The organism is Antribacter soli (assembly GCF_021568775.1).
Taxonomy (GTDB): domain Bacteria; phylum Actinomycetota; class Actinomycetes; order Actinomycetales; family Cellulomonadaceae; genus Antribacter; species Antribacter soli.
The window spans coordinates 57672-115342 of the sequence record NZ_JAKGSG010000041.1 but is presented as its reverse complement, the minus strand read 5'-3'; the positions used below and the strand labels follow the sequence as shown (position 1 = coordinate 115342).

The window sequence follows — 57671 nt, the reverse complement described above, 5'->3', positions numbered from 1 at the left end:
AGTGGACGGCTCGCGTCGTGTTCGGCGTCGAGGACCGGTTCAACCCGTACGCGCAGTACACCGACACGTCGTCGGGCACGTACTGGTGCACCTCACGGGTGGAGAACACCGCCGACGGCGCGTTCTCCGTGTCCGTCGGCGTGCCGTTCGCGCACGTGCGATGGTTCCTCGGGCGGGACACGACCGAGCGGGCGGTGTCCCGCTGTCCCGACGAGGGCTGCTGCCGGGTGCCGCCCGCGGCGCTCGCGGATCGGTGGTCGCAGTACGCGCTGCCGTCGGCGCGACCGCACGCGTCGATGCTCGCGGCGATGCCGTCGGGCGCCTACCCGGGTGTCGAGACCACGGAGGTCTACCGGTTCCTGGACCGTCACGCGCCTGCCTGACGGAAGGAGCACGCCCGAGACCGCCTCCAGGTCGCTCAACCCATGGGTTGAGCGACCTGGAGGCGGTCTCGGGCGTGCTCCTCAGCGATGGCCGGCCGTCCGGCCCAGCCGGGCGAGCGTGGACCGGACCTGCTCGCCCACGTGTCCGCGATGGCGCAGGTGGTCGTAGGTGTACCGCAGGACCACGATGCGACCGTCCGAAACGAGGCCGTTCTGTCGCTCCGCGTCCCGGCTCCTGGCCATCCGGGAGCTGTGGAACTCGTCGCCGTCGATCTCGACGACGAGCCACCTGCTGCCCGGCAGCTTCCACGCGAGGTCGGCGCGCCCCAGGAACCGGCCGGACTCGTCGAAGAACTCGTGCTGCAGGTCGTCCGGCGGCACTCCGGCGTCGACGCACTCCAGTCGCGCGAAGCTCTCCAGGACCGACTCCGACCGGCCGTCGACCTCGCCGAACCACGCGTGCGCCGTCTCGGCTCCGGGCCGGCCCCGCAGCATGTCGTGCAGGTGCGGCAGGTCTTCGGGCTGGAGGAGCTTCCCCGTCGAGCAAGCCGTCCAGGACCGCGACCGCGCGATACCGGCCCAGGCTTGGCAACGCCTGCGCGAGGGCGACGAGGAGTGTCACACATCGCCGCTCGGGATGGCGGTCGGCTGGTGTCACGTCGTAGCAGCGGACCCGCACGCCCGGGCCGACCTTGGCGTGACGCACGCCCGGCAGCGCGGCCTCGGGGTCGATGCGGAGGGGCAAGCCGCGGACGCCGTGCAGAGCGAGCGCGCAAAGGCCCACCGCGACCGCCGTCGGACCGCAGGCGAGCAGCGCGATCCATGCGGATCGCCGGCGCAGGTGGTCGAGGACGTCCGGGCCGGTTCGGGTGGTCGGAGGCCTCGGGTCCGTGTCGTAGATGCCGTGCGTGAGGTGCTGCCACCGGCGGTGCGCCACGAGCCGTGACCGGCGGGCCGAGCTGACGCCACGCTCGGTGCACTGGGCGGCGGAGAGGAGCCCCTCCTGCCCGATGGCCAGGTCGAGCAACCCCTGAGGAATCGGCGTGAGCTTCCGCGTGCGCATGAGCCGATCGCACCAGGTGCGGCCTCGGCATGACGGGCTGCGCCGTGTGATCTGTGGACAGATACCTCGATCTTGAGGTTGTGGTTGGCGCCCGCGGGGCGGCTTCTGGTCCGCGGGCGCGCGAGACCTCCAGAAGGCTCAAGTCATCGGTAGAGCGACCTGGAGGCGGTCTCGCGCGTACCCTCCTGCGCGAGGTGCTGTTCCCGCTGGTCCGGGCCGCGCGGCCAGCAGGTATGACCGCGGCTGGGGTCGTATCGTCAGGCGAAAGGTGCGCGCGTAACGGAACCGCAGGCATCGGGACGGGAAGGTTGTGGCGCGATGACGGAGGTGCAGTGGAGCGTGGGGGCCGAGGGACGAGGCACGCGCGCGTAACGGAACCGCAGGCATCGGGACGGGAAGGTAGTGGCGCGATGACGGAGGTGCAGTGGAGCGTGGGGGCCGAGGGACGAGGCACGCGCGCGTAACGGAACCGCAGGCATCGGGACGGGAAGGTAGTGGCGCGATGACTTCAACGACGAAGGATCTCGGCGAGGGTCTGGACAAGGTGGTGGCCTCCGCTGCGCAGGCAGTGGCGGACATCCCGGACGGCGCGTCCTTGGCGGTCGGCGGCTTCGGCCTGTGCGGCAACCCGATCGCGCTCATCGAGGCCCTGCTCGCGCAGGGCACGCGGGACCTGTGGGTGGTCTCGAACAACTGCGGCGTCGACGACTGGGGCCTGGGCGTGCTGCTCGGCGCCGGCCGTATTCGAAAGATGACCTCGTCCTACGTCGGCGAGAACAAGGAGTTCGAGCGGCAGTTCCTGTCCGGCGAGCTGGAGGTGGAGCTGACGCCCCAGGGCACGCTGGCGGAGAAGCTGCGCGCGGGCGGCGCCGGGATCGCGGCGTTCTTCACGCGCACCGGCGTCGGCACGCAGGTCGCCGAGGGCGGCCTGCCGCAGCGGTACGACGGCGCAGGCGGGGTCGCGCTGGCCAGCCCCGCCAAGGAGGTGCGGTCGTTCGGCGGTGCCCAGTACGTGCTGGAGGAGTCGATCACGACGGACTTCGCCCTCGTGCATGCCCTGAAGGGCGACCGGCACGGGAACCTCGTGTTCAACAAGTCCGCGCGCAACTTCTCGCCGCTCGCCGCGGCGGCCGGGCGTGTGTGCATCGCGCAGGTCGAGGAGCTGGTCGAGCCGGGCGAGATCGACCCGGACGCCGTGCACCTGCCGGGCGTGTTCGTGAGCCGTGTCGTCGAGGTCGGCCGCGACGTCGAGAAGCGGATCGAGCGCCGGACCGTGCAGGCTCCGGCCACAGCCACGAAGGAGGCCTGAGCGATGGCGCTCACCCGGCAGGAGATGGCCGCGCGCGCCGCGCGCGAGCTGCAGGACGGCTGGTACGTGAACCTCGGCATCGGGCTGCCGACCCTCGTGCCCAACTACGTGCCCGGGGACCGGCACCTCGTGCTGCAGTCCGAGAACGGCATCCTCGGCGTGGGGCCGTACCCCACGGAGGACGCCGTCGACCCCGACCTCATCAACGCCGGCAAGGAGACCGTGACCGTGCTGCCGGGCGCGGCCTTCTTCGACTCCGCGCTGTCGTTCGGCATGATCCGCGGCGGCAAGATCGACGCCGCCGTGCTGGGCGGCATGCAGGTCTCCGCCGCGGGCGACCTCGCCAACTGGATGATCCCCGGCAAGATGGTCAAGGGCCCCGGCGGGGCGATGGACCTGGTGCACGGCGCCGGGCTCGTCATCGTCCTCATGGAGCACGTCGCCAAGGACGGCTCGCCCAAGATCCTCAGGGAGTGCTCCCTGCCCCTGACCGGGCGCGGCGTGGTGGACCGGATCATCACGGACCTCGCCGTGCTCGACGTGACGCCGGACGGGCTCGTGCTGCGCGAGCTTGCGCCGGGGGTGAGCGTGGCGGACGTCGCGGCCGCGACCGAGCCAGAGCTGATCGTGCCCGACGACGTCGCGGTCGTCCCGGGCGTGGGCGCCGCAGGGGTGGGCGCATGACGCCGCAGATGGATGCTGTGCCGGAGGGTTACGCGGGCGCCGGGCGGACGTACGGTGAAGCGTAGGAGGGGCGCCGGAGCCGACGCCCGGGACGGAGGTGGCATCGTGACCGCACAGAACCCTGAGACCGGCGACGTCGTCGTCGTGTCCGCCGCGCGGACGCCCCAGGGGCGGCTGCGGGGTTCGCTCGCGGCGCTGACCGCGGTGGAGCTCGGCGCGGTCGCGGCGCGGGCCGCGCTCGACGCGGCCGGGCCGCTCGCGGGCGAGGTGGACGCGGTGATCTTCGGGCAGGTGCTCCAGGCGGGCGCCGGGCAGAACCCCGCCCGGCAGACCGCTGTGGCCGCGGGCGTGTCCTGGTCCGTGCCGGCGGTCACGATCAACAAGGTGTGCCTCTCGGGGCTCGCCGCGGTGGTCGACGGCGCGCGCCTGCTCCGCACCGGCGAGGCGTCAGTGGTGCTGGTCGGCGGCCAGGAGTCGATGACCAACGCGCCGCACCTGCTGCCGGGCGCTCGGTCGGGGCTCGGCTACGGGGATGCCACGCTCCTGGACGCGACGGCCCACGACGGGCTCACGGACGCGTTCTCGCACGAGTCGATGGGGCTGTCGACCGAGCAGGACAACGCGGGAGACGCGCACGTGACCCGCCAGGAGCAGGACGCGATCGCGGCGGCGTCGCACCAGCGGGCGGAGAAGGCCTGGGCCAACGGCCTCTTCGACGACGAGCTCGCGCCCGTGACCGTGCCGCAGCGGCGCGGGGAGCCGGTGGTGGTGCGCACCGACGAGGGCGTGCGGCCCGGGACCACGGCCGAGGGGCTGGCGGCGCTCCGGCCCGCCTTCAGGAAGGACGGGACGATCACGGCCGGCAACGCCTCCCAGATCTCCGACGGCGCGGCGGCGCTCGTGCTCACCACGCGGGGTCTGGCCGAGTCGGCGGGCGTGCCGGTGCTGGCCACCGTGCGCTCGGCGGGCCGGGTCGCCGGGCCGGGCACGACGCTGCACTCGCAGCCCGCGAACGCGATCGCGGCCGCGCTCGCCCACGAGGGCTGGAGGGCCGAGGACCTGGACCTCGTCGAGATCAACGAGGCGTTCGCGGCGGTCGTGGCGGTGTCGGCGCGGACCTTGGGGGTGGACCTCGACCGCGTCAACATCCACGGGGGCGGTATCGCTCTGGGGCACCCCATCGGGGCGTCCGGGGCGCGCCTCGCCGTGCACGCCGCGCACGAGCTGGCGCGGCGGGGTGGCGGCCGTGCCGCCGTCGCGCTGTGCGGCGGCGGTGGCCAGGGGGAGGCCCTGCTCCTGGAGGCGTGACCCTTCCGGCGGAGAGCGCTCAGTGCTCCTCGCGGTCCCTCTCGTCGCCGATCAGCGCGCCCACCTCGTCCGGGACGTTGTCGCGGTTCATGTCGGCGAGGCGCGCCTGCCGCACGTCCCAGCGCAGCGTCAGCGCACCCAGCAGCGCCGCGATCACGGACGCCGCGAGGATCGCGACCTTGGCGCCCGCGGTGTGCTCCGACCCGTGCTCGAAGGACAGCTCCGCGATCAGCAGCGAGACGGTGAAGCCGATCCCCGCGAGGAAGGCGATGGGCAGCAGGTCCCGGACGCCGATGCCCGGCGCGAGCCGCAGCGGCGTGAGCCGGGTCAGCAGCCAGGTGGTGCCGAGCACGCCGAAGAGCTTCCCGACGATGAGCGCGACCGCGATCGCCATCACGACCGGCTGCCCCAGCACGCCGCCCACGCCTTCGCCGTCGACGAGCGTGACACCCGCCGCGAAGAAGGCGAAGACCGGCAGGGCGAGCCCCGACGAGACAGGCCGCAGCTCGCGCTCGAGGCGGTGGACGCGCGTGCGCTCCTCGCCGTTCATCACCACGGCGGGCACGACGAACCCGAGCAGGACCCCGGCGATGGTCGCGTGGATGCCCGACGCGTGCATCAGCCCCCAGGCCCCCGCTGCGACAGGGAGCATGAGCCACCAGGGCATCCGCGGCCGGCGCGCGAGCCACGCGAACACCGCGACCGCGAGCAGCGCCCCGCCGAGCACCGGCCACTGGATCTCTTCCGTGTAGAAGATCGCGATGACGATGATGGCGAGCAGGTCGTCGACGACGGCGAGCGTGAGCAGGAACGTGCGGATCGAGGCGGGCAGACCCTTGCCGAACACGGCAAGCACAGCCACCGCGAACGCGATGTCGGTGGCCGTGGGGATCGCCCAGCCGTGCAGCGACTCCCCGCCGTCGAGCAGGAGCAGGGTCACCACGTACAGCGCAGCGGGTAACGCCATGCCGCCGACGGCGGCGAGCATCGGCACCGCGGCCTCGCGCGGGCTTCGCAGCGAGCCGGCGACGAACTCGTGCTTGAGCTCCAGCCCGACGACGAAGAAGAACAGCGCGAGCAGCCCGTCCGAGGCCCAGGCGGCGACCGTGAGATCGAGGTGCAGCACGTGGGGGCCGATCACCGTCTGCGACAGCGCCGTGTACGCGTCGCGCCAGGGCGAGTTCGCCCAGACCAGTGCGATCAGCGCAGCGCCGATGAGGAGCGCGCCGCCGGTGGTCTCGCGCGTGACCCAGCTGCGGGTCCTCTTACGGGCGCGCTGGACGGCGGCGATCGGGCCGGTCGCCGCGGTGTCGTCGGGGGCGGGTGCGGTGGCCATGGGCGTCCTGTCGGTCGAGGAGTCGCTGAGGAGGGGGCCGAAGCCCCCGACGCCGACCAGACTTCCCGGCACACCTGCGGACAGGATATCGGAGCGGCCGGGCTGCCTGCTGCGGCGCCCGCCGCTCCGGTCTCACTCGATCCCTTCCGTCGAGTGAGACCTGCGTTCCGCTCCGGGCGAGTGCCTCGTTCCTCGGCCCTCACCCTGCGCTGCACTCCGGTCTCACTCGAGGTCCTGGGCCACCTCCAGCAGCCGGGTGACCGTGTTCCAGTTCCGGCCCGTCATCGGGCTGCCTGCGGCCTTGTCGAGCACGTCGGTCGTGAGGCGGGAGCGCCCGATCCCGTCGACGTAGTGCACGTAGACGACCCCCTTCTCGACGGCGACGAACTCGCGGCCCGGCACGGACAGGTCGATCCGGGCGATCCCGGCCGCGTCCACCGGGCCGAGCGGCACGTGCACCTGGAGGTGCGACGGGTCCTCGCGGGCCGCTGCGGTGAACGGGTTGGCGCGGACGATGTCGGCAAGGCGCGAGGTGGTGAGCGCCACCGCGGGCACGTCGATCCCGAGCCGGGTGGCCAGGCTGTCGTGCACGAGGCGCGCGACCTCCTCCGGGGAGCGGGCGCCGGAGGTCCCGGTCGTGACCACGAGGTTGCCGCTGGTCAGCAGGGTGCGCACGTCCGTCAGGCCGACGTCCTGCGCAGCTCCGCGCAGGTCGGCGGCGGACACGCGCCGGTGAGGGCCGAGGTTGACTCCCCGGAGCAGCACGACGTAGGCAGTCATGGGCTTCATCCTGCCGCGCCAGGCTGGGTGTTGTCAGAACCGTTCGACGGCCCGGCGCGATCTGGTCCCGGACCCTGCATGGTGACGTGGTGCACCCGGGCGACCGTCCGTCGTCGGGCCGAATGCCATTTTCACCTGCCCACTTGACTCGGTCTTGACCTTCTGGCAAAGGTGTTGCCAATTTGTGAACAGTTGGTGACATCTTGCGACGCGCCGGTCTCGGGGTCTGGTCATGGGTGTGTCTCCCGCGTAGTTTCCGAACAAGGACGACACCCAGCCGTCCTTCGGGAGGCCAACCTTGGAGTACGTACTCCGTGCAGGAGGGCCGGCCCCGGCTCTGCGGCACGTGGCGTGCCCAGGACCGGTCGACCGCCCCACACACGGCGCTGACGCGCCGGAGGGAGTACCTGCCGTGGCTCATTCCGCAACCCCTCACACCGCCACCCCGGCCGACGCCGCCGACACCGCGGGCGGCGACGAACGCCGCACGTTCGTGGTCGACACGTCGGTCCTGCTGAGCGACCCGCGCGCGATGCTGCGCTTCGCGGAGCACGACGTCGTCCTCCCTGTCGTCGTCATCAGCGAGCTGGAGGCCAAGCGACACCACGCCGAGCTGGGCTACTTCGCCCGCAGCGCCCTGCGCCTGCTCGACGCACTGCGCGTGGAGCACGGCCGTCTCGACGCCCCCGTGCCGGTCGGTACCACCGGCGGCACGCTGCGCGTGGAGCTCAACCACATCGACCCCACGGTGCTGCCCGCCGGCTTCCGGCTCGGGGACAACGACACGCGGATCCTCTCGGTCGCGGCCAACCTGGCCGCGGAGGGGCGCGACGTGACCGTGGTCTCCAAGGACCTGCCGATGCGGGTCAAGGCGTCGGCGGTGGGGTTGCGCGCGGAGGAGTACCGGGCGGAGCTCGCGGTGGACTCCGGCTGGACCGGCATGCGCGAGATCGACGTGACCGACACGCAGATGAGCGGGCTCTGGGAGAGCGAGTCGCTCGAGCTGACGGGGCTCGACCCGGCCGTGGTCGAGGCGGCAGGTCCGCTGATGTGCCACACGGGCCTCGTGGTCCACTCGCCGCGCGGTTCCGCGCTGGGCCGCGTCACGGCCGACAAGCAGGTCCGGCTCGTGCGGGGTGACCAGGACGTCTTCGGGGTGCACGGCCGTTCCGCGGAGCAGAGGGTCGCGATCGACCTGCTGCTGGACGAGGAGATCGGCATCGTGTCGCTCGGCGGCAGGGCCGGCACCGGCAAGTCGGCGCTCGCGCTGTGCGCCGGCCTCGAGGCGGTGCTGGAGCGGCGGCGGCACAAGAAGGTGGTGGTGTTCCGGCCGATCTACGCCGTGGGCGGGCAGGACCTCGGCTACCTGCCGGGCGGCGAGGCCGAGAAGATGAACCCGTGGGGGCAGGCGGTGTTCGACACCCTGGAGGCCCTGGTCTCCAAGGAGGTCCTGGACGAGGTCATCTCGCGCGACATGCTCGAGGTGCTGCCCCTCACCCACATCCGCGGGCGGTCGCTCCACGACGCGTTCGTGATCGTGGACGAGGCGCAGTCGCTCGAGCGGAACGTGCTCCTCACGGTCCTGTCGCGGATCGGGCAGAACTCGCGCGTGGTCCTCACGCACGACGTCGCCCAGCGTGACAACCTGCGGGTCGGGCGGCACGACGGCGTCGCCGCCGTCATCGAGGCCCTCAAGGGTCACCCGCTGTTCGCGCACGTGACCCTCACCCGGTCCGAGCGCTCGCCCGTGGCGGCGCTCGTCACCGAGATGCTGGAGTCGCTGGAGGTCTGACCGCCGGGCTGGAGGTGGAGACCAGAGCGAGCCTGCGAGCGCCGGTCTCCACCGACCAGAGGGCTACGACGACGGGACGTCAGGAGGCGGGGGCGGCCTCGGCGGCCTCGTTCGCCTGCGAGGCGGCGAGGATGAGCGCTGCGGCGACGCCCGCGCCGACGACGGCGACGGTCGCGACGGTCGCCGCGATGGCCACCTGGGTAGCGACGGTGGCGAAGCCGAAGTCGCTGCCCGCGATCTCCTCGGCGCGGTCCTCGGCGGCCTTGCGGTTCTCCTTGCCGACGACGCCGGCAACCAGACCCGAGCCGTGGATCAGGGAGATCAGGGTCGCGGTGCGCTCGTCGGGCTCGGCGCCCTCCAGGAGGACCTTCCGGAGGGTGGCGCGCAGCTCGGTCTCGTGGGCCGAGTCGGCTGCGGGCCAGCGGGTGACCGGGAGCATGGCGAAGAGCTTGGTCTCCTGCTTCTCGAGGATGCCGCGCTCGACCAGGCCTGCCAGGAGGTTCTCCTCCGCGTCCTTGGCGATGGCCTCGACGACGGCCTGGGCCTTGCCCTCCGTGTTCAGGACGGCCTGGAGGGCGGCGTCGAGCGCTGCGTGGCCGGTGGGGTCGTTGTTCGTGACCTGGACGTAGGCGTCGAGGGCCTGCTTGCGCTCCTCCTTGCTCGCGCCGGGCTGAGGCCCGCCCTTGACGAGCGTGCGGTTGGCGGCGGCGAGGTCGGCCAGGAGCGCCCCGGCGAGGCGGACGCCCAGGTTGTCGACGCTGGCGGTCTTGCCCGTCTCGTCGTCGACGGACAGGAGAAGGAGGTCTTCGGCAATCAGCATGGCGCGATCGTATATCCGGCATGCGCGACACGGGCGTCTCGTCCGGGTATCGACCACCCGGTGGCGAATCGCCGGCCACCGCGTATGCCGGGTGTCCATTGCCGGGTACGACGAAGGCGGCCACCCCGGTGGGCGGCCGCCTTCGGTCGTGCGACGCGGCCTGCCGGACGGAACCCCCCAGCCCCGCGGGTCCGGCTCTCGCGTACAGTCCGACAGTAGCAGGATTAGGTAAGCCTTACCAAACCTCGGCCGTGATGGATGTGCAGTTGGCGGGTATCCCGGCCGGAGTACCCGCCATCTGCGCACCCCAGCCGGAGGGGTCAGGGCTTGACGGGCGGCTTCGTCATCGACAGCACGTCCAGCGCGGTGTCGAGCTGGGCCTCGGTGACCTCGCCGCGCTCGACGAACCCCAGGTCGATCACGGCCTGACGCACCGTGATGCCGGCCTTCACCGAGTGCTTGGCGACCTTCGCGGCGGCCTCGTAGCCGATGACCCTGTTCAGCGGCGTGACGATCGACGGCGACGACTCCGCGAGGGCACGCGCGCGCTCGACGTTCGCCGTGATGCCGACGACCGTCTTGTCGGCGAGCACGCGGCTGGCGTTGGCGAGGAGGCGGATCGACTCCAGGACGCCCTGGGCGATCACCGGGATCTGCACGTTGAGCTCGAACGAGCCCGACGCACCCGCCCAGGCCACCGTCGCGTCGTTGCCGATCACTCGCGCGCACACCATGAGCACGGCCTCCGGCACCACCGGGTTGACCTTGCCCGGCATGATCGACGAGCCCGGCTGCAGGTCGGGGATCGCGATCTCGCCCAGGCCAGTGTTGGGGCCGGATCCCATCCAGCGCAGGTCGTTGCAGATCTTCGTCAGCGACACCGCGATGGTGCGCAGCGCGCCGCTCAGCTCGACGAGGCCGTCGCGCGAGGACTGCGCCTCGAAGTGATCGCGCGCCTCCGTCAGCGGCAGGCCCGTGTCCTGCGCGAGCAGCTCGATCACGCGCTGCGGGAAGCCGGCGGGCGTGTTGATGCCCGTGCCGACGGCCGTGCCGCCCAGCGGCACCTCCGCCGCGCGGGGCAGGGCCGACTGCAGGCGCTCCACGCCGTAGCGGATCGCCGCGGCGTAGCCGCCGAACTCCTGGCCGAGCGTCACCGGCGTCGCGTCCATGAGGTGCGTGCGGCCCGACTTCACGACGGTCACGTACTCGTCGGCCTTGGCCTGCAGCGCGCCCGCGAGGTGCTCCAGCGCGGGGATCAGATCCTTGATGACGCCCGACGTCGCTGCGACGTGGACCGACGTCGGGAACACGTCGTTCGACGACTGCGACGCGTTCACGTGGTCGTTCGGGTGCACGTCCTCGCCGAGGGACGCCGTCGCGAGCGTGGCGAGCACCTCGTTCGTGTTCATGTTGGACGACGTGCCCGAGCCGGTCTGGTACACGTCCACCGGGAAGTGCGCGTCGTGCACGCCGGTCGCGACCTCGTCGGCCGCGGCGACGATCGCGTCCGCGACGTTCTGCGCGAGGACGCCCAGCTCGGCGTTCGCCTTCGCTGCGGCCTTCTTGATGCGAGCCAGGGCCTCGATGTGCCCGCGCTCCAGCGGCGTGCCGGAGATCGGGAAGTTCTCCACGGCACGCTGCGTCTGCGCGCGGTACAGGGCGTGTGCGGGGACGCGCACCTCGCCCATCGTGTCGTGCTCGATCCTGTACTCGCTCGAGGACTCGGTGGCGCCCGGACCGGACGCAGGGACGACGGTGTCTGCTGTCATGCCTCTATCGTGCCGCACCACGGCGACGCCGTCCGGCGGCGGGAGCGACCTCGCGGCGGTGACCCGCGTCACGATGGCGCTGCCCGACGCCGGTCGCGCGGCTCGCGCGGGCGCGCGCCCGCGCGAGCTGCCCGCCTCGTGTGGTCGCGCGACCCGTGCGAGCTGCCCGCCTCGTGTGGTCGCGCGACCCGTGCGAGCGGCCCGCCTCAGCCCTTGGGCAGCTCGCCCACGTCGCCGACGGTGTCCACCAGCCGCGCGCTGCCCTCTGCCAGGTCGTACTCCACGCCCACCACCGCGCAGCGGCCCTCCGACACGGCGCGTGCCAGGCCTGCCGAGTAGCCGTGCAGCATCTCGACGGTGTGCCGGACGTGCTCCCGCCGCAGCACGTCGGGGTCCGCCAGGGCCTGCACGTCCATGCCCGATGTGCGCGACGTGAGGTTCACGATCGACGGGATCACGCGGTCCACGACGGCGCGGACGAAGCCTGGCGGCTGCTCGCCCGTCGCCAGCGTGTGCGCCGCGGCGGCCACGGCGCCGCAGCTGTCGTGACCCAGCACCACCACGAGGGAGGCACCGAGCACGTCCACGCCGTACTCGATCGAGCCGATCACCGTGGTGTCGAGGACGTGTCCGGCCGTGCGGACGACGAAGACATCGCCCAGGCCCTGGTCGAAGATGATCTCCGCAGCCACCCGGGAGTCCGAGCAGCCGAAGATCACCGTGTGCGGGTACTGCGCCGCCTGGAGCTCGCGGCGCCGGTCCGCGCCCTGCGACGGGTGCGCCGGCACGCCGGTCACGAACCGGTCGTTGCCCGCGCGGAGCATCGCCCAGGCGTCCTTGGGAGTGAGCTTCCCGACAGGGTCCACCGCGTCGTCGATCATCGCGCCACCTCCGCCCGGCGCGGCGGGTTCGCGCCGGCCCGCGAGACCGTCACCGCCGCGACCGCCACGCACTGTTCCAGAACTGCTGTCAGGGTCGCCGGGCCGATCGTGCGCAGCGCCTCCCGGCGCTGGGCCCCGAGCAGGTCGTGCTCCCAGAGCCCGTCGATCAGGGCTCCCATGAACGAGTCGCCGGCGCCCACGGTGTCCACGACCTCCACTCTGGGGGCCGCCACCTCCAGCGTGCCGGCGGCGGTCACCGCGAGGGCGCCCTCGCCGCCCAGGGTGACCACGACGAGGGCCGGGCCGGTGCTCCGGGGTTCGGCTCCGCCGTCGGGCGGCGTGCTCCCGGTGGCGCCCGCGAGCCAGGCGCGGGCGACGTCGGCCGGGGACTGGCCCGGGTAGAGCCAGCCGAGGTCCTCGTCGCTGACCTTGACCACGTCCGCGACGGCGACCAGCGCCTCGATGCGTGGCCGCACCGCGTCGGCGTCGCCCATGATCGCGGGGCGGGCGTTCGGGTCGTACGTCACGGTGGACGTGGCGCGTGCCGCCTCGAGCAGCGCGCGGACCTGCGATCCGCCCGGCTCCAGCACCGCCGCGATCGAGCCGGTGTGGACGGCGAGGGTGTCCGGCCCGGCCGTCGCTCCCGGCGGGACCTGCCACGTCAGGTCGAAGCTGTACGTCGCGGCACCCGAGCCGTCCAGCGTGGCCACCGCCACGCTCGTGCGCTCCGCGCCGTCGCTGCCCTCGACCACCGTGACGTCGGACTCCGCGAGCCAGTCCCGCACCAGGTCGCCCCGCGCGTCCCGGCCGAGCCACGTCGCGAGCCGCACCTCGCGGTCCAGCCGGCCGAGCGTCAGCGCGACGTTCGCGATGCTGCCGCCGGCGTGCTCCGCCGTCGAGCCGTCGGGCCGGTGCACCTCGTCGACCAGGGCCTCGCCGACCGCCAGCACGTGCGCGCTCACTCGTCCTCCTCCGCGACCGTGGCGGACGGGCCGGCCGACGCCACCTGTGCGGCCGTGAGGCGCTCGCGGGCGCCGTCGAGCCACTCCTGGCAGCGTGCCGCGAGGGCCTCCCCGCGCTCCCAGAGCGCGAGCGACGCCTCGAGCGGCTCGCCGCCTGCCTCGAGGCGCTGGACGACTCGCACGAGCTCGTCCCGTGCTTGCTCGTAGGACAGCGACGCCACATCAGGGCTCTGGCTGAGGTCCGTGTTCACGGGACCAGTCAACAACATGTCACCGACAAGCCGGCGGGCCCGTCCACAAGGTGTGTTCTTCGGCGCGCCGCCGTTGGTCGGGTTCGCGGTCCGCTTCGATCATGTGGTTGTGCACCGAACGGCAGGTCGCGTGGTGCGCAACCGCGTGATCGAAGCGGACCTTGGCACACCGTCTGGTCCGGCACGCCGGCCACAATCCGTTTGGTCCCGGCGCCGCGAGGCCGGACCATGGTGGCCCATGGGCCATCTCGAAGTCGCGCACGTGGAGTACCAGCTGCCGGACGGGCGCACCCTGCTGGGCGACGTGTCGTTCCGTGTCGGCGAGGGCAGCGCCACCGCGCTCGTGGGCCCCAACGGTGCGGGCAAGACGACGCTGCTGAGGATCGTCACCGGCGAGCTCAAGCCCCACGGCGGCACGGTCGCGATGTCCGGCGGGCTCGGCGTGATGCCGCAGTTCGTGGGGTCCGTGCGCGACGGGTCGACCGTGCGCGACCTCCTCGTGTCTGTCGCGTCGCCGCAGATCCGCGAGGCCGCGCGCGCCGTCGACGCGGCGGAGCTGGCCATGATGGAGGTCGACGACGAGGACGCCCAGATGGAGTACGCGCAGGCGCTCGCCGACTGGGCGGAGGTCCGTGGCTACGAGGCCGAGACGTTGTGGGACGTGTGCACCGTCGCGGCGCTCGGCGTCCCTTACGAGCGGGCGCAGTTCCGCGAGGCGCGCACCCTGTCCGGCGGCGAGCAGAAGCGGCTCGTGCTCGAGGCGCTGCTGCGCGGCACCGACGAGGTGCTCCTCCTCGACGAGCCCGACAACTACCTCGACGTCCCCGGCAAGCGCTGGCTCGAGGCCCGCCTGCAGGAGACACGCAAGACCGTGCTGTTCGTCTCCCACGACCGCGAGCTGCTGGCGAGCTCCGCCGACCGGATCGTGTCGCTCGAGCCCGGCCCCGCCGGTGCCGACGCCTGGGTGCACGGCGGCGGGTTCGCCACGTTCCACGACGCCCGGCGCGAGCGCTTCGCGCGCTTCGAGGAGCTGCGCAGGCGCTGGGACGAGAAGCACGCCCAGCTCAAGAAGCTCGTCGTCACCCTGCGGCAGGCCGCGGCCGTGAGCCACGAGATGGCCTCCCGGTACCGGGCCGCGCAGACGCGCCTGGCCAAGTTCGAGGAGGCCGGCCCGCCGCCGGAGCCGCCGCGCGAGCAGGACATCACGATGCGGCTGCGCGGTGGACGCACCGGCCTGCGCGCCGTGACCTGCGAGGGGCTCGAGCTGACCGGCCTCATGAAGCCGTTCGACCTCGAGGTCTTCTACGGCGAGCGGGTCGCCGTGCTGGGTTCCAACGGGTCAGGCAAGTCTCACTTCCTGCGGCTGCTCGCCAGCGGCGAGGTGGCGCACTCGGGGAGCTGGAAGCTGGGCGCACGCGTGGTGCCAGGGCACTTCGCGCAGACGCACGCCCACCCCGAGCTCGTCGGTCGGTCGCTGCTGTCCATCCTGTGGGAGGACCACTCGCTGCCCATGGGGCCCGCGATGTCGTCGTTGCGCAGGTACGAGCTCGTGGCGGCCGCCGAGCGGCCCTTCGACCGGCTCTCCGGCGGGCAGCAGGCGCGGTTCCAGATCCTCCAGCTCGAGCTGTCCGGCTGTACTGCGCTGCTTCTCGACGAGCCCACCGACAACCTCGACCTCGAGTCGGCCGAGGCGCTGCAGGAGGGCCTGGAGGCGTTCGAGGGGACCGTCCTGGCCGTCACGCACGACCGCTGGTTCGCGAAGTCCTTCGACCGGTACCTCGTGTTCGGGTCCGACGGCGTCGTGCGTGAGACCCCGGAACCGGTCTGGGACGAGCGCCGGGTGGACCGGGAGCGGTGACCCCCGGTCTGACGTGATCCGCCGCCGGCGCGGAAGCGGGACCCTGGCGGGAGCTCTCTCGAGCTCCCGCCAGGGTCCCGCTTGCCGAGTCCGCCGCCGACGGCGGTCAGCGGTCCTTCATCCTGCGGACGGCCTCCTCGCCCTCCTCGGCGACCTCCTGCGCGGCGTCCTTCACCTCGTCGCCGACCTGCTTGGCCTGGGCTGCGAGCGTCTCGCCGCGGCCTTCGGCCTGCAGCTTCGGGTTGTCCGTCGCGTCGCCGACGGTCTCCTTGAGCCGGCCCTTGGCCTCCTCGGCCTCGTGCTTGATCTTGTCGCCCATGCTCATGGCTACTCCCCATTTCGTGGAGCGTGTGCGCCCCCTTCTCGACGCTCTCCGCACTTCACGTTCGCACCGGCGACGGCAGCTCGCACCGGTACGTCAGGCGTTCGCCGCCGTCACCTCCGCCTCCAGCGACCCCTGGGCCAGGCGGACGTGGATGCCCGAGCCGACCGTGACGTCGTCGGGCGAGCGGACGACGTGGCCGTCTGCCCTCTGGACGACGGCGTAGCCGCGCTCCAGCGTTGAGGCGGGGGAGAGGGCACGGACCTGGGCCGCGAGGCGCCCGATCTCACCGGCGGCGCGCAGCAGGAGCGCGTTGAGCGCGTGGCGGGCGTGTCCGATCGCCTGCACCACCTCGCGCTCCCGCCACTCCACCATGACCTGCGGAGCGGCGAGCACGGGTCGGGACCGCACCCCGTCCAGGCCGTGCTGCTCGCGGGCGACCAGGGCGGCGACCGCCCCGCGCATCCGGGAGCGGGCCTGCGTGATCCGGGCGCGCTCCTCCGCGACGTCGGGCACGATCCGCTTGGCGGCGTCCGTCGGGGTCGAGGCGCGATAGTCGGCGACCAGGTCGAGCAGCGGCGCGTCCGTCTCGTGGCCGATCGCGCTGACGAGCGGCGTGCGGCACGCGGCCGCCGTGCGCACGAGCGCCTCGTTGCTGAAGGGCAGGAGGTCCTCCACCGACCCCCCGCCGCGGGCCACGACGATGACCTCCACCTCCGGCCGGGCGTCGAGCTCGGCGATCGCGGCGCCCACCTCGCGCACCGCGTTCACGCCCTGGACGGCGACCTCCCGGATCTCGAACCGCACCTGCGGCCAGCGGGCGCGGGCGTTGACCACGACGTCGTGCTCCGCCTTGGACTCGCGCCCGCACACGAGGCCCACGACGGCCGGGAGGAACGGCAGCGGCCGCTTGCGGTCGGGGTCGAACAGGCCCTCCGCCGCCAGGACCCGGCGGAGCTGGTCGATCCGCGCGAGCAGCTCGCCCACGCCGACCGCGCGGATCTCGCTCGCCTGCATCTGCAGCGTGCCGCGCTTGGTCCAGAACGTCGGCTTGGCATGGATCACGACGTGGTCGCCCTCGCCCGGAGGTACCGGCAGCATCGCCAGGATGCGGCTGAAGATCGTCACCGGCAGCGACACGTCGAGGTCCGTGTCCCGCAGGGTCAGGTACTGCTGGCCGCTGCCCGGACGATTGTTGAACTGGACGACCTGGCCCTCCACCCACACGGGTGGCATCCGGTCGACATAGACCCGGATCTTCTCCGACAGCACGCGCACGGGCCACGGGCGCGAGGCCGTGGTGTCGAGTGCTTTCTCGGGAAGGGGCAGCGGGGCGGTGGGCTGGTCTGTCACGGCTCCAAGCCTGCCGCACGCCACCCACACAAGCCCTCCTCACCGCTCGCCTAGACTGGCCGCGTGACCGCCACTGCCTCGTCCACCCTCACCAAGCGCGTGCTGCTGGCTGCCCCCCGCGGGTACTGCGCCGGTGTCGACCGTGCTGTCGTCGCCGTCGAGAAGGCCCTCGAGCACTACGGTGCGCCGGTGTACGTGCGCAAGGAGATCGTGCACAACAAGCACGTCGTCGAGACGCTGCGCGACCGTGGCGCGATCTTCGTCAACGAGACCGACGAGGTCCCGGAGGGCGCGCGCCTCGTCTTCTCCGCGCACGGCGTCTCGCCCGCGGTGCGCGCGTCCGCCGAGTCGCGCAACCTCGACACCATCGACGCGACGTGCCCGCTGGTGACCAAGGTCCACAAGGAGGCCGTCCGGTTCGCCGCCGACGACTACGACATCCTGCTGATCGGCCACACCGGTCACGAGGAGGTCGAGGGCACGGCCGGCGAGGCTCCCGACCACGTGCAGGTCGTGAACTCGCCCGACGAGGTGGACCAGGTCGTGGTCCGCGACCCGGCGAAGGTCGTGTGGATCTCGCAGACCACGCTGTCCGTGGACGAGACCATGGAGACGGTGCGCCGGCTGCGCGACAAGTTCCCCTCCCTGCAGGACCCGCCGAGCGACGACATCTGCTACGCGACCCAGAACCGCCAGGTCGCGGTGAAGAAGCTCGCCCCGGAGTGCGACGTGGTGATCGTCGTGGGCTCGGCCAACTCGTCGAACTCGGTGCGGCTCGTGGAGGTGGCTCTGCAGTCGGGCGCCCGCACGTCCTACCGCGTCGACCGTGCGACCGAGATCCAGGACGAGTGGCTGGAGGGCGCCACGACCGTGGGCGTCACCTCGGGCGCGTCCGTCCCGGAGATCCTGGTCAGCGACGTCATCGCCCGCCTCGCCGCACACGGCTTCGCCGACGTCGAGGAGGTCCGCACCGCGACCGAGGACCTCATGTTCTCGCTGCCGCGCGAGCTGCGCCCCGCGCTCAAGGCCGCCGGCGAGGTGGACCAGCGCCCGCGCCGCGACAAGCGCAAGGAGCTCCCGCTCGCCTGAGCCGGTGACCAGGGCCGCGCCCGTCAGCCGGCGGCAGCCTCGCGGCCGGCGGCGGAGCCATCCTCGGCCTCCGGCATCGCCTTCTCCACGGCCTCCAGGGCGCGCTTGTCGGACGTGACGAGCTCGGTGACCTCGAGCTCCTGGACGAGCACCTCGGAGTCCAGGAGCCGGTCGATCGCCACGACGCCGCCCTCCTCGGCGGCGAGGAGCTCCGGCTTGGTGATCGGCCGGGGCACCTCCTCGATGCCCTTCATCTCCTCGATCGTCGCGTCGACCACGTCCAGCTCGACCATGCGCCGCGCGGACGTGAGCACGTTCCGCTCGAGCGACCCGATCATCTGGTTGTAGCTCTTCGTCGCCGTCTCCAGGGCCCGGCCGGTCCGCGTGACGTGTCCCGTCATCGTGACGAGGCGCGAGTAGAGCTCCTTGCCGACCTTGAGCACCTGCGCCGCGTTCTCCGCGAGGGCCTCCTGCCGCCACGTGTAGGCGACGGTGCGCAGCAGCGCGACCATCGTCATGGGCGTCACGACGATGACGTTCTTGCGGACGGCGTACTCGAGCAGGTCCGGTTCGCGCTCCACGGCTGCCGACAGGAAGGCCTCGGCCGGGACGAACATCACCACGAACTCCGGCGCGGGCGAGAACTGGTCCCAGTACTTCTTCGACGCCAGGTCGTCCACGTGCTTCTTCATGTGCCGCACGTGCGCGTCCAGGCGCTGGTCGCGGTGGGTCGCGTCCGTGGCCTGCTGCGCCTCGAGGTAGCCGAGGAACGCGACCTTCGAGTCGACGACGACGTGCTTGCCGCCCGCGAGGTGGACCACCATGTCCGGCCGGAGCGAGCCGTCCTCCGTGTGCACGTGCTCCTGCTCGGTGAAGTCGACACGGTTGACCAGGCCAGCGACCTCGACCGTGCGGCGCAGCTGCAGCTCGCCCCACGCGCCGCGCGTCTGCGACGACCGCAGCGCCGTGACGAGGTCGCTCGTACCGTTGCGCAGCTCGGCCGACACCTCGGCGACGCCGCGCATCTGCTCCACGAGCGCGCCGTGCCCCTCGACGCGGGCCTTCTCAGCATCGGCGACCTCGCGGCGCACCTGGTCCACCGCCTTCGTCAGCGGGTCGACCATTGCGCGGACCGCCTGCTCCCGCTTGGCGAGCGCCTCGTCGCCCTGGACGGCCGACGCCCGCAGCCGCTGTTCGGCCAGCTCCAGGAACTGCTTGTTGTTCGCGGCCAGCGCCTCGGCCGCGAGGGCCTGGAAGTGCCGGGCGGCCTTCTCCTGCTCCTCGCGTGCCGCTGCGACCTGCTCCTCGGCGCGACGCTGCACAGCCAGGGCCTCGCGCTGTGCCGCCGCCACCTCAGCCTCGAGGCGGACGACCTGAAGCTCGGCCTCACGCCGCGCCGCCTCCGACTCGGCGCCGGCACGCGCGGCCTCGCCCTCGGCCATGCGCAACGCGGACGCGGCGCGGGACGCGCGCGCGAACCAGCCGACCGCCCCGCCTGCGGCGAGCGTCAGGAGGGCCACGAGCACGGTGCCGACGATGTCCATGGCCCCAAGGCTGCCACGAGCCACCGACAGACCTGCGGACCCACCCCGCGACTCTTGCGTCGTCGCAGGTCGCCGGCGGTGCCGCCTCCCCCTTGAGGCTGAGGCGTGGCGCGGACCGGCCTCGTCCCGGGGACCGATGACCGTGTCGGGGGTCACCGTTACGTTGGTGCCATGACCGCGCAAGCCGGCCCGCCGCCGTCGGGCACCCGGACCTCCGAACCACAGGGCGCGCCCGCCGCGCCGCCGCCCGACCTGGGGGCGGCCCTGAGCCTGCGCGGCCTGTGGAAGCGTTTCGGAGAGAAGATCGCGGTGAAGGGCATGAGCCTCGACGTGCCGGCCGGGTCGTTCTACGGACTGGTGGGCCCCAACGGGGCGGGCAAGACCACGACACTCTCGATGGCGACCGGTCTGCTGCGACCGGACTTCGGGACGGTCCACGTGCGCGGCACCGACCTGTGGCAGCGGCCGGACGAGGCGAAGCGAGGGCTGGGCGTGCTGCCCGACGGCGTGCGGCTCTTCGACCGCCTCACCGGCACGCAGCTCATCACCTACGCCGGCCTGCTGCGCGGCATGGACCGCGACACCGTCGCGTCGCGCACCGCGGACCTGCTGCGTGCGTTCGACCTGACGAAGGACGCGAACACGTACGTCGTCGACTACTCGGCGGGCATGACGAAGAAGATCGCCCTGGCGTCGGCGCTGATCCACGCGCCGGGCACTCTCGTCCTCGACGAGCCTTTCGAGGCGGTCGACCCGGTGTCGGCCGCGAACATCCGCGAGATCCTCGCGGACTACGTCGCGAGCGGCGGCACCGTCGTCGTGTCGAGCCACGTCATGGATCTCGTGCAGCGCATGTGCGACCACGTGGCGATCATCGCGGAGGGCCAGGTCCTGGCCGCGGGCACGATCGACGAGGTCCGCGGCGAGCAGAGCCTCGAAGACCGCTTCGTCGACCTGGTCGGCGGCCGCAGCACGGGGGAGGGACTGGGATGGTTGCGCAGCTCGTCCGCCTCAAGCTGACCCTCCTCGTCAACACCTTCCGCCGCAGCGTGTGGCAGACCGTCGGCCTCGTCGTCGCGTCGCTGTACGCGCTGGGCCTCGTCACCACGATCGTCGTCGCGGCCGTCGCGACGGGCGCCTACGACCCGGCGGCCGCGGGTCTCGTCCTCACCCTCGGCGGGGCGCTCGCGGTGCTCGGGTGGTGGCTGATCCCTGTGTTCCTGTTCGGCGTGGACGCCACGCTCGACCCGCATCGCTTCGTGACGTTCGCCATCCCGCGCCGCACCCTTCTGACCGGGCTCGCCCTGGCCGCGTGCATCTCCGTCCCGGGCATCGCGACGGTCCTCGCCGCCCTCGGCTCGTCGCTGGCCTGGTGGCGCGCGCCGGCCGTGCTGCCGATCGCCCTCCTCTCGGCGGCCCTGGGCGTGGCCACGTGCGTGGTCGGGTCGCGGGCGGTGACCACGGCGCTCGCGCCCCTGCTCGAGTCGCGCCGCTACCGCGAGGTGCTCGCGATCGTGGCGCTGGCCGCCGTCGTGCTCGTCGGGCCGGCGATCTCGTCGGTGATGCAGGCGCTCGGCGTTGCCGAGAAGGAGGTCGACGGCTCGTCTGTGACCGTCACGGTCGGTGGCGGCGAGGGCTTGGTCCGCGCCGCGGAGCAGCTCGCCGGGATCGTCGCGTGGACGCCCTTCGGCGCGGCCTGGTCGCTCCCGGCCACGCTGTACGACGGCGACCGGGCCGCCTTCGCAGGCCGGCTCGCCGTGGCGCTGGCGAGCCTCGCGCTCCTCTGGCTCGTGTGGGACAGGGCCCTCGCCCGCTCCCTCGTCACCCCCGCCGGTGGCGGGCGCGGCTCGGAGGCCAGGGGCCTGGGCTGGTTCGGCCGGTTCCCCGCCACGCCCCTGGGTGCCGTCGCCGCGCGCTGCACCACGTACTGGCTGCGCGACCCGCGATACTCCGGGTCGCTCGCGATCGTCCCGCTCCTGCCGATCGTCCTGTACGTCTCGGGCGGCGCCTCAGGGGTGCCGATCGTGCTGATCGTCGGGCCGGTCGTGGCGTGGGTGCTCGGGTTCGCCGTCTCCAACGACGTCGCCTACGACTACACGGCGTTCGCCCTGCACGTGTCGACCAGCACCGACGGACGCACGGACCGCTGGGGTCGCGCACTGCCGGTCCTCCTGTTCGGTGTCCCGCTCGTGGTGCTGCTCGTCGCGCTGTCGGTCGTGCTGACCGGACGCCCTGACATGCTGCCGGCGCTCCTCGGACTGAGCCTCGGGACGCTGCCGCTGAGCCTCGGCGTGGCCTCGGCCATCTCGTCCCGCTTCCTCTACCCGGTACCGAAGCCAGGGGAGAGCCCGCTCAAGCAGCCGCAGGGCGCGGCTGTGGCCACCATGGTCGCGCAGCTGCTCGCGCTCCTGATCACCGCCGGCCTGTCCGTCCCGGCGGTCGGGCTCACGATCTGGTCCGTCGCGACCGGGAACATCGCGCTCGGCTGGGCGGTGCTCCTGGTGGGACCGGCCGTCGGCATCGCCACGCTCCTCGTCGGGATCCGGATCGGCGCGCGCACCTACGACCGCCGTGCGCCCGAGCTTCTGCAGCAGGTCCTGTCGTTCCCGTGACGGCAGCCCGGCCCGGAAGGGGTGACGGCAGCCCGGCGGGCCGGGTCGTCCCACCCACGTAGACTTGCCCGACGTGGCTCTCACTATCGGCATCGTCGGTCTGCCCAACGTCGGCAAGTCCACCCTTTTCAACGCGCTGACCCGCAACCAGGTGCTCGCGGCGAACTACCCGTTCGCCACGATCGAGCCCAACGTGGGCGTCGTCCCGCTGCCGGATCCGCGCCTCGGCAGGCTGGCCGAGATCTTCGGCAGCGAGCGGATCCTCCCGGCGACGGTGTCGTTCGTCGACATCGCGGGCATCGTCAAGGGCGCGTCCGAGGGCGAGGGCCTGGGCAACAAGTTCCTGGCGAACATCCGGGAGGCGGACGCGATCTGCCAGGTGACGCGAGTGTTCGACGACCCCGACGTCGTGCGCATCGAGGGTTCCCAGGACGCCCACGGCGACATCGAGACCATCTCGACCGAGCTGATCCTCGCCGACCTCCAGACGCTCGAGAAGACGCTGCCGCGCCTCGAGAAGGAGGTCAAGATCAAGAAGGGCGACGCCGCCCTCCTCGACGCGGCCACCCGGGCCCGCGACATCCTGGACCAGGGCATCACGCTGTACCAGGGCGCCGCGCCGGCCGGCCTGGACCTGGCCGACATCGCGTCCCTGCAGCTCATGACGGCCAAGCCGTTCATCTACGTCTTCAACACCGACGACGCCGGGCTCGCCGACGCCGAGCGCCAGGAGGCGCTGCGCAAGCTGGTCGCGCCGGCCGAGGCGATCTTCCTCGACGCCAAGTTCGAGTCCGAGCTGGTCGAGCTCGACCCCGAGGACGCCGCCGAGATGCTGGCCGACTCCGGTCAGGAGGAGGCGGGTCTCGACCAGCTCGCGCGCGTCGGCTTCGACACGCTGGGTCTGCAGACGTACCTGACGGCCGGTCCGAAGGAGGCGCGCGCCTGGACGATCCGCAAGGGCTGGACCGCCCCGCAGGCCGCCGGCGTGATCCACACCGACTTCGAGCGCGGCTTCATCAAGGCCGAGGTCATCTCCTTCGAGGACCTCGTCGCGGCCGGGTCGGTCGCTGCCGTGAAGGCGGCGGGCAAGGCGCGCATCGAGGGCAAGGACTACGTCATGAAGGACGGCGACGTCGTGGAGTTCCGCTTCAACGTGTGATCTGGTGCGTTTTCCGACGGCGCCGGGGGACGAGAGGTGCGGGGCCCGAGGTCGTGCGTCAGGGAGCTGGCGGGATGTTCTGGTTGAGTCGGAAGACGTTGTCGGGGTCGTACCGGCGCTTGAGCGCCGTGAGCCGGTCGTACTTCGCCGGCCCGTATGCCTGACGAACCCGCTCCTTGCCCTCGTCCATCAGGAAGTTGACGTAGACGCCGGAGTGGTACGGCTCGAGCGCCGACCAGCAGCTGCGCGCCCACTCACGTTCGGCGTCGAAGCCGTCCACGGTGTAGCTGTTCCCGTTGATGTTGAACGTGAAGCCCGCGTCACGTCCGTTGAAGGCGGTCTCGTTCTCGCCGACGCGGGCGACCGCTCCCCCCATCTGCCACAGACCGAGGGTCGTGATCGGTGACACGATCCGACGGCCGTGCTCGACCATGATGTCGATCACGTCGTCGGTGAGCTCGGCGACGTCGCAGGCCCTGACGTAGTACCACCAGCCGTGCGGGTAGCCGGCGTCGAACATCGACTGGTGGACCAGGTACGGCTTGGGCCGGCAGAGGTCGAGCAGAGGCTGGCCGAACGACTTCAGCGGGCGCACGACCCGTTCGCCGTCGTCCACCGTGCCCACGTGACAGACCACCACGGCGATCAGGTGCCGACCGACCAGCTCGTCGGGTACGACGGGAAGCGCCGGAGCACGCCGCTGCACGACGATCGTCGTCAGCTCGTCCGGGCAGTCGGCGATCCAGTCGCGGTAGAAGTGCAGCACCTCTCGCGCATCCTCCATCGCCCAGAAGACCGGTCCCGCGAAGACCTCGGGTCCGACCGGGTTCAGCCGGAACTCGAATTCGGTCACGATCCCGAAGTTGCCACCGCCTCCTCGCACGCCCCAGAAGAGGTCGGTGTTGTGGGTCTCGCTGGCGGTCACGAGCTCGCCGTCGGCGGTGACGAGGTCGACCGACAGCAGGTTGTCGATAGTGAGCCCGTACTTGCGCTGGATCCAGCCGAGGCCACCGCCCAGCGTCAGGCCGGCGACGCCGGTGTGGGTGACGATGCCGGCGGTGACCGCAAGGCCGAACTCCTGAGTCTCCCGGTCGAGCTCGCCGAGCAGCACGCCGGCCTGGACCCGAGCGGTACGCGCGTCGGGGTCGACCCGGATTCCCTTCATCAGGGACAGGTCGATCACGATGCCGCCGTCACACACCGAGTAACCGGGGAAGCTGTGCCCGCCGCCTCGCACGGCGACCAGCAGGCCATGCTCCCGGGCGAACCGGATCGAGGACCTCACGTCCGCGACGCCGGCGCAGCGGGCGACAAGCCCGGGGTGCCTGTCGACGGAGCCGTTCCACACCCTGCGGTGTCGCTCGTAGCCCGGGTCACCGGGCCGGATGAGCTCACCGCGAAGGGACCTCGCGAGCTCGTCGACCGTGAGCGGATCAGGGGGCACCTGCTCAGCGCGCCTGGTCAGGATGGTCATGTCTCGAGTGTTGCCCCGGGGGCCGCCGCTGTCAGGAACCTGGGTTCCATCCCTGCCCAGGGACAAGCCGGGCCGGGTCGAGAAGCACGATCCGATCGCGCTCGGTCCGTAGCACGCCCTCCTGGCGGAGCTCCCGCAGCACGCGTACCACGACCTCCCGCACGGTCCCCGCCGCCTCTGCCAGCTCGTGCTGGCTGACCGTCACGACGATCTCGGTTCCGCCGTCACGCCCCGGTTCCCGCTGCGCAGCGAGCTCGAGCAGGTGCCGTGCCACCCGCTGCCGCACGGTTGCGAAGGCGCTGCCAGGGATCTCGTCGATGAAGCTCATGACCCTCTCGCTGAGCTCGCGGAGGAAGGCACCAGCGACGCGGGTGTCCCTGGCGACGGCCTGACGAGCGATGGTCGGAGACATCCTCAGCAGTTCGGCGTCCACCAGTGCCTGCGCCGTCGCCGGCATCGTGAAGCGATCCGCGAACAGTGACACAACACCCAGGAGGGCGCCGGGCCTGCAGTAACGGACGGTCATCGTGCGCCCGTCAGGGGCGGTGACGAAGACCCGTACGACACCAGCGACTACCAGCTCGAGGTGCGGAGCGTGCTCGCCTTCCCGGTGGGTGACCGAACCGGCAGGGGTCCTGGCACGGACCGCGCCGGCCAGGAGCCCGTCGAGGACGTCGGGCGGCAGGGCGTGCAGGTGCGACTTGACCACCGCCGCGCGCACGTCAGTGTCCACGATCCGAACGATACGGACGTCAGATCCTCGGGTCCATGTGCGGGCGCTGACGCACGCTGGCCGCCCCCGGGGTTGCGGGGCGGCCAGGGCGCCAGGGCGGTGAGCGCGGGGTCAGCGGCGCTCGCGGCGGTAGAGGGCGCGGGACCAGGCGTAGCCGAGGGCCGCGATCAGCACGGACCACGCGAGGGCCTGGAGCGTCGTCGAGGTGTTCAGGGGCGTGCCCGCGAGCAGGGCCCTCGTGGTCTCGATGATCGGGGTGAGTGGCTGGTACTCGGCGAACCAGCGCACGCCCGCCGGCATTGTCTCCACCGGCACGAAGCCGCTGCCGAGGAAGGGCAGCGCCGTGAGGATCATCGGGGTGTTCGACGCCGTCTCCACGGACGGCGCCGAAAGACCCATCGCCACGCACAGCCAGCTCAGTGCGAACGTCACCAGGGCGAGCAGCCCGGCCAGTGCCAACCAGCCCAGCCCCCCGGCGTGCGGCCGGTAGCCGAGCGCCACCGCCAGCCCGAGCACCACCGCGACGGCGACGAGCCCCTGGACCACCGTGCCGAGCACGGGCCCGCCCAGCACCGAGCCGGAGGAGATGGCCATCGTCTTGAAGCGGGCCATGATGCCGCTGGTGGCGTCCATCGCGGCGGTGATCGCCACGCTCTGCGCCGCGCCGACGACGGCGAAGAGCAGGATGGCCGGGGTGATGTAGTCGAGGTAGGCGGCCCGCCCGTCCGCGCCAGGGGCGACGCCCGGCATCACACCCGCGCCGAACGCCCCGCCGAAGACGAAGACGAACAGCAGCAGCAGGATGACGGGGATCGCGATGGTGAAGCTGGTCAGCCCCGGGTAGCGCACGGCGCGCAGCAGGTTGCGGCGCAGCATCGTGAGGGTGTCGGCCAGCGGGCGGGCGCCGGCGGTGGTGGTGGCGATCGTCACGGTGGTCATCGGGCCACCTCCTTCGTGGTCGGGTCGGCGGAGGGCTCAGGGGTGGGCTCGGTGAGGCGCAGGAACACGTCGTCGAGCGAGCCTGCGTCGTGCGTGGACTTGAGCTCGGCGGGGGTGCCCTCGGCGACGATCCGGCCGCCGTCGAGCACCGCGACGCGGTCGGCGAGCTGGTCGGCCTCCTCGAGGTACTGCGTGGTGAGCAGGATCGTGGTGCCGGCCGCCACGAGGGCGCGCACCTCGTCCCACAGGGTGCGGCGGCTGCGCGGGTCCAGGCCCGTGGTCGGCTCGTCCAGGAAGACGACGGCGGGGGCGCCGACGAGCGTCATCGCCAGGTCGAGCTTGCGGCGCATGCCGCCCGACCAGGTGGACACCGGCTTGCGGGCGGCGTCGGTGAGGCCGAACTGCGCCAGCAGCGCGTCGGCGCGCTCACGCCCGTCGTGGCGGCCCAGGTGGTGCAGCGAGGCCATGAGCCGTAGGTTCTCGACGCCGGTGAGCAGGTCGTCGACGGCGGACATCTGGCCGGTGACGCCGATGGAGGCGCGCACCGCCTCGGGTTGCGCGACGACGTCGTGCCCGGCGACGCGGACCGTGCCGGCGTCGGCCTTGAGCAGCGTGGACAGGACGCCCACGGCGGTGGTCTTGCCTGCGCCGTTGGGGCCGAGCAGGGCGGTGACGGTGCCGGCCTCGACGGCGAGGTCGACGCCGTCGAGCACGGTCAGGTCACCGTAGGACTTGCGCAGGCCGCGGACGTCGACGGCGAGATTGCTGGTCATGGTGGTGCTCCTCTCGGTCGTTCGATTCAGGGGCGGCGGATGATGATGTCGCCCCAGCCGGTGCTGGCGTGGATCTCGGCGGTGGCCTCGTCGTCGACGGGGCCCGCGGTGGGGGTGAGCTGGTTGCGGACGGTGCCGTGCTGGGAGGCGACGTCGAGCCAGGCGGCGGTGCCCTCGGGCACGTCGACCTCGATCGAGCCGTAGGACGAGGTGAGCGTGACGCTGCCGGACTCGACGCGGTCCACGCGAATGCCGGCATGGGCGGACCTGGCGGTGAGGGTGCCGCGCACGCGACCCACCGCGATGTCGGCGTGCGCCCCGACGACGTCCAGCGACCCGGTGACGGATCCGACGGTGGTGGTCCCGTTGCTGGCGCGGACGGTGCCCTCGCCGGCGAACTCGGTGATCCGCACGGAGCCGGCGCTCGCCTTGACGTTCGTGGGGCCTGTAGCCCGGCCGACGATGACGGACCCGGCCGAGACCTTGAGGTCGAGGCGGGCGGCCTCGTCGACCCGGGCGTCGCCGCCGTTGAGGGTGAGGTCGACGGCGCCGAGCCTGCCCTCCGCATACAGCGAGCCGGCCTTGCCGCTGAGGTCCGAGCCGGCGGGCAGCTCGATGGTGACCTTCGCGCCGCCCGCCGCGAAGGGCAGGACGTACTGCTTCCAGGCGGCCGGGTAGACGATGGTGATGGCGTCACCGTCACGTTCGACGCGCGTCTCCTCGGCGGCGCGCACGGAGCCCGACTTGGTCGGGTCAGCGGGCAGAACGGTGACGACGACGTCGTCCCGTTCCCCGGCGACGACGTGCAGGTTGCCGAAGGGCACGTCCACGACGACCGGGACGGGCGTGGGGGCGGGGAAGGTGGGCATGGGGGTCTCCAGAGTGGTGTCGGAATGGTGTCGGCGTGGGGCGGGCGCCTCAGCGCACCCAGCCGGTGAGACGGTTGGAGCTTCGCTGCTCAGGGCGGGCCTGCGGGGCGCCCTGGCGGGTGGGCTGCTCGAGCGCGGCGGCGACCGCGCGCACGAGCCAGGTGTTGACCGAGATGCCGTCGCGGGCGGCGGCGACCTCGACCTGCGCCTTGAGGTGGTCGGGCAGGCGCAGCGTCGTGCGGGTGGCGGTGCCCGCGTCGGCGTCGGCGTTCGGCAGGGTCGGCAGGGGCGGCGGTCCGCCGGGAAGCGAGGGCGCGGTTGGGGCGGCCGGGGCCGGCTCGGCACGGGCGGTGGGTGCGTCGACGACGAACTCGGGGTCGCCGCCGCGCAGGCGCACGTCGACCGAGCCGGGTGCGAGCTCGGCGGAGATCTCGCCGGCCGCGGCGGAGAGCGCGTCGAGCAGGACGAGGCGGACTGCGGCGTCGAGCGGCGCGGTCAGGCGCTGGGCGAGCTGCCGGGCGTCCTCGCCCCCGGCGTCGGCCGCGGTGGCCAGGCGGTCCTGGAGGTCGTCGACGTAACGCGTGAGGTCCATGACGCCATCATGACACCATTCATGGTGTCATAGCAACACCAGATGTGGTGTCGTGTTGCTGGCGGGCGTTGTCGTCTCGGGCAGGGGCTGGCGGAACGGGCAACGATGTGCGTTAATCATCAGGAAGCCTGAAGGTCGCCGCCGGTACCGCCGCTCGCTGTCCGGCCGGCGCCTGGGCGTTTCTCGACGATGAGAGGACGGTCATGACCATCACCGACACACCTGCGGCTGTCTCCAGCGGCGTCCACTTCCCCCCGGGACGGCTGTTCATCGGTGGCGAGTGGCGCGAGGCGGCCGACGGCGGCCGACGCGACGTGATCAGCCCCGCGACCGGCAAGGTGATCTCCTCGGTGGCCTGGGCGACGACGGCCGACGTCGATGCGGCCGTCGGCGCCGCCCGTGAGTCCTTCGACTCCGGCGTCTGGTCCCGCCTGAGCGGCCGTGAGCGGTCGCGCGTGCTGCTGAAGGCCGTCGAGATCCTTCGCGAGCGTCGTGAGGAGCTCGCGCAGCTCGAGAGCCACGACGCCGGCAAGCCGATCACGTTCGCGCGGATCGTCGACGTCGAGCACGCCATCCTGCAGTTCGAGTACGCGGCGAGCCTCGGCCAGCACCTCGACGGCTCGGTCCGGGAGATCCCCGCCAACGCCCACGCGTACATCCGCAAGGAGCCGATCGGCGTCGTCGCCGCGATCACGCCCTTCAACTTCCCGCTGATCCTGTCGTCCACCAAGATCGCTCCGGCGCTCGTCGCCGGGAACTCGGTCGTGCACAAGCCCGCCAGCGACACGCCGCTCAGCGCCTTGTTCATGGCCCAGGTGCTCAAGGACGCCGGCGTCCCGGACGGCGTCTTCAACGTCATCACGGGCTCCGGCGCGAGCCTGGGAGACCACCTCGTCGGCCACCCGCAGGTCGACAAGGTGGCGTTCACCGGGTCGACGGAGGTGGGAGCGCACGCTGCGGCGCTCGCGTCGCGCACCCTGAAGCCGTTCACCGCGGAGCTCGGCGGCAACGCGGCCAACATCCTGTTCGCCGACGCCGACCTCGACAAGGCGATCGGCACCGTGATCGGCGCCTTCGTCTTCAACGCCGGCCAGTTCTGCATGGCCGGACCCCGCCTGCTCGTCGAGCGGCCGATCTACGACACCGTGCTGGGCATCCTGAGCCAGGCGGTCCCGGGTGTGCCGTTCGGTGACATCACCGACGAGGCCACGGTCGTCGGGCCGCTCGCCAGCCAGAACCAGCTCGACAAGGTCACGGCCATGGTCGAGTCCGCGCGCAGGGACGGCGCGCAGGTGGTGTGCGGCGGCGAGCAGGTCGACATGGGCGGCGGGTTCTACTACCGGCCCACGGTCCTGGCCGGCTTGTCGTCGGACGCGGAGTGCGTCCGCGAGGAGGTGTTCGGGCCGGTCCTGACCGTCCAGCCTTTCGACACCGAGGAGGAGGCCATCTCGATGGCCAACGGAACGGCGTACGGCCTCGCCTCCGGCATCCAGACCTCGAACATCGCGCGCATCCACCGCGTGGCCAAGCGTCTCGACGCCGGGATCTGCTGGGTCAACGGCTGGGCCGTGCTCGACCCCTCCGTGCCGTTCGGCGGGGTCAAGGCGTCGGGGTGGGGCCGGGAGTACGGCCCTGAGGCGCTGGCGTCCTACCAGCGCACCAAGTCCATCGTTATCGACCTCGGGGAGGAGCAGGCATGAGCATCGCCACCAGGGCTGCCGTCCTGTCGGCGCCGCAGACGTCGTTCACCGTGCAGGACGTCGAGCTCGCCGACCTGCGGGAGCACGAGGTCCTCGTGCGGATGGTCGCCACCGGCGTGTGTCACACCGACCTCGGTGTGTGGGCCGGCGGCATCCCGTTCCCGTTGCCCGGGGTCATCGGTCACGAAGGCGCCGGAGTGGTGCAGCAGGTGGGGTCGGCGGTCACGACGATCGCTCCGGGCGACAACGTGGTCCTGAGCTACACGTCCTGCGGCGCCTGCCCGTCGTGCCAGGACGGTCACCCGGCCTACTGCACCACCTGGTTGCCTCGGAACCTCTTCGCCGGGGCGCGCGAGGACGGGACACCGACGCTCTCGCTCGACGGCGCGCCCATCGGCGGGCACTTCTTCGCGCAGTCGTCCTTCGCCCAGCACGCCATCGCCGAGGAGCGCAACGTCGTCGTCGTCGGTCCTGACGTCGATCTTGCCGGCCTCGCCCCGCTCGGGTGCGGCGTGATGACGGGTTTCGGGTCGGTGTGGAACGCGCTCGACGTGCAGCCGGGCGGCCGGGTCGCGGTGTTCGGGACCGGGGCGGTCGGGCTGTCGGGTGTGGTGGCCGCCGCGTTGCGCGAGCCCGCGGTGCTCATCGCCGTCGACGTCGTGCCGGAACGGCTCGAGCTCGCGATCGAGCTAGGAGCCACCCACACGATCAACGGCCGGGAGGAGGACGTCGTCGCCCGCATCGCCCAGATCACCGCCGGCGCCGGTCTGACCCACGCCTTCGACACCACGGGAGTGCCGGCCGTGGCGCGGTCCGCGGTCGACGCCCTTGGCGCGCGGGGCCACCTGGTCACCTGCGGTGCTCCGCCGCCCGGGACCGAGATCCCCGTGGACTTCCAGGGCATCCTGCCCGGGAAGTCGGTCAGCGGCGTGACGATGGGCGACGCCGACCCGAAGGTCCTCATCCCGCAGCTCGTCGACCTCGTCGCCGCCGGCCGGCTCCCGCTCGGCCGCTTGATCAAGCAGTACAAGCTCGACCAGCTCGACGAGGCCTTCGCCGACATGCACCACGGCACCACCGTCAAGCCGGTCATCGTTCACTGAGCCCCGGGCCCGAGCGTGCCGAAGCAGAACCTGCCGAAGGCCGCTCACCGTGTGTTGACATCGGCAACGCACAGTGAGCGGCCTTCGGCATGAGGTCTATGTCGGCAGGAACGCCGGACGGCTGTGCGTCAGTGCGCCGCTCCGCCGCCGAGCGCGACCCGGCAGGCCCGCAGGGAGGCGTCGAGGTGCCGGACGTCATCCTCGGTCAGGCCGGACAGCATGGTCTTCTCGATGTCGCGCACGGGCTCGCGCAGCGTGTCCAGCACGGCCTGCCCCTCGTCCGTGAGGAAGATCAGCAGCTGACGGCGCGAGCGTTCGTCCGGCCCGCGGCGCACGAAGCCGCGCTGCAAGAGGTAGGTGATCATCTGCGCCATCGTCTGCGGCCGCACGAAGGAGTTGCGCGCGAGCTCCGACGACGTCATGCCCGGGTGCCTCTCGAGCACCGTCAGGGCCGTGTACTGCAACGCCGTCAGCCCATGCCCGCTGACCGCCTCGTCGAGGTGTGAGCGGGCGGCGAGCTCGACCTGCTTGATGAGATACAGGAAGGTCGCCTCGTCGTGGGTCGGCATGAACGTCCTTCGGTCGGGGGAAGGCCAGTATGTCCGCATCAGGGCGCCGGTCCTTGCATGTCGGGGCAGACCTCCGCTCCGAGTGTAATCTTCAGGTGATCTGATGGTCGGACCGCTGGTGCGGCACCCGTCGCCATGCCACGGTGGGTCCATGGCGGACACGGTGTACGAGGCCATGGGCGGCGAGCCGGCGGTCCTGGCCCTCGCCCGGGCGTGGCACGCGCGGGTCCTGGCCGACCCGGTCGTCAGACACGCGTTCCACCGGCCTGTGCACCCGCAGCACACCGAACGCCTGGCCGCCTACTGGGCGGAGCAGCTCGGCGGGCCCGCGGCGCCGGCCGTCCGGCACGACGCCGTCGTGCGGATGCACTCCGGGAACGGCCCCCACGACGAGATGGACGCCCGCGCCGTCGCGTGCTTCGTCCTCGCGATGGACGACGCCGGACTGCCCGCCGACGACCGCCTCCGTGACAGCCTCGCCGCCTGGTTCACGTGGGCGACCGAGGCGGTCAACCACGAGTACGCGGCCCCGGCCGACGTCCCGGACGGGCTCCCGCTGCCGCGCTGGGGCTGGTCGGGCCCGGCCTGACGGGCAGGATGGACCCATGACAGCCGTCGGCGCGCCCCGCACGGTCCTCCTCGTCGAGGGGACGAGCGACCGCGCCGCGGTCCTCGCCGTCGCGGTCGCCCGAGGTCGCGACCTGACGGCGGAGGGCGTCGCGGTGGTCGCGATGGGCGGCGCGACGAACGTCGGCCGTCACCTGACCGCCGCGCTGGCCGACCCGGGCGTCGTCGTCGCGGGCCTGTTCGACGCCGCCGAGGAGCGCTACGTGCGCGGCGCGGTCCGCCGGGCCGGTCTGGGGGCGGCGGAGTCCCGCGAGGCGCTCGAGGCGCTCGGCTTCTTCGCGTGCGTCAAGGACCTCGAGGACGAGCTGCTGCGGGCGCTCGGCGCCGCGGCGGCGCTCGCCGTCGTCGCCGAGCAGGGCGAGCTCGGCCTGTTCCGCACGTTCCAGGTCCAGCCGTTCCACCGCGGACGGCCCGTGGCGGCACAGCTGCACCGCTTCATCGGCACGACCTCGGGCCGCAAGGCGCGGCTCGACGGCGCGCTGGCCGCGGCGCTGCCCGCGGACCGCGTCCCGCGACCGATCGCCGCGCTGCTCGACCACGTCGATGTCGGGTCGCCGCCGGCGCGGGGTATCGGGTCGCCGCGGGGGCGGGCCGTTCCTAGGCTCGGGGCATGACCCCGCTGACGGATGACCTCCGCGCAACTCTGTACGACGCCGAGAACGTGTGGGCCGAGGACGACGACTTCTTCCTCGCGCTCGCGAACGAGCACCCGGTGAGCCGCGTGCTGGACCTGGGCTGCGGGACGGGCCGGCTGACGACGGCGCTCGCGGCGGCCGGGCACATCGTCATGGGCGTCGACCCGGACGAGGGGGCGGTGACCGCTGCGCGGCTGAAGCCGCACGCGGAGGACGTCGACTGGGTGCTGGGCACGTCGTCGGCCCTCGACTCCGGCGCCCGCTTCGACCTGGTGCTCATGACCGCCCACGTGGTCCAGGCGATCGCGGACCCGGGGGAGTGGCGACGGACGCTCGCCGACCTGCATCGCGTCCTCGTGCCGGGCGGGCGGCTCGCCTTCGACTCGCGCGACCCCGCGGCGCGCGCGTGGGAGCGCTGGAACCCGCAGGAGTCGCACGGGATGACGGAGCTGGACGACGGCACCCGGGTCGAGGGCTGGTACGAGGTCACGGCGGTGACCGACGGCGTCGTGACGCTCGACGAGCACGCCGTGCTGCCGGACGGGACGCACGACGTGCAGACGGGCGAGCTGGCGTTCCGCGACGAGGACCGCCTCCGTGGCGACCTGCGGCGCGAGGGCTTCACGGTGGACCACGTCTTCGGCGGCTGGCACCGCGAGCCGGTCGGGCGGGGCGACGGAGAGCTGGTCGTGGTCGCCCACAGGTGAACCAAAAGAGGGTGCCGCGAGAAGGCAAGGTGACCGGGTCCGTGGGTCTCGTGATCTGGGCCCCCGGGCGACCGGAACGCGGGAAGATGTCCTACAAGGATCCCGACACACCGGTGTGTTTCCCGCGTGTTTCGCCCAGTCCGGGCAGTCGACAAGTTGACTACGAGCCAATATCAAGTCGGTAACGATCGCGTTCTCTCCTGGGCGAAACGGCCTAAAGCACCCCCCGCCGTGGGTAGCGTGAGTCGAAACCATGACGGCGCTTCGGGTGCCAGGCCAGAGCATCCCCCAGGGGGTCGGCCCAGGCCCGGGTGACGTCATACTCCTGAGGAGGAACATTGAAGATCAGGCGTGCAGGCGCCGCCATCGCGATGGCGGCCACCGGTGCACTGCTGTTCAGCGCGTGCAGCACCCCCGGTGCTGAGACGGGCGAGGACGCGACTCCCGAGGCAACCGCCGTCGAGCCGACGGACGGCTGCAAGGCCGACCTCGGTGAGGTCGAGACCGCCGACGGCGAGATCAAGTACTCGATCGGCGAGGACGAGTGGAACGCGTACAACAACGACACCTCGGCCACGAACTCGACGTACAACGCCGTCGTGGACACGCAGCTGTTCAGCGGCTTCTACTACTTCGGGTCTGACGGCACGATCTGCCACGACGAGAACTTCGGCTCGTACGAGGCGACGTCCGAGGACCCCCTGGTCGTCGAGTACACGATCAACGACGACGCGACCTGGTCCGACGGTGAGCCGGTCGCCTACGAGGACTACCTCCTCGACTGGGCGACCCAGGTCTACACCGACCAGGGCACCAAGACGGTCGACGGCTCTGAGACGCCGCTCTTCGACTACGTCGGTGGCCTGACCTTCGGTACCTACGTGTCCAGCCCGCCGGAGGGCGAGGTCGGTGGCAAGACCCTCACGTACAACTATGACAAGGTCTACGCCGACTGGGAGGCTCAGGTCTCCGACTCGATGCCCGCGCACGTCGTCGCCGAGAAGGCCGGCACCGACGTCCAGGGCCTGGTCGACGCGATCCTCAACGGCGACGTCGCCGTCCTGACCGCGGCCGCCGAGTGGTGGAACACCGGCTGGGTCTACGAGACGCCGGGCCAGCTGCCCGACGCCTCCGAGGTTCCCTCTTCGGGTCCGTACATCATCAAGGAGGGTGGCTGGACCGCTGGTCAGGCCGTCACCCTGACCGCCAACGAGAACTACTGGGGTCCGGCGCCGGCGACCAAGGAGCTCACGTTCCGCTTCGCCGCTCCCGAGACGCACGTCCAGGCGCTCTCGAACGGTGACCTCGACGCGATCGAGCCGCAGGCCACGGTCGACACCGTCGCCCAGCTCGAGCAGCTCGGCGACTCGGTGACGATCTCCACGGGCCAGGAGTTCACGTGGGAGCACCTGGACTTCAACTTCGCCTCGGGCCGTCCGTTCGCGAACGACGCCGGTGGCCTGGTCCTGCGTGAGGCGTTCGCCCTGTGCGCCCCGCGTCAGAAGATCGTGGACGACCTGATCAAGCCGCTCAACCCGGACGCGGTCGTCATGAACGCCCGTGAGGTCTTCCCGTTCCAGGACGCCTACGCCGAGGTGACCGAGGTCTCGTACGACGGCAGCTGGGACGAGGTGGACATCGAGGCCTCGAAGGCCAAGATCGCCGAGTCCGGTGTGGCCACGCCGATCGACGTCGAGATCTCGTACAACGCCCCGAACGAGCGTCGCTCGCAGGAGGTCGCTCTCATCAAGGCCAGCTGCGACGAGGCCGGCTTCAACATCATCGACGGTGGCTCGGAGGCGTTCTTCGACACCGAGCTCGACGCCGGTGACTACGACATCGCCCTCTTCGCCTGGGCCGGTTCCGGCCTGGTCGCCTCGGGCCAGTCGATCTACAGCACCGGTGGCGGTCAGAACTACGGCAAGTACGAGTCCGAGCCCGTGACCGCGGCGTGGACCGCCCTCGCCGACTCGGCCGACCCGGCCGTCCACCTGGAGCAGCAGAAGATCATCGAGACGGAGCTCTGGAAGGACCTGTTCAACCTTCCGGTCTTCGCTCACCCGGGTATCGCTGCGTACAACTCCGACCTGCAGAACATCCGCCAGACCGTTGCTCAGAACGGTCTTCCGTGGAACGCCGAGCAGTGGTCGCGGGCTTCTTGAGCCTCTGACCCTCGGGTGACCCCGGGACTCCCGGGGTCACCCGATCGGTGACCCACCGACACCCGTTGCCTGTGGGGCAGGGAGCGTAAGCTTCCTGCCCCACAGTGTCGTCTACCGGAACCCTTGTCAGCGAACGGCCAGGGGGCCGTGGTATTTCTCACCGCCACAATGAGGTGGCCTCTGGCGTCATCGTCGTGCCGTACAGTTTCTAGCCGATCCCACTGCCGCAGACGCCGTGATCCGGCGCCCGCCTTGAAGGGCCTTTCCCGTGCTGAAGTTCATACTCCGCCGAACAGGAGCATCCGTACTGGTGCTCTTCTTTGCGTCGGTGCTCATGTTCCTGCTCACCATCAACTCCGGTGACCCGCTCCGAGACCTCCGGGAGAACCCCGACCCGCGCGCCGCCGCAATGATGCGCGCGCGCATCCTCTCGATGGGCCTCGACGACCCGGCCCCCGTGCGCTACTGGAACTGGCTGCAGGGTGTCCTCGGCTGCTTCACCGGCCAGTGCGACCTCGGCACCACGGTCAACGGCAGCAACGTCCTGGCGCTCACCTCGCAGGCGGCCGGCTCGACGCTCCGCCTCGTCACGCTGGCCACGCTGCTCGCGATCGTCGTCGGCATCGGCCTGGGCATCCTGACGGCCATCCGCCAGTACTCGGGCTTCGACTACTCGGTGACGTTCGGCGCCTTCCTCTTCTTCGCCCTCCCGGTCTTCTGGGCCGCGGTGCTGCTCAAGGAGTTCGGCGCGATCCGCTACAACAACTGGATCGCGGAGGGGCAGTACGCGCCGCTGACGATCGTGGTCATCGCGGTGGTGGTCGCGGCCCTGCTGCAGGGCATCCTCGGCGGCTCCAACAGGCGGCGGCTGATCACAGCCTCGGCCTCGTTCGTCTTCGTCGCCGCCATCATGTTCGTCTTCAACGCCGTCGACTGGTACCGCAACCCGGTCTTCGGCCCGGTCATGGTGCTGCTCGTCGCGGCCGCAGCCGGTGTGCTCACGACGGCCCTGGTCACCGGCCTGAAGAACCGCCGTGTTCTGTACGCCGCCCTCACCACCGCGGTGGTCGGCACGGTGGCCTACCTCGCCTTCGCGTACAGCGGCGTGCTGACGGAGCCCACCTGGATCGTGATGGCCGGCCTGTTCGTGCTGACGATCGTGGTCTCGGTGGCCGTCGGCTACCTGTGGGGCGACTACGCCAAGCGCGAGTCGATGACGGTCACGACGATCACAGGCGTCATCACGAGCCTCCTCGTCGTCGCCGACCAGCTCGTCGGCCACTGGGCGAGCTTCCTCGGCCTGAAGTCGCGCCCGATCTCCACGATCGGTGCGGAGACGCCGCAGTTCAGTGGCGGGTTCTGGGAGTCGATGCTGGACAAGGGCGCCCAGCTCCTCCTCCCGACCTTGCTGCTCGCGCTCGTCTCGATCGCCGGCCACAGCCGGTACACCCGCGCCTCGATGCTCGAGGTCATGAGCCAGGACTACGTGCGCACCGCGCGCTCGAAGGGCCTGTCGGAGCGCGAGGTCATCGTCAAGCACGCGTTCCGCAACGCGCTCATCCCGATCACGACGATCGTGGCGTTCGACTTCGCCGGCCTGATCGGCGGCGCAGTCATCACGGAGCGCGTCTTCGGCTGGAAGGGCATGGGGCAGCTCTTCCAGCAGGGCCTCGAAGCGGTCGACCCTGGACCTGTCATGGCCTTCTTCCTGGTGACCGGCGTGGCCGCAGTCGCGATGAACCTTCTCGCCGACATCGCGTACGCGTTCCTCGACCCCCGGATCCGGCGGTGATCCCGGTGCACGCCACGTTCGCCACCACACTGCGCGCGACCCGCGCACTCGCACCTGCCGGAGACCGAGATGAGTGACATCAGGAACACCGCTCCCCGCGGGGAGGACTACCAGCCGACGCCGTCCGTGACGGGTGTCGACGTCGAGGCCGGCATGGGCGCCGGCGTACTGCCGGCCGGGCCTCAGCCGGGCGAGGACGCGTCCTACAGCCAGGGACAGCTCGTCTGGCGCCGGTTCGTCCGCCACCGGGCCGCGATGATCTCTATCGCCATCCTGGGCGTGGTGATCGTCCTGGCCTTCTCGTCGATCGGCATGGGGCCGATCCCGGGCTGGTGGGACAAGTCGTACCTGGCCACGTTCGACAAGATCGGCACGGGTTCCCCCACGTGGACGCACCCGTTCGGTCAGGACGCCATCGGCAAGGACTTCTTCGCCATGACGATGCGCGGCACCCAGCGCTCCATCGTCATCGCGCTGGTCATCGGCGTCGTGTCCACCGTCATCGGCACCGCGATCGGCGCGATCGCCGGCTACTACCGGGGCTGGCTCGACTCGATCCTCATGCGTCTGACCGACGTCTTCATCGTCATCCCGCTGCTCGTCCTCGCGGCGGTGCTCGGCCGCACCGCGTCCGAGTGGGGCATCTGGGGTCTGTCGCTCATGCTCGGCCTCGTCACCTGGACGGGCCTCGCCCGCCTGGTGCGAGGCGAGGTCCTGTCACTGCGTGAGCGCGAGTTCGTCATGGCCGCACAGGCGGTCGGCACGAGCCCCTGGCGGATCATCGTCAAGCACATCCTGCCGAACTCGGTGGGCGTCATCATCGTCAACGCGACGCTGACGATCTCGACGGCGATCCTGCTCGAGACGTCGCTGTCGTTCCTCGGGTACGGAGTGCGCCCGCCGGACACGTCGCTCGGCCTGCTGATCTCGCTCAACCAGAACGCCTTCTCCACCCGTCCCTGGCTGTTCTGGTGGCCGGGTCTGCTCATCCTGACCATCGCCCTCTGCGTGAACTTCATCGGCGACGGCCTCCGTGACGCGTTCGACCCCCGCCAGACCCGGAACAAGGACTGAGATGACCACTCTCGACATCACCTCCCCGGGCGCCCAGGCGGCCCCCGGCGACGCCGTCCTCTCCTTCGAGGACCTCACGGTCACGTTCGGCACCGACTTCGGTGACGTGCACGCGGTCAAGGGCATCTCGCTCGACGTCCGTCCCGGCGAGGTCGTCGCCCTCGTCGGCGAGTCGGGCTCCGGCAAGTCGGTCACGTCGATGACCGCCCTCGGCCTGCTCCCCGGGAACGCCCGGGTCGGGGGCACCATCCGGGTCGGCAACAAGATCGTCGGCCGGCTGGACAGCCGGGGCCTGCGCGAGATGCGCGGCAACGACGTGGCCATGGTCTTCCAGGAGCCGATGACCGCGCTGAACCCGGTCCTGACGATCGGTGACCAGCTCACCGAGGGTCTGCAGCTGCACGGCATCGCCTACGGCAAGCAGGCCGAGGCGCGCGCCGCGGAGCTGCTCCGCATGGTCGGGATCCCGGAACCCGAACGCCGCCTCAAGCAGTACCCGCACGAGCTGTCGGGTGGCCAGCGCCAGCGCGTGGTCATCGCCATGGCGATCGCCTGCGACCCCAAGGTCATCATCGCCGACGAGCCGACCACGGCCCTCGACGTCACGGTCCAGGCCGACATCCTGGACCTGCTGCGGTCCCTGAAGGAGAAGCTCAACACGGGCATCCTCCTCATCACCCACAACATGGGCGTGGTCGCCGACATGGCGGACCGGGTCGCGGTGATGCTCCAGGGCGACATCGTGGAGACCGGCACCGCGGACCAGGTGCTCAACCACCCGCGCCACGATTACACGAAGAAGCTGCTGTCCGCGGTGCCGCGCCTTGGCGTGAACTCCGCGGCGCCGCTCACCGTGGACGTCTCCGAGGAGGCGCCGACGCTCGACCTGCGCAACCTCGTCATCGAGTACCACCGCCTGGGCAAGCCGCCGTTCCGTGCTGTCGACGACGTGTCGTTCAAGGTGATGCCCGGCGAGATCGTGGGCCTCGTGGGCGAGTCGGGCTCCGGCAAGTCGACGATCGGCAAGTGCGCGCTGGGTCTCATCCCGGCGCACTCCGGTGCGGTGTCGATCATGGGTCACGACATCACGCAGCTCAAGGGCAAGCAGCTCAAGGCGCTGCGCAAGCGCATCGGCGTGGTGTTTCAGGACCCGGCGGCGTCCATGAACCCGCGCTTCCCGATCGGCTCGGTCATCGCCGAGCCGCTCGAGGTGCACAAGATCGGCGACGACCGCTCGCGCCGCCGCCGCGTGCTCGAGCTCCTGGACGCGGTCGAGCTGCCCCGCAGCTTCTACAACCGCTACCCCCACGAGCTGTCGGGCGGGCAGCGCCAGCGCGTGAGCGTGGCACGCGCCCTCACGCTCGAGCCGGAGCTCCTCGTCGCCGACGAGCCGACGTCCGCGCTCGACGTGTCGGTGCAGGCCTCGGTGCTCGCCATGTTCACCTCGCTGCAGGAGCGCTACAAGTTCGCCTGCCTGTTCGTGAGCCACGACCTCGCGGTGATCGACATGCTCGCGCACCGCGTCGTGGTGCTGCAGAACGGCGAGATCGTGGAGCAGGGCCTGCGCGAGGACGTGCTGCACGAGCCGCGGGAGGAGTACACGCGGCGTCTGCTCGCCGCTGCGCCGGTGCCCGAGCCGCTGGAGCAGCGTCGCCGCCGCGAGGCGCGCCACGCGCTGCTCCGCGAGCTGGGCGACGACGTCGCCGAGCTGCAGGTCGAGGACGACTACGAGCGTCCGACGCTCCGCGGGCAGGGCAACAACGGTCCGACCCCGGGCGGCCTGTACGGCGGTCAGTAGCGGGTAACCCAGCACAGCCCTCACCACGGTGCACGACGCCGGTGGTTCACCTCCCGTACCGGGGCGAGCCACCGGCGTCGGGCACATGCGGACGGACGAGCAGGAAGGGGACGCCGTGAGCCGAGCATCGCTGCTGGCCCGCAGGTCGGCGGCTCAGCGAGGCCTGCTCGCCCTGGTCTGGCTGCTCGTGGCGGCGGTCGCGGGCACGACGGGCGTCACGCTCGGCTACGTGCAGGCCTCGGCGGCCGACGGCGCCCGGGCCGGGCTGGAGGCGGCCGGCCCGTCCGGCCGTGCGCTGCTCATGAGCACCCGTCTGGCCGACGACGACGCCGGGGCGGCGCTGCAGGACGCGCGCGTCCGGGACGCCGTCGAGGAGGCGCTGGGAGGTACCGCGTACGCCCTGATCCATGACGTCCGGACCGAGCCGCTGCGCGCCGCCGGTGACGGCGGCGACCTGGGGCGCTGGGTCGTGGAGAGCCTGCCCGCAGCGAGCCGCGAGGCCCCGTCCGGCGGGGCGCCCGCCGATGGCATGGCGCCCGCCGACGGCATGGCGCTCGTCGACGGCACGTGGCCCGCGGCCGACGGCGAGGCCGCCGTCCAGGCGGACGCCGCTGCGGCCGCCGGTCTGGCGGTCGGCGACACGCTCCGGCTGGGGGCCGACGTCGACGACCCGGGCTCGGGCACCACCGTGACCGTGCGCGGGACCTGGCGCGTGACCGACCCCGGGGACCCGCGGTGGTTTGGCGACCCGCTGGTCCTTGCGGGCGGCGACAGTGGGGCGCTGGGCCCCGTGGTCACCACCGCCGCCACGGTCGGCGCCCTCGACACCGACCCCTTCGCCCGGTGGACCGTCGTCCCGGACGTGGAGCGGGTCACCCTGGGCGACCTCGACACGCTCGCCGGTCTGGCGGAAGACCTCGACTCCGGGGTCGGCGACGACGACGAGGTCGCCCCGCGCGGCCTCACGCTGGCGGGGACCCTTGCCGACACCGCCGCCCGGACCACGGAGGCGCTCCGGGCCGCGGCCGCCGTCGCGCTCGTCCCGCTGCTCCTGCTCGTCGTCGTGAGCCTCGTCGCCACGGTTCAGGTGGCACGGCTGCTGGCCGCGACGCGCGACCACGAGGTGGCGCTGCTCGTGTCGCGCGGCGCCGACCCGGTGACCGTCACGGCCGGCGGCGCCGTGGAGGCCGCCCTGCTCGCCGCAACCGCCGCCGGGGCAGGCGGGCTGGCCGCCGCCCTGGTCCTCGAGGCGCTCGTACCCGGCTCGCGGCAGGCCGGCACGCTGCTCGTCGTCGCGACCGGTGTCGCGGTCGCGGGTGCGGCGGTGCTGACGGGTGTCGCGGCGCTCCAGGCGCGGACGGCGGCGCGTCGGCAGATCACCGACCGGTCCGGCCGGGTGCGCACCGTCGCGGCCCTCGGCACCGTCCTGCTCACGTTCGCCGGGGCCGCGGTGTGCCTGGTGCAGCTCCGCCGGTACGGGTCGCCGCTGGTCGCGACGCCCGAGGGGCTGCGCACGGACCCGCTCGCCGCGCTCGCGCCCGCGCTCGTCCTGACCGTCCTCGCGGTCGTGGCCACCGCGCTCCTCGGCCCGGTGACCCGCGTGTGGGCGCGCCTCGCGGAGCGGTCGCCGGGCGCCGTCGGCGTCCTCGCGGCGCGTCAGGTGGCGCGCAGGCTCGTCGTGTACGTGGTGCCGGTGGTGCTGCTCGTCCTCGCCGGCGGCTCCGCCACCCTGGCGGGCGCCTTCGCCGAGACGTCCGGGCGGTTCCAGGAAGACGTCGCCATCCTGCGGACCGGGACCGACGTCCGCGTCGCGCTGCCGCCCGGCGCGGAGGCCGACGCGGCGCCGTTCTCGGCGATCGATGGAGTCTCGGCCGCCGTGCCGGTGCTCGCCGCGGACGTGACGGTGGACGGCTCGCCGAGCACCACGCTGCTCGCGCTGCCCGCCGCCGACGTGCCCGAGGTCGTGCGCGCCCCGGGCAGCTCGTTCGACGCGGCCGGCATCGCCGCCGCGATCGACCGCGCTCCCTTGACCGCCGCGCCCGGGCTGCCCGCCGGCGCGCGGACCGTGACCGCGACCGTCACGGGCAGCGTCGTGCCGTCCCTGGACGCCGAGCCCTTTCCTGGCTGGTTCGAGCTCGCCGAGCGGGGCGAACGGTTCAGCGTTGCCCTCGTGCTCGTCGCGCCGGACGGGACGGTGAGCACCGTCGGCCTCGGGGAGCTCCAGTACGACCTGGACGGTGACGGCGCGGGCACGCGCCCGGTCGGCGCCGAGCCCGTCACCTACGAGCTCACGGCCGACCTGCCGGCCACGGCCGAGCCGTTCCGCCTGGCCGCCGTCGACCTGACGGCGTCGGCGGGCGGCGTGGCTCTCGAGGCGCGGCTCGTCGTGGACACCCTCGTGGCCGACGGCGTGCCGGTGGACCTCTCGGGGCAGTGGCGGCACTCGACGGCGACGAGCGGCGCGGACCTCCAGGAGTCCGGTTCCGGACGCCTGGAGGTCGTGGTGCCGGAGGAGCTCTCCATGACGAGCGTGGCGCCGTTCGCGGCGCGGCTGCTGCCCGGCGACCCGCCGGGCGCGCTGCCCGCCGTCGTCACCGCGCCCCTCGCGCGCACGCTGGACCTCGGCCCGGGAGACTCGTTCGAGGTGCCGGTGCAGGGCGTGCCTGTCCCGCTGACGGTGGCCGCGACGACGGAGGTGCTGCCCGGCACGCTGACGTCGGCCGGCGCGATCGTCGTGGACCGGCTCGCGCTCGACGAGCTCGTGCTGTGGACCTCCGTGGACGCGCCTCCCGCCGGCGAGGTCTGGCTCGCGGCAGCCTCGGCGACGCCGGACGACCTCCAGCGGATCGGTGCAGAGGCCCGGGTCACCGCGGACGGCCTTCTGCGCACGGGCACGAGCACGGTGACGACGCTCGCGGACGCCCCGCCGGTCGACGCCACCGCCCCCGTCCGGACGGCGTTCTGGCTCGCGGCGGTGGGCTCGGTCGTGCTCGCGGTCGCGGGCGTCCTCGCCGTCGCTCTCGCCTCCGCACGCGTGCGCCGCGGCGAGGTCGTCGTGCTGCGTGTCGTGGGGGTCGGGCCGCGGGACCAGGGGCGGGCGCGCGCCGGCGAGCTCCTCGCCGTCGGCGGCGCTGCCGTGCTGCTCGGCGCGGGTGCGGGAGCGGTCGCCGCGGGGCTCACCGTGCCGGGCCTCGTCGGGGCGACCCTGGGCGGCGACGCCGTGCGGCCCGAGCTGGTCGCCCTGTCCCTCCCGGCGGCGGTGCTCCTGGCGGGCTGCCTGGCCGTGCTCGGGCTGGTCGCTGCCGGGGTCGGTGCCCGGGTCGCGGCCCAGGCCCGCGACACCGAGTACCGCGAGGAGGTGCGCTGATGAGCCTGGGTCTGCTGACGACGCGGGGCCTGCGCGCGTCGTGGGGAGCGACCCTCACGCTCGGGGTGGTGGCGCTGCTCGCCGCGCTCGTCCTGTCGGCGGCGCCGCGCGCGGTCGCCGGCGTCCATGCGCGCCAGCTCGCCTTCGAGACGGACGGCGCCGCGGTGGTCGACCGCGACGTGTCGAGCGAGAGCGCCCAGATCCCCGGGTCCCACCCGGGCATGGTCGCCTTCGAGGTGCACGACGTGGACCCGGCGACGACGCCGCCCGACGCGCCCGACTGGGCCGCGTACCTGGAGCGGCTGGAGGCCGTCCGGGCCGAGCAGCCCTTGCCGCTGCGCGACGTCCTCGGCGCCGCGGACTTCCAGGTCAGCACCGACGACGCCGTTCGCGTCGCTCCGGCGGAGGGGAGCGACCTGCGCTCGGTGTCCGTCTTCCTGCGCGCGGCCCCGCGGGTCCAGGAGCACGTCGAGGTGGTCGAGGGGCGCTGGCCGCAGGCCGCTCCGGTCCGCACGCTCTCCTTCCCCGAGGGCGGCGGCCAGCCCGACGTGATCCCGGGCCAGCCGGTGGAGATGGCGGTCTCGCGTGCGACCGCGATGACGCTCGGCTGGGAGGTGGGTCAGGTCCACCCGCGGCTGGTTCTCGAAGAAGAACCGCTCCGGCTCGTGGGCGTCTTCGACCTCGCCGACCCCGATGACCCGTACTGGGCGCACAGCCCCACGGTCGGCGACGCCTACGTCCTCGACGACCTCAACCAGGGCAAGCTCGCCACGGCGGTCGCCTACGTCGACCCGGCGATGATCGCGCCGGTCTCGCTCCGCGGCGCGACCACCACGGTCTGGTACCCGGTCGACGCCGGCGGCGTGCGGGCCGGCGAGGCCACGACGCTGCTCGCCCAGCTCCGGGGATTCACCACGACCGCCTACACGGTCGACGAGGAGGATGCCTTCGACCCGTTCGTGGTGCGGCCGGCGAGCGGCCTCGTCGCCATCCTCGACCGGATCGTCGCGCAGCGGTCGGGCGTCGACGCGATCCTGTCCGTCCTCGCCGCCGGCCCGCTCGGCGCGACCGTCGCCGTGCTGGCGCTCGGCGCCCGCCTGGTCGTCGAACGCCGGCGGCCCGCGCTCGCGCTGCTGCGCGCCCGCGGCGCCTCGGGGGCGCAGCTGCGTGGCCTGATGGCGGCGGAGGGCCTCGTGGTCGGCGGCGTGGCGTCAGCCCTGGGGTTCGGGGCGGGCCTGCTCCTGGTGGCCGGGCCGGCGGGCGGCACCGAAGTGCTGCTCGCGGCGGGCGCGGGCCTGGCGCCGGCCGTCGCGCTCGCGCTCGCGTCGTCGCCGCGCGGCCTGCGGGAGCGGCGCAGCGACCTGTCGCCGCGGTCGCGGAGCCGGCTGCGCTGGGTCGCGGAGGTGCTCGTGCACGCCGGCGCCGTCGTGTCCACGTGGCTGCTGCTGCAACGTGGCGTGGTGAGCGGGACGGCCGGCGCGGCCGGCGCGGCGGAGGGCGTCGACCCTCTCCTGGCCATCGCTCCGCTCCTGCTGTCGCTCTCGGCGACGCTGCTCGCCGTCCGTGCCTACCCGTGGCTCGCCCTGGCGGTCGAGCGGGCGCTCGCCCCGCGCCGGGACCTCGTCCCGTTCCTGGGCGCGGCGCGGGCGACCCGCGACCCCGCGGGCGGCCCGGTGCCCGCCCTGGCCCTGGTGCTCGCCGTGTCGGTCGCGGCCACCTCCGGGGTCCTGTACGCCACGGTGTCCGGCGGCGTCAGCCGCGAGGCCTGGTCCGCCGTCGGCGCCGACCTGCGGGTCTCCGGGCCGATCGTGGGCGCGGAAGAGGTCGCGGCGCTCGCCGGGATCGACGGCGTCGCCGCGGTCACGGCGGTGACCGACCTCGGTGCGCTGCCGCTGCGGGTGGGACTGGCGGGCCAGCGGGTCGACGTCGTGGGCGTCGACGCCCTGGCGCTGGCCGAGGTGCAGCAGGGGATCGACGGCGTGCCGCCGGACCTGGCGCGCCTGGCCGAGCAGGGGGCCGAGCTGCGGGTCGTGGCATCGCCCGGAACGGGCGTCGACGTCGGGCTGCCGGGCGTCCAGCTCGCCGGCCCGGGCGGGTCGGCGCCGGTCGAGGTCGTGACTCTGGCGCGCGACCTGCCCGGGATCTCGGCCTCCCGCGCGTTCGTCCTCGTCGACAGCGCGCGGGCCGAGGAGCTGACGGGCGCCACCGGCCGCGCCCGGACCGCGCTCGTGGCGCTCGGCCCGGGTGCCGACCCGGTCCAGGTCACCGCGGCCGTCCACGAGCTGCTGCCCAGCGCTCTCGTGGAGGACCCCGCGCAGCGGGCGGCCGCGATCCTGGCCTCTCCGGTGTCGTCGGGCCTGGCGAGCGCGTTCCTCGTGGCCGTCGCCCTGGCGGCGCTCCTGTGCGGGGCCGCCGTCGTGATGACCCTCATGCTCGCGGGCCCGGCCCGGGCCAGGCTCCTGGCCGTGCTCCAGACCCTGGGCCTGTCCGGGCGGCAGAGCCGCGGGCTGGTGGGCTGGGAGATCGGGCCGTGGACGGTCGTGGCCCTCGTGGTGGGTGCGCTGCTGGGAGCGGTCGTGCCGCGGGTGGTCCTGGCCGCCGTCGACGTGACGGCGCTGACTGCCGGGGACGCCCAGCCGGACGCCCGGTTCGACCCGCTGCTTCTTGCGGGCGTGGCCGGCGGGTTCGTCGTCGTGGTGCTGCTGGCGGCCGCTGTCGCCGCGGCCCTCGGCCGGCGCGGTGAGATCTCTGCCCAGCTTCGGATCGGTGAGGAGAGATGAGATGAGCACGCTGATCCCGATCGACGAGGGTGCCGCGGTGGTGCCCGAGGGCCCGGTGCCGGGTGGGGAGATCTTGTGCCGTGACCTGGTACGGATCTTCGCGACCGATGGTGTGGAGGTGCAGGCGCTGCAGGGCCTGAACCTCACGGTCGACCCCGGGGAGATCGTCGCGGTGGTGGGTGCGTCGGGGTCGGGCAAGTCGACGTTGCTGACGATCCTGTCCGGGTTGGACACGCCCACGGGTGGTTCGTGCGTGGTGGCGGGGACCGATCTGCTGACGATGACCCACCGGCAGCGGGTGGCCTATCAGCGGCGCAGCGTGGGGTTCGTGTGGCAGCAGACCTCGCGGAACCTGCTGCCGTACCTGAGCGCGGCGGAGAACGTGCGGGTGCCGCTGGAGCTGGCGGGCACGGGACGGCCGCGCGAGCGGGCCCGTCGGGTGGCGGACCTGCTGGAGCTGCTCGAGGTGGGGCACGTCGCGGACCGGCGTCCGGGGCAGATGTCGGGCGGGGAGCAGCAGCGGGTGGCGGTCGCGGTGGCGGTGGCGAACGACCCGCGGGTGCTGCTGGCGGACGAGCCGACCGGTGAGCTGGACGAGGCGACGTCGGCGGAGGTGCTGGAGGCGCTGCGCGGGGTGAACCGGGAGACGGGGGTGACGACGCTGATCGTGACGCACGACCCGGCGGTGTCCGAGCACGTGGCGCGCACGGTGCAGATCCGTGACGGGCGGACGTCCACGGAGGTGCTGCGCCGTACGGAGGTCGACGAGCACGGCGCTGAGCGGCACGTGGCCGAGGAGTTCGCGGTGCTCGACCGGGTGGGGCGCCTGCAGCTCCCGCAGGACTTCGTGCATGCCCTGGACCTGAAGGACCGGGTGCGGCTGGCGCTGGAGCCCGACCACGTCGGGGTGTGGCCGGGGGCGGCCGGCCCGGCTGCCCGGCCGGGCGAACAGCCAGGCGAGCGGGACGACGACGGCGGCGAGGAGGGCCGATGAGCGGCACGACGACGGGCGAGGCGGCGAGCCGGGCGACGACGTCCGCGTTGCGCGCGGAGGGGCTGACCCGGGTGTTCGGGTCCGGGCCGGGGCAGGTGACGGCGCTGTCCGGGGCGACGCTGGAGGTGGCGCCCGGTGAGCTGCTGGTGGTGCGCGGCCCGTCGGGGTCGGGCAAGACGACGCTGCTGAACCTGCTGGGCGGGCTGGACAAGCCGACGGCGGGGCGGGTGTGGCTGGGGGAGCGGGAGCTCACCGCGTTGCCCGAGGCGCAGGTGATCGCCGCGCGGCGGGACGAGATCGGGTACGTGTTCCAGTCGTTCGGCCTGGTCCCTGTGCTGTCCGCGGCGGAGAACGTGGAGGTGCCCCTGCGCCTGCGCCGCACCCCCGTGGCCGAGCGCGCCGAGCGGGTCCAGGCCGCGCTGGCCGCGGTGGGCCTGGCCGATCACGCCAGGCAGCGGCCGTACGAGCTGTCGGGCGGGCAGCAGCAGCGGGTGGGCATCGCGCGCGCCCTGGTCGCCGACCCCACGGTCCTCATCGCCGACGAGCCGACCGGGCAGCTCGACTCGGCCACGGCCGCCCTGATCATGGACCTGGTCCGGCAGGTGGTGCACGAGCGCGCCATGGCCGCCGTCGTCTCCACCCACGATCCGCTGCTCCTCCAGCGGGCCGACCGCGTCGTCGAGCTCCGTGACGGCCGCATCGTCGACCAGCGGTGATCGGCGCCGGTCGCGCGTCCCGGGAGAGGCACGCCACCGGCGTCGGGCACCGGGGGTGCGGGAACGGCGGGTAGGATAGTAACGCCGCGTGACCTGTCGTCGTGTCCGCGCGCTCCCCCTTCTTCGGAAAACCCTTTGGGAATGAGAGCTCCGTGACTGTGCCTGCCCCCACCCGTGCTGTGCGCAGCGACCTGCGCAACGTGGCGATCGTCGCCCACGTCGACCACGGCAAGACGACCCTCGTGGACGCCATGCTGCGCCAGGCCGGCGCGTTCTCGGCCCACCAGCACCTCGAGGACCGGGTCATGGACTCGGGCGACCTCGAGCGCGAGAAGGGCATCACGATCCTCGCGAAGAACACGGCGGTCCGGTACACCGGCCCGTCGGCCGCGGCGTCGGGCTCCCCGGAGGGCATCACGATCAACGTGATCGACACCCCGGGCCACGCCGACTTCGGCGGCGAGGTGGAGCGTGGCCTGTCGATGGTGGACGGCGTCGTGCTGCTCGTCGACGCGTCCGAGGGGCCGCTGCCGCAGACCCGCTTCGTGCTGCGCAAGGCCCTCGTCGCGAAGCTGCCCGTCATCGTCGTGGTGAACAAGGTCGACCGGCCGGACGCCCGCATCGACGAGGTCGTCGCCGAGACGACCGACCTCCTGCTCGGTCTCGCCGGCGACCTCGCGGACGAGGTGCCGGACCTCGACCTCGACGCCATCCTCGACGTGCCGGTCGTGTACGCGTCCGCCAAGGCGGGCCGCGCCGACACCGTCCAGCCGGCCGACGGCGGCCTGCCCGCCAACGAGAACCTCGAGCCGCTGTTCGCGACCATCCTCGAGAAGATCCCGGCCCCCACGTACGACGAGGGCGTGCCACTGCAGGCGCACGTCACCAACCTCGACGCGTCGCCGTTCCTCGGCCGCCTCGCGCTGCTGCGCATCTTCAACGGCACCCTCACCAAGGGCCAGAACGTCGCCTGGGCCCGCCACGACGGCACGCTGCAGAGCGTCCGCATCACGGAGCTCCTCGAGACCAAGGCGCTGGACCGCGTGCCGACCGAGCAGGCCGGCCCCGGCGACATCGTCGCCGTCGCGGGTATCGCGGACATCATGATCGGCGAGACCCTGACCGACCTCGACGACCCGCGTCCGCTCCCGCTCATCACGGTCGACGACCCGGCGATCTCCATGACGATCGGCATCAACACCTCGCCGCTCGCGGGCAAGGGCGGCAAGGGCCACAAGGTCACCGCCCGCCAGGTCAAGGACCGCCTCGACGCCGAGCTCGTCGGCAACGTGTCGTTGCGCGTCCTGCCCACCGACCGCCCCGACGCGTGGGAGGTCCAGGGCCGCGGCGAGCTCGCGCTCGCCATCCTCGTCGAGCAGATGCGCCGCGAGGGCTTCGAGCTCACGGTCGGCAAGCCGCAGGTCGTCACCAAGACGATCGACGGCAAGCGGCACGAGCCGATGGAGCGCATGACGATCGACGTGCCCGAGGAGTACCTCGGCGCCGTCACGCAGCTCCTCGCCCAGCGCAAGGGCCGCATGGAGACCATGTCGAACCACGGCACGGGCTGGGTCCGCATGGAGTTCATGGTGCCCGCGCGCGGCCTCATCGGGTTCCGCACGCGCTTCCTCACCGACACGCGCGGCACCGGCATCGCGTCGTCCATCTCCGAGGGCTACGAGCCGTGGGCCGGCCCGATCGAGACCCGCATGACGGGCTCGCTGGTCGCCGACCGCTCCGGCTCGGTGACGCCGTTCGCCATGATCAACCTGCAGGAGCGCGGCTCCTTCTTCGTGGACCCCACGCAGGAGGTGTACGAGGGCATGATCGTGGGCGAGAACTCCCGCAACGAGGACATGGACGTCAACATCACCAAGGAGAAGAAGCTGACGAACATGCGGTCCTCCACCGCAGACAACTTCGAGAACCTCATCCCGCCGCGCAAGCTCACGCTCGAGGAGTCGCTCGAGTTCGCACGCGAGGACGAGTGCGTCGAGGTCACGCCGGAGGTCGTGCGCATCCGTAAGGTCGCCCTCGACGCGACGGAGCGGGCGCGGGCCACGGCCCGGGCGAAGCGCGCCTGACGCCACGCCGACGCACCTCGCTCGGCAGGTCCGCGATGAGGAGTGGGAAGCCGTGACGGGTGGCGGGCTGGTGGCGGTGCACGCGCACCCCGACGACGAGACCTTGTCGACGGGGGCGCTGCTCGCGACCTGGGCCGCGGCCGGCAAGCCCACGTGCGTCGTGACGTGCACGCGCGGGGAGCGGGGCGAGGTGCTCGCGCTGCCCGGGACGCTGTCCGAGGGGCTGCGGCACCTCGAGGGGGACTTCGACGCGCTCGCGGCGTACCGCGAGACGGAGCTCGAGCGGGCACTGCGGGAGCTCGGCGTGCGGGAGCAGGTGTTCCTCGACGGGCTCCCGGCCGTCGGCGCCGTCGGCCCGTCTCGTGCCGGGGCGCTGTATGTGGACTCCGGGATGGCGTGGGTCTCGCCCGGGGTGGCCGGGCCTGCGCCGGACGCTCCGGCCGGCGCGTTCTCCCTCGTCCCCCTCGACGAGGCAGCGGGGCGCCTGGCCGCTCTGCTGCGGGAGCGACGGCCGTCGGTCGTCGCGACCTACGAGCCCGGCGGCGGGTACGGGCACCCGGACCACGTGCGCGCGCACCAGGTCGCCGTGCGCGCGCTCGAGCTCGCGGCCGACCCGGAGGCCGCCGTCCACGGCGGCCGCGTGCCGGGAGAGCCGTGGGCCGGGGCAGAGCTGTTGCAGGCCGTCGCGCCGGCCGACGAGGTGCGCGCCGCCCGGCGGGCCCTCGCCGCGCACCCCGCCGCCCGCTCGCTGGCCGCCGCCGAAGGGCTGGACCTCGCCGATCCGGACGAGGCGCTGCCTCCGTTCGCCAAGGACGAGCTCCCGGGCTCCGCGGCTCGCGGGGCGGGCGGCGGATCCGACGCCCTCCTGCGGGATGGTGACGTGGTGAGCTGCGCCGTCGGGCCCGTGCTCGATCGGGTGCTCGCCGCGATGCGCGCGTTCGCGACGCAGGTGCAGCACGTTGCCGCCGTGCCGGCGTCGGTAGCCCCTGATTCGGGCCTGCTGGGCTGGTATGCCCTGAGCAACGGCGTGCTCGCGCCGGTCATGGAGCGCGAGACCTACCTCGTCCGGCGGTGACTCTTGGGTGTCCGGAGTCCGCTTCGAGAACGCCATCAGGTATCGGGTCCGGCTCCGGAGCGATACCTGATGGCGTTCTCGAAGCGGACTCGACCGGCTGGCACGTGAGAGTCGGTGGCGTCAGCGGCCCGCGGCGCCCGCACGATCGCGTGCGGCGGACGCCCAGCCGGATGCGGGAGGATGGGGGCATGAGCAACCGCAACCTCGGCGCCGTGATCGTGCGCACGCTGCTCGCGGTCGTCCTCGGGGCGGTCGTCGGCGCGCTCGGCACGGTGGTGCACCGATTCGGCGACGACGGCTGGTACCCAGGACTGGTCCTGGCGCTCGCGCTGACCGCCGCGGCCGGCGTGCTGAGCCGGGCGTGGGGCGGTCTCGGCGCGTTGCTCGCGGTCGGTGCGGGGTGGCTCGTGGTCGTCCAGGCGCTGTCGTTGACGGGCTCCGGCGGGGACGTGATCGTCCCCGCGGGAACCCTGGGCCTCGTGTGGTCGTACGCCGGGCTCGGGACGCTCGCGGTGGTCGCGTTCGCCCCGTCGTCGTGGTTCGCGGACGTGCCTGTCCGGCGCAGGTCCACCGAGCCGACGACCCCCTGAATCGGCACAGGACCTACACGTCTGGGATGGGTGAAACGCGGCGAATCCCGCCTTTGCGAGTGAGTAGGATTCCCGCCAGGGCGAATTTTGCCGCCGCCAGTCACGGCGTCGACGGCGAGCGTCCCGGGGGTGCGGAGAGCCCGTTCCCGAGAAGCCGCACGGAGCGTGTCGATGGGCCAGCCGACCGAGCGTGAGCAGGCGCTCGAGCCGACCTCGCAGGACCTTCCCACCCAGAGCACCGCCGGGAGCGCATCAGGCTCGACGGTGTCCGACGCGCCCGGGCAGGCAGCCGCGCCGACGGCGTCGCCCACCCCGGCGTTCCCGCCGAAGCTCTCGCCGACCCGCCCGGGGGCGACCCCCGCGCGACCGGAGGCACCCGCGGCGTCCGCCGCCGACGGCGGCCCGGGCGAGCGGCCCGCGAGCACGTCCCCGTCGACGACGGCGTCCGAGGCCACCCCCGCGAAGACCACCGCCGCGCCCAGCTCGGCCCCCGAGCCAGGAGCAGCCCCGGCCGACAAGCCGGCGACGGCTGCCTCGGACACTCCGGCACCGCAGGTCGCCCCGGTCGCGTCGCCCGCTGCCGCGTCGCCCGCCGCCCCGTCGCCCGCCGCCCCGTCGGCGTCCGGCCCGGCCGACAAGCCGGTCGCCCTGGCCGACAAGCCGGCCGCTCCGGCCGACAAGCCGTCCGCCGGGTCGGCACCGGCCGCGCCGCCCGCTCCTGCGGCGCCGTCGTTCGCCCCGACGGCCTCCGGTCCGGCCGCGCCGAAGTCCGCACCGTCGTCGGCCGCAGCCACGCCCGCGACGAGCACGCCGCCGACCGTGCCGCCGACCTTCGCGCCCACGAGCTCGTCCGCCGCGAACCCTGCCGCTTCCCGTCCCGCGGCCGCCGCGTCCCCGCCGGCGCCCGAGCGGCCTGCGGCGACCGCGTCGGCACCCGCGGCGACCCCGCCGGCCTCGACCGTGCCGGCCGCCGGCCTGGCCTCAGTCACCGGCGCCCCGACCACCGGCGCCCCGGCCGCCGGCGCCCCGGCCGCCGGTGCCCCGGCCGCCGGCCTGGCCCCGGCCACAGGCGCCCCGGCCGCCGGTGCCCCAGGAGCCGCCGCCGCTCCCGACGAGGTCGCGCTCCTGCAGGCGGTGGTGGACACGCTCGCCGCCCCGACGGCGACCGCGCCGACCCCGAAGGTCTCCTACCGGCCGCGCGTCTTCGCCTTCGACCCCGCTGACCAGACCCGGTCGTCGCACTCGCCCAGCGAGCCCGGCACCGCGCCGAGCGTCCCCGCCCGGGCGACCGGTCCGGCGTCGGCCACGCCGGTTGCGGTGGTGGGCGTCGTGGCGCCGCCGGACGTGCCGACCGTCGCCCTGCCGGGCTCGATGCCGCTCGCGGCGCCGAGCGAGATCCCGTTCCACAAGCCGCCCACCGGCTTCCTGCCCCGCATCACGGGCGCGATCCCGCGCATCGTGCGCCCCCTGACGGGCACGATCCCGCTCCCGTGGCTGACCACGGGCGCGGCTGCGCGATCGGGGAGCCCGCAGCCGGTGCCCGGCCCGCCCGCTGTGCCGGGCGCGCAGCACGTCCCCCCGGCGAGCCCGGGACTGTTCGGGCTTTCGGGCGACGGGGCGCCGAGCCGCGCGCCCAAGATCGCGCTGTACGCGGGCGTCGTCGCGGTCGTCCTGCTGGGCGGGTACGCGACCATGGCCTGGGCGTTCGGCGACAAGGTGCCGCGCGAGACGACGGTCGTGGGCGTGGCGCTCGGCGGGCAGACCGGGCCGGAGGCGGTGCAGACCCTGCAGGAGGCGCTCGCGCCCCGCGCGGTGGAGCCGCTGCAGCTGACGGCCGGGGAGGCGTCGACGACGCTCGACCCGGCGGCGAGCGGCCTGGCGGTCGACGCCGAGGCGACGGTCGACGAGCTGACGGGCTTCTCGCTCAGCCCCGCCCGCATGTGGCAGCACCTGTTCGGCGGCAGCGAGGAGGAGCTGCTCCTCGCGGTCGACCAGGAGAAGCTCGACGCCGCCGTCGCCGCGCTCACGGAGTCCATGGCCGTGGCGCCCGTGGACGGGACGGTCGTGTTCGCGGACGGCGCCGCGGCGGCGACGCCGGCGGTGGCCGGCACGACGGTCGTCGCCGAGCAGGCCGAGGAGATCCTGACGTCTCAATGGCTGCGCCGGACGGGCCCGTTCGACCTGCCGGTCGAGCAGGTCCAGCCGGAGATCACCCAGGCCGAGACAGATGCTGCGCTCGCCCAGGCGGAGCAGATCGTCTCCGGCCCGGTCACGGTCTCCGTGGGCGGACAGAACCCCGAGCTGCCCAGCGCGGCACTGGCGGGTGCGGCGTCGTTCGCGGCGACGGACGGCACGCTCCAGCCGTCGTTCGACGGCGCGAAGCTGGTCGAGGCCATCGTCGATCGCACGAACGACCTGCTGACAGAGCCGGACGAGGCGCACTTCGAGTTCCAGGGCGGCCAGCCGGTCATCGTGGGCGGCGAGCAGGGCACGACGCTCGACCCCGCCGCCTTGGCGGAGGCGGTGCAGACGGCGGCGCTCGGTGACGAGCGCAGCACGACCGTCGAGCTGGTCGAGCGGGACCCGGCCGACTCGCGCGCCGCGCTGGAGGCGCTCGGCGTCAAGGAGGTCATCTCCTCGTTCGACACCCCGCTGACGAACGACGCGGTCCGCACGGCCAACCTGGTCCGCGGCGCGCAGATGGTGACGGGCACGCTGGTCAAGCCGGGCGAGACGTTCTCCCTGATCGACGCGTTGTCGCCGATCACGGTCGCCAACGGCTACGTCGCCTCGGGCATCGTGTCGAACGGTGAGCACACCGACGGCGTGGGCGGCGGGCTGTCCCAGATGGCGACCACCACCTACAACGCGGGCTTCTTCGCCGGCTTCACGGACGTCGAGCACCACCAGCACAGCTACTGGTTCACGCGCTACCCGGCCGGCCGCGAGGCCACGATCTTCGTGGGCGCGAAGGACATGCGGTTCACGAACGACTCCCCGTACGGCGCGCTCATGCAGGCGTGGGTGGCGAACGGCCGCCTGTACGTGCAGATCTGGAGCACGAAGCACTTCAGGGTGGAGACCTCCGCGAGCGAGAAGACCAACATCGTCCCCACCACCCCGGTGCAGAGCTCGGCCGAGGGCTGCGAGAACTACCCGGGCGGCGAGGCGGGTTTCCGCATCACGAACTTCCGGAAGGTGTACACGCCGGACGGCAAGCTCGTGAAGGACGAGGCCGACACCCACACCTACAACCCGGACAACCCGAAGATCTGCGTGGGCTCGGGAGGCTGACGGCTGCACGGCTCGCGCCGTAGGTCGCCGCGGCGGCCGCGCAGCAGGGGGTGACCGGTCCGCGAACCGGTCACCCCCTGCACGTACCCCTGGCCGGGGAGAGAATTCGGGTGCGGCACGCCGCGCACACGGCCCCGCGCCCGCGGGGCCGACGACAGCGGAAGAGGGTTCGACATGCTGGGACGCAGCGAGCGCGAGTCTCCCGCGCACGCGGCGCTCGCCGCGCGCATCGCCGGCTGGGGGGTCGCCCCTGCCGGGCGGCCCGACGGCGGCCCGGCCGCCCCGGCCGTCGCCCAGCGCGGCGCCGCCCCGCCCGGGCCTGCCGGCGCGGCAGGCGTGCTCGACGACACGGTGGACCTGCTGGACCTCGGCACGACGGCGGACACCCTCGCGACCGTCGCCAGCATCGACGACCTCGCCGCCGTGGTGCACCTGGGGCACCCCGAGCAGCCGTCACCCGAGCTGGAGCAGGCGCTCCTCGAGGGCGCGTCGTCGCTGATCGTCACCGGCGCGGTGCCGGTCCCGAACCAGTGGGTGTGGGTGGGTCCGCCCGGCGGCGGGCAGGGTGACCAGGTCATCGTGGACGAGGCCGGCATGCGCGACTGCCGCACGGTGCTGCGCAGCCTCGGCGCGAGCCCGCGGCTGGTCCCGACCCGCACGCCCGTCGAGGAGCGGGTCCTGATCGCCGGGCCGGCCGGCTCCCTGGTCATCGAGCGGTCGCGCGTCCCTGCGGGACTCGTCGAGCTGCCGGACAGCGCCGCACTCCAGGGCCGCGCACCGGTCTGGTACGGGCTGCTCGAGGCGCGCCGCACGTGGCCTGCGTTCACGAAGCCCGCCCAGGTGTGGCTCGCGTTCGGCCCGTACGACGACCACCGCGGCTCGCTGCAGCCGACGCTCGCCCTGATCGCCGACGCCGGGATCGACCTGCAGCACCTGCGCAGCCAGGCGTCGCAGATGGGGCCGCACGTCTTCTTCACGTCGTTCTCGTGCCCCACGTCGGTGATGCTGGACGAGCTCGTGGCCCGGCTCGACGACAACGGCATCGCGCACCGGACCCTCGCCGTGCTGCCGGGCACTTCGTTCGTGCCGGGCCCGGAGAGCCTCGCGCCGCAGTGGGCGCGATGAGCGTGGTGACCGTCACCTCCGCGGCGTACCTCGGCCCGGAAGGCACCTTCACGCACCAGGCCGTGCTGGACTGGACGGCGCTCCACGCCAAGCAGCCCGGTGAGGAGCCCGCCGGAGCGGCGCGCGGCGTCACGGCGGTCCCGCTGACGACGGTCAAGGACGTCCACGACGCGGTCGCTGCGGGCTCGGCCGACGTCGGCGTGGTCGCGATCGAGAGCTCCGTCGAGGGCTACGTGGTGCCGTCGCTGGACGCGCTCGTGGGCAGCCCCGACGTCGTCGCGGTGGACGAGGTGGTGCTCGACGTGTCCTTCGACGCGTTCGTGCGGCCGGGCCACGGCGAGCTCACCGAGGTGAGCGCCCACCCGCACGGCCTCGCGCAGTGCGCCCGTTTCGTCGCTGCCCAGGGCCTCGTGCCGGTGCCCGCAACGTCGAACGCCGCGGCCTGCCGCGACGCCGGCCCGCACACCGTCGCGCTCGGCCCGCGGTTGTGCGGAGAGCTGTACGGCCTGGACACGTACGCGCGCGCGGTGGAGGACTTCCGCGGCGGCCGGACGCGGTTCCTCGTCCTGGCGAGGCGCGCGGACGCGCCCGCGCACCTGGCTCGCTCGCAGGACGCGGGCGAGCGGTCCTGGCGGACGATGCTCGCGATCACACCCGTGCTGACCGGCCCGGGCGTGCTGGCCCGCATCACGGCCGCCTTCGGCGACCGCGGCGTGAACATGTCGAGCCTCATCACGCGCCCCCTGAAGGTGCAGCAGGGCACGTACGTCTTCGTGGTGACGTGCGACGAGGCGCCGTGGCAGCCCGGCGCCCGCGCCGTGCTC

47 protein-coding genes (2 of these 47 cut by a window edge) are annotated in these 57671 nt (G+C 72.9%); 29 read left to right on the top strand and 18 right to left on the bottom strand.

The window, feature by feature from the left end; all coding sequences use genetic code 11:
- Nucleotides 1–383, top strand: the final stretch of a protein-coding gene (locus tag L1785_RS15390) for a helix-turn-helix domain-containing protein (RefSeq protein WP_372461874.1). 1180 nt of this gene lie to the left of the window's left edge; only the last 383 of its 1563 coding nucleotides appear in the window; its start codon lies beyond the left edge, outside the window; it ends in the stop codon at nucleotides 381–383.
- A gap of 81 nt (nucleotides 384–464) precedes the next feature.
- Here L1785_RS15390 and L1785_RS15385 read toward each other — a convergent pair whose 3' ends face one another.
- Nucleotides 465–878: a putative endonuclease domain-containing protein gene (locus L1785_RS15385; protein ID WP_236090154.1), complete on the bottom strand. Its 414-nt coding sequence runs from the start codon at nucleotides 876–878 to the stop codon at nucleotides 465–467.
- A 1070-nt stretch (nucleotides 879–1948) separates the two neighbouring features.
- Here L1785_RS15385 and L1785_RS15380 point away from each other — a divergent pair.
- The 3 genes from L1785_RS15380 to L1785_RS15370 all read left to right on the top strand — a co-directional run bounded on the left by L1785_RS15380 (nucleotide 1949) and on the right by L1785_RS15370 (nucleotide 4747).
- On the top strand, nucleotides 1949–2755 hold the full coding sequence (locus L1785_RS15380; RefSeq protein ID WP_236090153.1) for a CoA transferase subunit A: 807 nt from the start codon (nucleotides 1949–1951) through the stop codon (nucleotides 2753–2755).
- A gap of 3 nt (nucleotides 2756–2758) precedes the next feature.
- The gene (locus L1785_RS15375; protein ID WP_236090152.1) at nucleotides 2759–3439 is read left to right on the top strand and encodes a CoA transferase subunit B; all 681 of its coding nucleotides are present in this window, start codon (nucleotides 2759–2761) and stop codon (nucleotides 3437–3439) included.
- 105 nt (nucleotides 3440–3544) lie between these two features.
- Entirely contained in the window at nucleotides 3545–4747 is a 1203-nt protein-coding gene (locus L1785_RS15370) for an acetyl-CoA C-acyltransferase (protein WP_236090151.1), read from the top strand.
- A gap of 19 nt (nucleotides 4748–4766) precedes the next feature.
- Here L1785_RS15370 and nhaA read toward each other — a convergent pair whose 3' ends face one another.
- Entirely contained in the window at nucleotides 4767–6083 is a 1317-nt protein-coding gene (nhaA, locus tag L1785_RS15365) for a Na+/H+ antiporter NhaA (RefSeq protein ID WP_236090150.1), read from the bottom strand.
- 222 nt (nucleotides 6084–6305) lie between these two features.
- Entirely contained in the window at nucleotides 6306–6863 is a 558-nt protein-coding gene (locus L1785_RS15360) for a DUF1697 domain-containing protein (RefSeq protein WP_236090149.1), read from the bottom strand.
- Nucleotides 6864–7395: 532 nt separating this feature from the next.
- Here L1785_RS15360 and phoH2 point away from each other — a divergent pair.
- Entirely contained in the window at nucleotides 7396–8655 is a 1260-nt protein-coding gene (gene phoH2 / locus L1785_RS15355) for an RNA 5'-3' helicase PhoH2 (protein ID WP_236090163.1), read from the top strand.
- Between the two features lie 79 nt (nucleotides 8656–8734).
- On the opposite strand, the gene L1785_RS15350 is transcribed toward phoH2, so the two are convergent.
- The 5 genes from L1785_RS15350 to L1785_RS15330 all read right to left on the bottom strand — a co-directional run bounded on the left by L1785_RS15350 (nucleotide 8735) and on the right by L1785_RS15330 (nucleotide 13356).
- Nucleotides 8735–9475: a GOLPH3/VPS74 family protein gene (locus L1785_RS15350; RefSeq protein ID WP_236090148.1), complete on the bottom strand. Its 741-nt coding sequence runs from the start codon at nucleotides 9473–9475 to the stop codon at nucleotides 8735–8737.
- Between the two features lie 320 nt (nucleotides 9476–9795).
- Nucleotides 9796–11244, bottom strand: coding sequence for a class II fumarate hydratase (locus L1785_RS15345; protein WP_236090147.1), 1449 nt, complete (start codon nucleotides 11242–11244; stop codon nucleotides 9796–9798).
- A gap of 206 nt (nucleotides 11245–11450) precedes the next feature.
- Nucleotides 11451–12125 carry a carbonic anhydrase gene (locus tag L1785_RS15340; protein WP_236090146.1) on the bottom strand — a complete coding sequence of 225 codons (675 nt, stop codon included), beginning with the start codon at nucleotides 12123–12125 and terminating at the stop codon, nucleotides 11451–11453.
- Complete coding sequence (locus L1785_RS15335; RefSeq protein WP_236090145.1) at nucleotides 12122–13087, bottom strand: carbohydrate kinase family protein; 966 nt, start codon at nucleotides 13085–13087, stop codon at nucleotides 12122–12124. Before L1785_RS15335 ends, L1785_RS15340 begins: the two co-directional genes overlap by 4 nt.
- On the bottom strand, nucleotides 13084–13356 hold the full coding sequence (locus L1785_RS15330) for an exodeoxyribonuclease VII small subunit (protein ID WP_236090144.1): 273 nt from the start codon (nucleotides 13354–13356) through the stop codon (nucleotides 13084–13086). Before L1785_RS15330 ends, L1785_RS15335 begins: the two co-directional genes overlap by 4 nt.
- A gap of 220 nt (nucleotides 13357–13576) precedes the next feature.
- Between L1785_RS15330 and L1785_RS15325 the strand changes: the two genes are divergently transcribed.
- Nucleotides 13577–15196: an ATP-binding cassette domain-containing protein gene (locus tag L1785_RS15325; RefSeq protein WP_236090143.1), complete on the top strand. Its 1620-nt coding sequence runs from the start codon at nucleotides 13577–13579 to the stop codon at nucleotides 15194–15196.
- Nucleotides 15197–15302: 106 nt separating this feature from the next.
- Here L1785_RS15325 and L1785_RS15320 read toward each other — a convergent pair whose 3' ends face one another.
- Together L1785_RS15320 and xseA are read right to left on the bottom strand one after the other, a co-directional pair.
- Complete coding sequence (locus L1785_RS15320) at nucleotides 15303–15521, bottom strand: CsbD family protein (protein WP_236090142.1); 219 nt, start codon at nucleotides 15519–15521, stop codon at nucleotides 15303–15305.
- 93 nt (nucleotides 15522–15614) lie between these two features.
- Nucleotides 15615–16871: an exodeoxyribonuclease VII large subunit gene (xseA, locus tag L1785_RS15315; RefSeq protein ID WP_236090141.1), complete on the bottom strand. Its 1257-nt coding sequence runs from the start codon at nucleotides 16869–16871 to the stop codon at nucleotides 15615–15617.
- A gap of 63 nt (nucleotides 16872–16934) precedes the next feature.
- Between xseA and L1785_RS15310 the strand changes: the two genes are divergently transcribed.
- Nucleotides 16935–17960: a 4-hydroxy-3-methylbut-2-enyl diphosphate reductase gene (locus L1785_RS15310; RefSeq protein ID WP_236090140.1), complete on the top strand. Its 1026-nt coding sequence runs from the start codon at nucleotides 16935–16937 to the stop codon at nucleotides 17958–17960.
- Between the two features lie 23 nt (nucleotides 17961–17983).
- Here the strand turns inward: L1785_RS15310 and L1785_RS15305 are convergent, their stop codons facing one another.
- Nucleotides 17984–19504 (bottom strand): DNA recombination protein RmuC, encoded by a 1521-nt coding sequence (locus tag L1785_RS15305; protein WP_236090139.1) that lies wholly within the window; start codon nucleotides 19502–19504, stop codon nucleotides 17984–17986.
- Between the two features lie 171 nt (nucleotides 19505–19675).
- On the opposite strand from L1785_RS15305, the gene L1785_RS15300 reads away from it, so the two are divergent.
- The 3 genes from L1785_RS15300 to ychF all read left to right on the top strand — a co-directional run bounded on the left by L1785_RS15300 (nucleotide 19676) and on the right by ychF (nucleotide 23275).
- Nucleotides 19676–20524: an ABC transporter ATP-binding protein gene (locus tag L1785_RS15300; protein WP_236090138.1), complete on the top strand. Its 849-nt coding sequence runs from the start codon at nucleotides 19676–19678 to the stop codon at nucleotides 20522–20524.
- Entirely contained in the window at nucleotides 20494–22116 is a 1623-nt protein-coding gene (locus tag L1785_RS15295) for a hypothetical protein (protein WP_236090137.1), read from the top strand. Before L1785_RS15300 ends, L1785_RS15295 begins: the two co-directional genes overlap by 31 nt.
- Nucleotides 22117–22189: 73 nt before the next feature.
- Entirely contained in the window at nucleotides 22190–23275 is a 1086-nt protein-coding gene (ychF, locus tag L1785_RS15290; RefSeq protein ID WP_236090136.1) for a redox-regulated ATPase YchF, read from the top strand.
- A gap of 58 nt (nucleotides 23276–23333) precedes the next feature.
- Here ychF and L1785_RS15285 read toward each other — a convergent pair whose 3' ends face one another.
- From L1785_RS15285 to L1785_RS15260, 6 genes are all read right to left on the bottom strand, one after another.
- The gene (locus tag L1785_RS15285; RefSeq protein WP_236090135.1) at nucleotides 23334–24749 is read right to left on the bottom strand and encodes an FAD-binding oxidoreductase; all 1416 of its coding nucleotides are present in this window, start codon (nucleotides 24747–24749) and stop codon (nucleotides 23334–23336) included.
- A 31-nt stretch (nucleotides 24750–24780) separates the two neighbouring features.
- Nucleotides 24781–25482 (bottom strand): Crp/Fnr family transcriptional regulator, encoded by a 702-nt coding sequence (locus L1785_RS15280; protein ID WP_236090134.1) that lies wholly within the window; start codon nucleotides 25480–25482, stop codon nucleotides 24781–24783.
- A 111-nt stretch (nucleotides 25483–25593) separates the two neighbouring features.
- Nucleotides 25594–26421: an ABC transporter permease gene (locus tag L1785_RS15275; protein ID WP_236090133.1), complete on the bottom strand. Its 828-nt coding sequence runs from the start codon at nucleotides 26419–26421 to the stop codon at nucleotides 25594–25596.
- Nucleotides 26418–27194 (bottom strand): ABC transporter ATP-binding protein, encoded by a 777-nt coding sequence (locus L1785_RS15270; protein ID WP_236090132.1) that lies wholly within the window; start codon nucleotides 27192–27194, stop codon nucleotides 26418–26420. The genes L1785_RS15275 and L1785_RS15270 overlap by 4 nt, the downstream gene beginning before the upstream one ends.
- 26 nt (nucleotides 27195–27220) lie before the next feature.
- Nucleotides 27221–28063 carry a DUF4097 family beta strand repeat-containing protein gene (locus tag L1785_RS15265; protein ID WP_236090131.1) on the bottom strand — a complete coding sequence of 281 codons (843 nt, stop codon included), beginning with the start codon at nucleotides 28061–28063 and terminating at the stop codon, nucleotides 27221–27223.
- A 49-nt stretch (nucleotides 28064–28112) separates the two neighbouring features.
- On the bottom strand, nucleotides 28113–28655 hold the full coding sequence (locus L1785_RS15260) for a toxin-antitoxin system HicB family antitoxin (RefSeq protein ID WP_236090130.1): 543 nt from the start codon (nucleotides 28653–28655) through the stop codon (nucleotides 28113–28115).
- A gap of 203 nt (nucleotides 28656–28858) precedes the next feature.
- Between L1785_RS15260 and L1785_RS15255 the strand changes: the two genes are divergently transcribed.
- Both L1785_RS15255 and L1785_RS15250 read left to right on the top strand, forming a co-directional pair.
- Nucleotides 28859–30355 (top strand): aldehyde dehydrogenase family protein, encoded by a 1497-nt coding sequence (locus L1785_RS15255; protein ID WP_236090129.1) that lies wholly within the window; start codon nucleotides 28859–28861, stop codon nucleotides 30353–30355.
- On the top strand, nucleotides 30352–31458 hold the full coding sequence (locus tag L1785_RS15250) for an NAD(P)-dependent alcohol dehydrogenase (RefSeq protein ID WP_236090128.1): 1107 nt from the start codon (nucleotides 30352–30354) through the stop codon (nucleotides 31456–31458). Before L1785_RS15255 ends, L1785_RS15250 begins: the two co-directional genes overlap by 4 nt.
- Before the next feature lie 128 nt (nucleotides 31459–31586).
- On the opposite strand, the gene L1785_RS15245 is transcribed toward L1785_RS15250, so the two are convergent.
- Complete coding sequence (locus L1785_RS15245) at nucleotides 31587–32027, bottom strand: MarR family winged helix-turn-helix transcriptional regulator (protein WP_236090127.1); 441 nt, start codon at nucleotides 32025–32027, stop codon at nucleotides 31587–31589.
- 151 nt (nucleotides 32028–32178) lie between these two features.
- Between L1785_RS15245 and L1785_RS15240 the strand changes: the two genes are divergently transcribed.
- The 17 genes from L1785_RS15240 to L1785_RS15160 form a co-directional block, all read left to right on the top strand.
- A complete protein-coding gene (locus L1785_RS15240) occupies nucleotides 32179–32616 on the top strand; it encodes a globin domain-containing protein (protein WP_236090126.1) in 438 nt (145 codons plus the stop codon).
- Nucleotides 32617–32632: 16 nt separating this feature from the next.
- On the top strand, nucleotides 32633–33268 hold the full coding sequence (locus L1785_RS15235) for a TOPRIM nucleotidyl transferase/hydrolase domain-containing protein (protein WP_236090125.1): 636 nt from the start codon (nucleotides 32633–32635) through the stop codon (nucleotides 33266–33268).
- Nucleotides 33265–33996, top strand: coding sequence for a class I SAM-dependent methyltransferase (locus tag L1785_RS15230; RefSeq protein ID WP_236090124.1), 732 nt, complete (start codon nucleotides 33265–33267; stop codon nucleotides 33994–33996). The genes L1785_RS15235 and L1785_RS15230 overlap by 4 nt, the downstream gene beginning before the upstream one ends.
- A gap of 338 nt (nucleotides 33997–34334) precedes the next feature.
- On the top strand, nucleotides 34335–36158 hold the full coding sequence (locus L1785_RS15225; protein WP_236090123.1) for an ABC transporter substrate-binding protein: 1824 nt from the start codon (nucleotides 34335–34337) through the stop codon (nucleotides 36156–36158).
- Between the two features lie 268 nt (nucleotides 36159–36426).
- The gene (locus L1785_RS15220; protein WP_236090122.1) at nucleotides 36427–37950 is read left to right on the top strand and encodes an ABC transporter permease; all 1524 of its coding nucleotides are present in this window, start codon (nucleotides 36427–36429) and stop codon (nucleotides 37948–37950) included.
- Nucleotides 37951–38019: 69 nt separating this feature from the next.
- Nucleotides 38020–39024: an ABC transporter permease gene (locus tag L1785_RS15215; RefSeq protein WP_236090121.1), complete on the top strand. Its 1005-nt coding sequence runs from the start codon at nucleotides 38020–38022 to the stop codon at nucleotides 39022–39024.
- A 1-nt stretch (nucleotide 39025) separates the two neighbouring features.
- Complete coding sequence (locus L1785_RS15210) at nucleotides 39026–40822, top strand: ABC transporter ATP-binding protein (protein WP_236090120.1); 1797 nt, start codon at nucleotides 39026–39028, stop codon at nucleotides 40820–40822.
- Between the two features lie 115 nt (nucleotides 40823–40937).
- Nucleotides 40938–44189 (top strand): FtsX-like permease family protein, encoded by a 3252-nt coding sequence (locus L1785_RS15205; protein WP_236090119.1) that lies wholly within the window; start codon nucleotides 40938–40940, stop codon nucleotides 44187–44189.
- Entirely contained in the window at nucleotides 44189–46969 is a 2781-nt protein-coding gene (locus L1785_RS15200; protein WP_236090118.1) for an FtsX-like permease family protein, read from the top strand. Before L1785_RS15205 ends, L1785_RS15200 begins: the two co-directional genes overlap by 1 nt.
- Before the next feature lies 1 nt (nucleotide 46970).
- Nucleotides 46971–47963, top strand: a complete 993-nt coding sequence (locus tag L1785_RS15195) for an ABC transporter ATP-binding protein (protein ID WP_236090117.1) — start codon at nucleotides 46971–46973, stop codon at nucleotides 47961–47963.
- Nucleotides 47960–48679 carry an ABC transporter ATP-binding protein gene (locus L1785_RS15190; RefSeq protein WP_236090116.1) on the top strand — a complete coding sequence of 240 codons (720 nt, stop codon included), beginning with the start codon at nucleotides 47960–47962 and terminating at the stop codon, nucleotides 48677–48679. Before L1785_RS15195 ends, L1785_RS15190 begins: the two co-directional genes overlap by 4 nt.
- 152 nt (nucleotides 48680–48831) lie before the next feature.
- Entirely contained in the window at nucleotides 48832–50763 is a 1932-nt protein-coding gene (typA, locus tag L1785_RS15185; RefSeq protein WP_236090115.1) for a translational GTPase TypA, read from the top strand.
- Nucleotides 50764–50815: 52 nt separating this feature from the next.
- On the top strand, nucleotides 50816–51838 hold the full coding sequence (locus tag L1785_RS15180) for a PIG-L family deacetylase (protein WP_236090114.1): 1023 nt from the start codon (nucleotides 50816–50818) through the stop codon (nucleotides 51836–51838).
- Between the two features lie 188 nt (nucleotides 51839–52026).
- Entirely contained in the window at nucleotides 52027–52428 is a 402-nt protein-coding gene (locus L1785_RS15175; RefSeq protein WP_236090113.1) for a DUF6113 family protein, read from the top strand.
- A 171-nt stretch (nucleotides 52429–52599) separates the two neighbouring features.
- On the top strand, nucleotides 52600–55722 hold the full coding sequence (locus L1785_RS15170; protein ID WP_236090112.1) for a VanW family protein: 3123 nt from the start codon (nucleotides 52600–52602) through the stop codon (nucleotides 55720–55722).
- A gap of 174 nt (nucleotides 55723–55896) precedes the next feature.
- Nucleotides 55897–56847, top strand: coding sequence for a hypothetical protein (locus tag L1785_RS15165; RefSeq protein ID WP_236090111.1), 951 nt, complete (start codon nucleotides 55897–55899; stop codon nucleotides 56845–56847).
- Nucleotides 56844–57671: the 5' portion of a prephenate dehydratase gene (locus L1785_RS15160; RefSeq protein WP_236090110.1), read on the top strand. 168 nt of this gene lie beyond the right edge of the window; only the first 828 of its 996 coding nucleotides appear in the window; its start codon is at nucleotides 56844–56846; its stop codon lies beyond the right edge, outside the window. Before L1785_RS15165 ends, L1785_RS15160 begins: the two co-directional genes overlap by 4 nt.

Bases quoted from the DNA above. Each gene is read 5' to 3' on its own strand.
- L1785_RS15385 (WP_236090154.1), bottom strand. From the start codon at position 878: ATGCTGCGGGGCCGGCCCGGAGCCGAGACGGCGCACGCGTGGTTCGGC.
- L1785_RS15380 (WP_236090153.1), top strand. From the start codon at position 1,949: ATGACTTCAACGACGAAGGATCTCGGCGAGGGTCTGGACAAGGTGGTG.
- L1785_RS15375 (WP_236090152.1), top strand. From the start codon at position 2,759: ATGGCGCTCACCCGGCAGGAGATGGCCGCGCGCGCCGCGCGCGAGCTG.
- nhaA (WP_236090150.1), bottom strand. From the start codon at position 6,083: ATGGCCACCGCACCCGCCCCCGACGACACCGCGGCGACCGGCCCGATC.
- L1785_RS15360 (WP_236090149.1), bottom strand. From the start codon at position 6,863: ATGACTGCCTACGTCGTGCTGCTCCGGGGAGTCAACCTCGGCCCTCAC.
- phoH2 (WP_236090163.1), top strand. From the start codon at position 7,396: ATGCTGCGCTTCGCGGAGCACGACGTCGTCCTCCCTGTCGTCGTCATC.
- L1785_RS15350 (WP_236090148.1), bottom strand. From the start codon at position 9,475: ATGCTGATTGCCGAAGACCTCCTTCTCCTGTCCGTCGACGACGAGACG.
- L1785_RS15345 (WP_236090147.1), bottom strand. From the start codon at position 11,244: ATGACAGCAGACACCGTCGTCCCTGCGTCCGGTCCGGGCGCCACCGAG.
- L1785_RS15340 (WP_236090146.1), bottom strand. From the start codon at position 12,125: ATGATCGACGACGCGGTGGACCCTGTCGGGAAGCTCACTCCCAAGGAC.
- L1785_RS15330 (WP_236090144.1), bottom strand. From the start codon at position 13,356: ATGTTGTTGACTGGTCCCGTGAACACGGACCTCAGCCAGAGCCCTGAT.
- L1785_RS15325 (WP_236090143.1), top strand. From the start codon at position 13,577: ATGGGCCATCTCGAAGTCGCGCACGTGGAGTACCAGCTGCCGGACGGG.
- L1785_RS15320 (WP_236090142.1), bottom strand. From the start codon at position 15,521: ATGAGCATGGGCGACAAGATCAAGCACGAGGCCGAGGAGGCCAAGGGC.
- L1785_RS15305 (WP_236090139.1), bottom strand. From the start codon at position 19,504: ATGGACATCGTCGGCACCGTGCTCGTGGCCCTCCTGACGCTCGCCGCA.
- L1785_RS15300 (WP_236090138.1), top strand. From the start codon at position 19,676: ATGACCGCGCAAGCCGGCCCGCCGCCGTCGGGCACCCGGACCTCCGAA.
- L1785_RS15295 (WP_236090137.1), top strand. From the start codon at position 20,494: ATGGTTGCGCAGCTCGTCCGCCTCAAGCTGACCCTCCTCGTCAACACC.
- L1785_RS15285 (WP_236090135.1), bottom strand. From the start codon at position 24,749: ATGACCATCCTGACCAGGCGCGCTGAGCAGGTGCCCCCTGATCCGCTC.
- L1785_RS15275 (WP_236090133.1), bottom strand. From the start codon at position 26,421: ATGACCACCGTGACGATCGCCACCACCACCGCCGGCGCCCGCCCGCTG.
- L1785_RS15270 (WP_236090132.1), bottom strand. From the start codon at position 27,194: ATGACCAGCAATCTCGCCGTCGACGTCCGCGGCCTGCGCAAGTCCTAC.
- L1785_RS15265 (WP_236090131.1), bottom strand. From the start codon at position 28,063: ATGCCCACCTTCCCCGCCCCCACGCCCGTCCCGGTCGTCGTGGACGTG.
- L1785_RS15260 (WP_236090130.1), bottom strand. From the start codon at position 28,655: ATGGACCTCACGCGTTACGTCGACGACCTCCAGGACCGCCTGGCCACC.
- L1785_RS15255 (WP_236090129.1), top strand. From the start codon at position 28,859: ATGACCATCACCGACACACCTGCGGCTGTCTCCAGCGGCGTCCACTTC.
- L1785_RS15250 (WP_236090128.1), top strand. From the start codon at position 30,352: ATGAGCATCGCCACCAGGGCTGCCGTCCTGTCGGCGCCGCAGACGTCG.
- L1785_RS15245 (WP_236090127.1), bottom strand. From the start codon at position 32,027: ATGCCGACCCACGACGAGGCGACCTTCCTGTATCTCATCAAGCAGGTC.
- L1785_RS15240 (WP_236090126.1), top strand. From the start codon at position 32,179: ATGGCGGACACGGTGTACGAGGCCATGGGCGGCGAGCCGGCGGTCCTG.
- L1785_RS15235 (WP_236090125.1), top strand. From the start codon at position 32,633: ATGACAGCCGTCGGCGCGCCCCGCACGGTCCTCCTCGTCGAGGGGACG.
- L1785_RS15230 (WP_236090124.1), top strand. From the start codon at position 33,265: ATGACCCCGCTGACGGATGACCTCCGCGCAACTCTGTACGACGCCGAG.
- L1785_RS15215 (WP_236090121.1), top strand. From the start codon at position 38,020: ATGAGTGACATCAGGAACACCGCTCCCCGCGGGGAGGACTACCAGCCG.
- L1785_RS15210 (WP_236090120.1), top strand. From the start codon at position 39,026: ATGACCACTCTCGACATCACCTCCCCGGGCGCCCAGGCGGCCCCCGGC.
- L1785_RS15200 (WP_236090118.1), top strand. From the start codon at position 44,189: ATGAGCCTGGGTCTGCTGACGACGCGGGGCCTGCGCGCGTCGTGGGGA.
- L1785_RS15195 (WP_236090117.1), top strand. From the start codon at position 46,971: ATGAGCACGCTGATCCCGATCGACGAGGGTGCCGCGGTGGTGCCCGAG.
- L1785_RS15190 (WP_236090116.1), top strand. From the start codon at position 47,960: ATGAGCGGCACGACGACGGGCGAGGCGGCGAGCCGGGCGACGACGTCC.
- L1785_RS15175 (WP_236090113.1), top strand. From the start codon at position 52,027: ATGAGCAACCGCAACCTCGGCGCCGTGATCGTGCGCACGCTGCTCGCG.
- L1785_RS15170 (WP_236090112.1), top strand. From the start codon at position 52,600: ATGGGCCAGCCGACCGAGCGTGAGCAGGCGCTCGAGCCGACCTCGCAG.
- L1785_RS15165 (WP_236090111.1), top strand. From the start codon at position 55,897: ATGCTGGGACGCAGCGAGCGCGAGTCTCCCGCGCACGCGGCGCTCGCC.